The 56,571-nt window shown below is 44.8% G+C and carries 55 protein-coding genes, 5 tRNA genes and 2 rRNA genes; 23 read left to right on the forward strand and 39 right to left on the reverse strand.

From position 1 onward, the window contains the following. The 5 genes from L4D05_RS22605 to L4D05_RS22625 form a co-directional block, all read right to left on the reverse strand. On the reverse strand, positions 1 to 403 hold a 403-nt coding region (locus tag L4D05_RS22605; protein WP_428795349.1), incomplete at its 3' end, for a GTP-binding protein. 102 nt (positions 404 to 505) lie between these two features. Continuing rightward, positions 506 to 581 (reverse strand) — tRNA-Thr (locus L4D05_RS22610). A gap of 11 nt (positions 582 to 592) precedes the next feature. Next, positions 593 to 667, reverse strand: a tRNA-Gly gene (locus tag L4D05_RS22615). A gap of 36 nt (positions 668 to 703) precedes the next feature. Beyond that, positions 704 to 788, reverse strand: a tRNA-Tyr gene (locus L4D05_RS22620). A 50-nt stretch (positions 789 to 838) separates the two neighbouring features. Then, a tRNA-Thr gene (locus L4D05_RS22625) sits at positions 839 to 914 on the reverse strand. A 211-nt stretch (positions 915 to 1,125) separates the two neighbouring features. Here L4D05_RS22625 and coaA point away from each other — a divergent pair. Continuing rightward, the gene (gene coaA / locus L4D05_RS22630) at positions 1,126 to 2,049 is read left to right on the forward strand and encodes a type I pantothenate kinase (RefSeq protein ID WP_428795350.1); all 924 of its coding nucleotides are present in this window, start codon (positions 1,126 to 1,128) and stop codon (positions 2,047 to 2,049) included. A gap of 75 nt (positions 2,050 to 2,124) precedes the next feature. On the opposite strand, the gene birA is transcribed toward coaA, so the two are convergent. Next, complete coding sequence (gene birA / locus L4D05_RS22635) at positions 2,125 to 3,084, reverse strand: bifunctional biotin--[acetyl-CoA-carboxylase] ligase/biotin operon repressor BirA (protein ID WP_428795351.1); 960 nt, start codon at positions 3,082 to 3,084, stop codon at positions 2,125 to 2,127. After that, entirely contained in the window at positions 3,081 to 4,115 is a 1,035-nt protein-coding gene (murB, locus tag L4D05_RS22640) for a UDP-N-acetylmuramate dehydrogenase (RefSeq protein ID WP_428795352.1), read from the reverse strand. Before murB ends, birA begins: the two co-directional genes overlap by 4 nt. A 59-nt stretch (positions 4,116 to 4,174) precedes the next feature. Here murB and L4D05_RS22645 point away from each other — a divergent pair, with 59 nt between their 5' ends. Next, positions 4,175 to 4,606 carry a GNAT family N-acetyltransferase gene (locus L4D05_RS22645; protein WP_428795353.1) on the forward strand — a complete coding sequence of 144 codons (432 nt, stop codon included), beginning with the start codon at positions 4,175 to 4,177 and terminating at the stop codon, positions 4,604 to 4,606. A 91-nt stretch (positions 4,607 to 4,697) separates the two neighbouring features. After that, on the forward strand, positions 4,698 to 6,038 hold the full coding sequence (gene pssA / locus L4D05_RS22650) for a CDP-diacylglycerol--serine O-phosphatidyltransferase (RefSeq protein ID WP_428795354.1): 1,341 nt from the start codon (positions 4,698 to 4,700) through the stop codon (positions 6,036 to 6,038). A gap of 95 nt (positions 6,039 to 6,133) precedes the next feature. Here the strand turns inward: pssA and typA are convergent, their stop codons facing one another. After that, positions 6,134 to 7,966, reverse strand: coding sequence for a translational GTPase TypA (gene typA / locus L4D05_RS22655; RefSeq protein WP_265676984.1), 1,833 nt, complete (start codon positions 7,964 to 7,966; stop codon positions 6,134 to 6,136). A gap of 496 nt (positions 7,967 to 8,462) precedes the next feature. On the opposite strand from typA, the gene glnA reads away from it, so the two are divergent. The 5 genes from glnA to L4D05_RS22680 all read left to right on the forward strand — a co-directional run bounded on the left by glnA (position 8,463) and on the right by L4D05_RS22680 (position 15,884). Then, a complete protein-coding gene (glnA, locus tag L4D05_RS22660) occupies positions 8,463 to 9,872 on the forward strand; it encodes a glutamate--ammonia ligase (RefSeq protein ID WP_265676983.1) in 1,410 nt (469 codons plus the stop codon). Positions 9,873 to 10,020: 148 nt separating this feature from the next. After that, positions 10,021 to 10,557: a DUF4124 domain-containing protein gene (locus L4D05_RS22665; RefSeq protein ID WP_428754816.1), complete on the forward strand. Its 537-nt coding sequence runs from the start codon at positions 10,021 to 10,023 to the stop codon at positions 10,555 to 10,557. Between the two features lie 134 nt (positions 10,558 to 10,691). Next, entirely contained in the window at positions 10,692 to 11,741 is a 1,050-nt protein-coding gene (gene glnL / locus L4D05_RS22670) for a nitrogen regulation protein NR(II) (RefSeq protein WP_428795355.1), read from the forward strand. Positions 11,742 to 11,776: 35 nt separating this feature from the next. Then, on the forward strand, positions 11,777 to 13,180 hold the full coding sequence (gene glnG / locus L4D05_RS22675; RefSeq protein WP_428754818.1) for a nitrogen regulation protein NR(I): 1,404 nt from the start codon (positions 11,777 to 11,779) through the stop codon (positions 13,178 to 13,180). Between the two features lie 169 nt (positions 13,181 to 13,349). After that, the gene (locus tag L4D05_RS22680; RefSeq protein WP_428795356.1) at positions 13,350 to 15,884 is read left to right on the forward strand and encodes a bifunctional diguanylate cyclase/phosphodiesterase; all 2,535 of its coding nucleotides are present in this window, start codon (positions 13,350 to 13,352) and stop codon (positions 15,882 to 15,884) included. 52 nt (positions 15,885 to 15,936) lie between these two features. On the opposite strand, the gene hemN is transcribed toward L4D05_RS22680, so the two are convergent. The 5 genes from hemN to lexA form a co-directional block, all read right to left on the reverse strand. Continuing rightward, positions 15,937 to 17,328: an oxygen-independent coproporphyrinogen III oxidase gene (hemN, locus tag L4D05_RS22685; RefSeq protein ID WP_428795357.1), complete on the reverse strand. Its 1,392-nt coding sequence runs from the start codon at positions 17,326 to 17,328 to the stop codon at positions 15,937 to 15,939. A 168-nt stretch (positions 17,329 to 17,496) separates the two neighbouring features. Further along, entirely contained in the window at positions 17,497 to 17,991 is a 495-nt protein-coding gene (locus tag L4D05_RS22690) for a DUF2489 domain-containing protein (protein WP_428754821.1), read from the reverse strand. Between the two features lie 15 nt (positions 17,992 to 18,006). Next, positions 18,007 to 18,567, reverse strand: a complete 561-nt coding sequence (gene yihI, locus L4D05_RS22695; RefSeq protein ID WP_428795358.1) for a Der GTPase-activating protein YihI — start codon at positions 18,565 to 18,567, stop codon at positions 18,007 to 18,009. Further along, complete coding sequence (locus tag L4D05_RS22700) at positions 18,567 to 19,205, reverse strand: class I SAM-dependent methyltransferase (RefSeq protein WP_428754823.1); 639 nt, start codon at positions 19,203 to 19,205, stop codon at positions 18,567 to 18,569. Before L4D05_RS22700 ends, yihI begins: the two co-directional genes overlap by 1 nt. A gap of 147 nt (positions 19,206 to 19,352) precedes the next feature. Continuing rightward, entirely contained in the window at positions 19,353 to 19,976 is a 624-nt protein-coding gene (gene lexA / locus L4D05_RS22705) for a transcriptional repressor LexA (protein ID WP_428754824.1), read from the reverse strand. A 283-nt stretch (positions 19,977 to 20,259) separates the two neighbouring features. Between lexA and plsB the strand changes: the two genes are divergently transcribed. Continuing rightward, the gene (plsB, locus tag L4D05_RS22710; RefSeq protein WP_428795359.1) at positions 20,260 to 22,725 is read left to right on the forward strand and encodes a glycerol-3-phosphate 1-O-acyltransferase PlsB; all 2,466 of its coding nucleotides are present in this window, start codon (positions 20,260 to 20,262) and stop codon (positions 22,723 to 22,725) included. Positions 22,726 to 22,868: 143 nt separating this feature from the next. Here the strand turns inward: plsB and ubiA are convergent, their stop codons facing one another. Together ubiA and L4D05_RS22720 are read right to left on the reverse strand one after the other, a co-directional pair. Beyond that, a complete protein-coding gene (gene ubiA / locus L4D05_RS22715) occupies positions 22,869 to 23,723 on the reverse strand; it encodes a 4-hydroxybenzoate octaprenyltransferase (RefSeq protein WP_428795360.1) in 855 nt (284 codons plus the stop codon). Continuing rightward, positions 23,723 to 24,262 (reverse strand): chorismate lyase, encoded by a 540-nt coding sequence (locus L4D05_RS22720; protein ID WP_428795361.1) that lies wholly within the window; start codon positions 24,260 to 24,262, stop codon positions 23,723 to 23,725. Before L4D05_RS22720 ends, ubiA begins: the two co-directional genes overlap by 1 nt. A gap of 160 nt (positions 24,263 to 24,422) precedes the next feature. Here L4D05_RS22720 and L4D05_RS22725 point away from each other — a divergent pair, with 160 nt between their 5' ends. Next, positions 24,423 to 24,830, forward strand: a complete 408-nt coding sequence (locus L4D05_RS22725; RefSeq protein WP_428795362.1) for a flagellar basal body-associated protein FliL — start codon at positions 24,423 to 24,425, stop codon at positions 24,828 to 24,830. Between the two features lie 77 nt (positions 24,831 to 24,907). Here L4D05_RS22725 and glpG read toward each other — a convergent pair whose 3' ends face one another. From glpG to ftsY, 6 genes are all read right to left on the reverse strand, one after another. Next, positions 24,908 to 25,741 carry a rhomboid family intramembrane serine protease GlpG gene (gene glpG, locus L4D05_RS22730; protein WP_428795363.1) on the reverse strand — a complete coding sequence of 278 codons (834 nt, stop codon included), beginning with the start codon at positions 25,739 to 25,741 and terminating at the stop codon, positions 24,908 to 24,910. Next, positions 25,738 to 26,064 carry a thiosulfate sulfurtransferase GlpE gene (gene glpE / locus L4D05_RS22735; RefSeq protein WP_428754830.1) on the reverse strand — a complete coding sequence of 109 codons (327 nt, stop codon included), beginning with the start codon at positions 26,062 to 26,064 and terminating at the stop codon, positions 25,738 to 25,740. Before glpE ends, glpG begins: the two co-directional genes overlap by 4 nt. A gap of 441 nt (positions 26,065 to 26,505) precedes the next feature. Further along, a complete protein-coding gene (gene rpoH / locus L4D05_RS22740) occupies positions 26,506 to 27,363 on the reverse strand; it encodes an RNA polymerase sigma factor RpoH (protein WP_428795364.1) in 858 nt (285 codons plus the stop codon). Positions 27,364 to 27,627: 264 nt separating this feature from the next. Further along, a complete protein-coding gene (gene ftsX / locus L4D05_RS22745; protein WP_428754831.1) occupies positions 27,628 to 28,587 on the reverse strand; it encodes a permease-like cell division protein FtsX in 960 nt (319 codons plus the stop codon). Continuing rightward, positions 28,577 to 29,248 (reverse strand): cell division ATP-binding protein FtsE, encoded by a 672-nt coding sequence (gene ftsE, locus L4D05_RS22750; RefSeq protein WP_428754832.1) that lies wholly within the window; start codon positions 29,246 to 29,248, stop codon positions 28,577 to 28,579. The genes ftsX and ftsE overlap by 11 nt, the downstream gene beginning before the upstream one ends. 109 nt (positions 29,249 to 29,357) lie before the next feature. Then, positions 29,358 to 30,608 carry a signal recognition particle-docking protein FtsY gene (ftsY, locus tag L4D05_RS22755; protein WP_428795365.1) on the reverse strand — a complete coding sequence of 417 codons (1,251 nt, stop codon included), beginning with the start codon at positions 30,606 to 30,608 and terminating at the stop codon, positions 29,358 to 29,360. A 211-nt stretch (positions 30,609 to 30,819) separates the two neighbouring features. Here ftsY and rsmD point away from each other — a divergent pair, with 211 nt between their 5' ends. Continuing rightward, on the forward strand, positions 30,820 to 31,419 hold the full coding sequence (gene rsmD / locus L4D05_RS22760; RefSeq protein WP_428795366.1) for a 16S rRNA (guanine(966)-N(2))-methyltransferase RsmD: 600 nt from the start codon (positions 30,820 to 30,822) through the stop codon (positions 31,417 to 31,419). Next, the gene (locus tag L4D05_RS22765; protein WP_102470760.1) at positions 31,416 to 31,694 is read left to right on the forward strand and encodes a DUF1145 domain-containing protein; all 279 of its coding nucleotides are present in this window, start codon (positions 31,416 to 31,418) and stop codon (positions 31,692 to 31,694) included. Before rsmD ends, L4D05_RS22765 begins: the two co-directional genes overlap by 4 nt. A 97-nt stretch (positions 31,695 to 31,791) precedes the next feature. Here the strand turns inward: L4D05_RS22765 and L4D05_RS22770 are convergent, their stop codons facing one another. From L4D05_RS22770 to L4D05_RS22785, 4 genes are all read right to left on the reverse strand, one after another. After that, positions 31,792 to 32,376, reverse strand: coding sequence for a YhgN family NAAT transporter (locus L4D05_RS22770; protein ID WP_428754836.1), 585 nt, complete (start codon positions 32,374 to 32,376; stop codon positions 31,792 to 31,794). Positions 32,377 to 32,435: 59 nt separating this feature from the next. Next, a complete protein-coding gene (locus L4D05_RS22775) occupies positions 32,436 to 32,672 on the reverse strand; it encodes a YecH family metal-binding protein (RefSeq protein ID WP_428795367.1) in 237 nt (78 codons plus the stop codon). 88 nt (positions 32,673 to 32,760) lie between these two features. Next, positions 32,761 to 33,390: a lysoplasmalogenase gene (locus tag L4D05_RS22780; RefSeq protein ID WP_428754838.1), complete on the reverse strand. Its 630-nt coding sequence runs from the start codon at positions 33,388 to 33,390 to the stop codon at positions 32,761 to 32,763. Between the two features lie 897 nt (positions 33,391 to 34,287). Beyond that, positions 34,288 to 34,659 carry a DUF4145 domain-containing protein gene (locus L4D05_RS22785; protein WP_250619609.1) on the reverse strand — a complete coding sequence of 124 codons (372 nt, stop codon included), beginning with the start codon at positions 34,657 to 34,659 and terminating at the stop codon, positions 34,288 to 34,290. Positions 34,660 to 34,919: 260 nt separating this feature from the next. Here L4D05_RS22785 and L4D05_RS22790 point away from each other — a divergent pair, with 260 nt between their 5' ends. Further along, positions 34,920 to 35,240, forward strand: coding sequence for a DUF2500 domain-containing protein (locus L4D05_RS22790; protein ID WP_428754839.1), 321 nt, complete (start codon positions 34,920 to 34,922; stop codon positions 35,238 to 35,240). A 69-nt stretch (positions 35,241 to 35,309) separates the two neighbouring features. Continuing rightward, on the forward strand, positions 35,310 to 36,335 hold the full coding sequence (locus tag L4D05_RS22795) for an amidohydrolase family protein (RefSeq protein ID WP_428795368.1): 1,026 nt from the start codon (positions 35,310 to 35,312) through the stop codon (positions 36,333 to 36,335). A gap of 27 nt (positions 36,336 to 36,362) precedes the next feature. Here L4D05_RS22795 and L4D05_RS22800 read toward each other — a convergent pair whose 3' ends face one another. Further along, the gene (locus L4D05_RS22800) at positions 36,363 to 37,589 is read right to left on the reverse strand and encodes an EAL and HDOD domain-containing protein (RefSeq protein ID WP_428795381.1); all 1,227 of its coding nucleotides are present in this window, start codon (positions 37,587 to 37,589) and stop codon (positions 36,363 to 36,365) included. Between the two features lie 18 nt (positions 37,590 to 37,607). After that, the gene (rhtB, locus tag L4D05_RS22805) at positions 37,608 to 38,225 is read right to left on the reverse strand and encodes a homoserine/homoserine lactone efflux protein (RefSeq protein ID WP_428754841.1); all 618 of its coding nucleotides are present in this window, start codon (positions 38,223 to 38,225) and stop codon (positions 37,608 to 37,610) included. A 113-nt stretch (positions 38,226 to 38,338) separates the two neighbouring features. Between rhtB and L4D05_RS22810 the strand changes: the two genes are divergently transcribed. Both L4D05_RS22810 and L4D05_RS22815 read left to right on the forward strand, forming a co-directional pair. After that, positions 38,339 to 39,328 (forward strand): alpha/beta fold hydrolase, encoded by a 990-nt coding sequence (locus L4D05_RS22810; RefSeq protein ID WP_428795369.1) that lies wholly within the window; start codon positions 38,339 to 38,341, stop codon positions 39,326 to 39,328. Between the two features lie 163 nt (positions 39,329 to 39,491). Further along, entirely contained in the window at positions 39,492 to 40,322 is an 831-nt protein-coding gene (locus L4D05_RS22815) for a Cof-type HAD-IIB family hydrolase (protein ID WP_428754843.1), read from the forward strand. Positions 40,323 to 40,500: 178 nt separating this feature from the next. On the opposite strand, the gene L4D05_RS22820 is transcribed toward L4D05_RS22815, so the two are convergent. Then, a complete protein-coding gene (locus tag L4D05_RS22820; protein WP_428754844.1) occupies positions 40,501 to 40,959 on the reverse strand; it encodes an EVE domain-containing protein in 459 nt (152 codons plus the stop codon). A gap of 41 nt (positions 40,960 to 41,000) precedes the next feature. Here L4D05_RS22820 and L4D05_RS22825 point away from each other — a divergent pair, with 41 nt between their 5' ends. Then, a complete protein-coding gene (locus tag L4D05_RS22825; protein WP_428795370.1) occupies positions 41,001 to 42,029 on the forward strand; it encodes a COG3650 family protein in 1,029 nt (342 codons plus the stop codon). 2 nt (positions 42,030 to 42,031) lie between these two features. Next, complete coding sequence (locus L4D05_RS22830) at positions 42,032 to 42,661, forward strand: tRNA-uridine aminocarboxypropyltransferase (RefSeq protein ID WP_428795371.1); 630 nt, start codon at positions 42,032 to 42,034, stop codon at positions 42,659 to 42,661. A gap of 125 nt (positions 42,662 to 42,786) precedes the next feature. Here the strand turns inward: L4D05_RS22830 and yigB are convergent, their stop codons facing one another. The 6 genes from yigB to lptM all read right to left on the reverse strand — a co-directional run bounded on the left by yigB (position 42,787) and on the right by lptM (position 47,477). Continuing rightward, complete coding sequence (gene yigB / locus L4D05_RS22835) at positions 42,787 to 43,503, reverse strand: 5-amino-6-(5-phospho-D-ribitylamino)uracil phosphatase YigB (RefSeq protein WP_428795382.1); 717 nt, start codon at positions 43,501 to 43,503, stop codon at positions 42,787 to 42,789. Between the two features lie 10 nt (positions 43,504 to 43,513). Continuing rightward, positions 43,514 to 44,431, reverse strand: coding sequence for a tyrosine recombinase XerC (gene xerC / locus L4D05_RS22840; protein WP_428795372.1), 918 nt, complete (start codon positions 44,429 to 44,431; stop codon positions 43,514 to 43,516). Then, a complete protein-coding gene (locus tag L4D05_RS22845) occupies positions 44,409 to 45,110 on the reverse strand; it encodes a DUF484 family protein (RefSeq protein WP_428795373.1) in 702 nt (233 codons plus the stop codon). Before L4D05_RS22845 ends, xerC begins: the two co-directional genes overlap by 23 nt. Positions 45,111 to 45,232: 122 nt before the next feature. After that, a complete protein-coding gene (gene dapF, locus L4D05_RS22850; protein ID WP_428795374.1) occupies positions 45,233 to 46,063 on the reverse strand; it encodes a diaminopimelate epimerase in 831 nt (276 codons plus the stop codon). A gap of 10 nt (positions 46,064 to 46,073) precedes the next feature. Next, positions 46,074 to 47,327: a diaminopimelate decarboxylase gene (gene lysA, locus L4D05_RS22855; protein WP_428754850.1), complete on the reverse strand. Its 1,254-nt coding sequence runs from the start codon at positions 47,325 to 47,327 to the stop codon at positions 46,074 to 46,076. Positions 47,328 to 47,357: 30 nt separating this feature from the next. Continuing rightward, positions 47,358 to 47,477: an LPS translocon maturation chaperone LptM gene (gene lptM, locus L4D05_RS22860; protein ID WP_428754851.1), complete on the reverse strand. Its 120-nt coding sequence runs from the start codon at positions 47,475 to 47,477 to the stop codon at positions 47,358 to 47,360. A gap of 74 nt (positions 47,478 to 47,551) precedes the next feature. On the opposite strand from lptM, the gene cyaY reads away from it, so the two are divergent. After that, a complete protein-coding gene (cyaY, locus tag L4D05_RS22865; protein WP_428754852.1) occupies positions 47,552 to 47,866 on the forward strand; it encodes an iron donor protein CyaY in 315 nt (104 codons plus the stop codon). Here the strand turns inward: cyaY and L4D05_RS22870 are convergent. Next, positions 47,863 to 50,394 carry a class I adenylate cyclase gene (locus tag L4D05_RS22870; RefSeq protein WP_428795375.1) on the reverse strand — a complete coding sequence of 844 codons (2,532 nt, stop codon included), beginning with the start codon at positions 50,392 to 50,394 and terminating at the stop codon, positions 47,863 to 47,865. The genes cyaY and L4D05_RS22870 overlap by 4 nt on opposite strands. 343 nt (positions 50,395 to 50,737) lie before the next feature. On the opposite strand from L4D05_RS22870, the gene hemC reads away from it, so the two are divergent. From hemC to L4D05_RS22890, 4 genes are read left to right on the forward strand one after another with little or no spacing between them, the layout of a single operon-like run. Continuing rightward, positions 50,738 to 51,676 carry a hydroxymethylbilane synthase gene (hemC, locus tag L4D05_RS22875; RefSeq protein WP_428795376.1) on the forward strand — a complete coding sequence of 313 codons (939 nt, stop codon included), beginning with the start codon at positions 50,738 to 50,740 and terminating at the stop codon, positions 51,674 to 51,676. A 6-nt stretch (positions 51,677 to 51,682) separates the two neighbouring features. Beyond that, on the forward strand, positions 51,683 to 52,441 hold the full coding sequence (locus L4D05_RS22880; protein ID WP_428795377.1) for a uroporphyrinogen-III synthase: 759 nt from the start codon (positions 51,683 to 51,685) through the stop codon (positions 52,439 to 52,441). After that, the gene (locus L4D05_RS22885) at positions 52,425 to 53,612 is read left to right on the forward strand and encodes a uroporphyrinogen-III C-methyltransferase (RefSeq protein ID WP_428795378.1); all 1,188 of its coding nucleotides are present in this window, start codon (positions 52,425 to 52,427) and stop codon (positions 53,610 to 53,612) included. Before L4D05_RS22880 ends, L4D05_RS22885 begins: the two co-directional genes overlap by 17 nt. Beyond that, a complete protein-coding gene (locus tag L4D05_RS22890) occupies positions 53,612 to 54,790 on the forward strand; it encodes a heme biosynthesis protein HemY (RefSeq protein ID WP_428795379.1) in 1,179 nt (392 codons plus the stop codon). The genes L4D05_RS22885 and L4D05_RS22890 overlap by 1 nt, the downstream gene beginning before the upstream one ends. 57 nt (positions 54,791 to 54,847) lie before the next feature. On the opposite strand, the gene L4D05_RS22895 is transcribed toward L4D05_RS22890, so the two are convergent. The 4 genes from L4D05_RS22895 to L4D05_RS22910 all read right to left on the reverse strand — a co-directional run. Further along, positions 54,848 to 55,843 (reverse strand): phosphotransferase, encoded by a 996-nt coding sequence (locus tag L4D05_RS22895; protein WP_428795380.1) that lies wholly within the window; start codon positions 55,841 to 55,843, stop codon positions 54,848 to 54,850. A gap of 177 nt (positions 55,844 to 56,020) precedes the next feature. Beyond that, positions 56,021 to 56,111, reverse strand: a tRNA-Ser gene (locus L4D05_RS22900). A gap of 58 nt (positions 56,112 to 56,169) precedes the next feature. Next, positions 56,170 to 56,285: ribosomal RNA gene (gene rrf / locus L4D05_RS22905) — 5S ribosomal RNA — on the reverse strand. Positions 56,286 to 56,417: 132 nt separating this feature from the next. Further along, positions 56,418 to 56,571 (reverse strand): 23S ribosomal RNA (locus tag L4D05_RS22910); the annotation flags it as partial.

Raw genomic sequence — 56,571 nt, forward strand, 5'->3', positions numbered from 1 at the left:
ACGATACGATGATGTAAGGGATACCAACCTGACGGCCTAGTAGGATGTGCTCACGAGTTTGAGGCATAGGGCCATCTGTTGCAGCAACAACAAGGATACCACCATCCATTTGTGCAGCACCAGTGATCATGTTTTTAACATAATCCGCGTGTCCTGGACAGTCAACGTGTGCGTAGTGACGCGCTGGAGTATCGTACTCAACGTGAGAAGTAGCGATTGTGATACCACGCTCGCGCTCTTCTGGAGCGTTATCGATAGATGCGAAGTCTTTAGCAACACCGCCGTACACTTTTGCAAGTGTAGTACAGATAGCAGCTGTTAGAGTTGTTTTACCGTGGTCAACGTGGCCGATAGTACCAACGTTTACGTGCGGTTTCGTACGTTCAAATTTTTCTTTAGACATGAGTTGTCCCTCTAGGTACGGATTAAAGTGGCTTAAATGACCACGCAACCAAAATAGTTTGGCAGTAAGTATATATCAAAAAGAAATAATTGCTTTGAGAGCTGGTGCTGATACCCAGATTTGAACTGGGGACCTCACCCTTACCAAGGGTGCGCTCTACCGACTGAGCTATATCAGCGCTCGAAATGTTGGAGCGTGCAGCGGGAATCGAACCCGCATCATCAGCTTGGAAGGCTGAGGTAATAGCCATTATACGATGCACGCAACAGGTTAACTCTAAGAGCTATTTCCTTAGGAATATGGTGGAGGGAGATGGATTCGAACCATCGAAGGCAGAGCCGTCAGATTTACAGTCTGATCCCTTTGGCCACTCGGGAACCCCTCCATACTTATATCCATTTTCAATATCTGCTTACGTCTTAGGTAAGGAGAAAATGGTGCCGACTACCGGAATCGAACTGGTGACCTACTGATTACAAGTCAGTTGCTCTACCTACTGAGCTAAGTCGGCATAAGTGGAGCGCATTTTATTGAATGAAGTCTGTGGATGCAACCGTTAATTTAAAAAAAAATTGCTTTTCCTATACATTCTTTTCTTTCACCTCATTTTTGCGTGAATTTTCATCAATTCCGCGTGTTCTGTTGCATGATTTATTTGATTTATTCGTCGCTTGAGGTATGTTCAGCACTCTTTGTATGGAAACCTCGAAGTTTGGTGAGTTATGAGCCCTTTTATGTCCTTTAGTCGTGAGCAATGGTCAGCACGCAGAAACGCTGTACCTATGACACTGACAGAAGATGATTTGAAAGAACTTCAAGGTATCAATGAAGACCTCACCATGCGCGAAGCCACTGACGTGTATTTACCACTTTCGCGTCTGCTTAACCTCTATGTCGCCGCGCGACAACGACGTAACTCAGTGTTACAAGAGTTTCTCGGACAAAATGAACACATGCCGCCGTTTATTATCGGCATTGCCGGTAGTGTCGCAGTAGGGAAAAGTACCACGGCACGTTTACTTAAGGCGCTATTAAGCCGTTGGGAAAATCATCCAAAGGTGGAACTGATTACAACGGATGGCTTTTTATATCCCAATAAAGTGTTGCTGGAAAAAGGGCTAATGGCCAAAAAGGGCTTTCCTGAATCCTACGATATGCGCCGATTGGTTCAGTTTGTTTCCGACGTTAAAGCGTGCAAACGCGATGTTGTCGCACCGGTATATTCTCACCTTACTTATGACATCACGGACGTAGAAAAGGTCGTAGACTTGCCTGACGTCCTCATTATCGAAGGGCTGAATGTTCTACAAAGCGGCATGGACTACCCACATGACCCACATAGGGTCTTTTTATCTGACTTTTTAGACTTTTCGCTTTACGTCGATGCCGACAGTGAATTAATTGAACATTGGTACGTACAGCGTTTTATGAAGTTCCGCCACGGGGCCTTCACTCGACCTGGGTCTTACTTCAGTCACTACACCCAGTTATCTGAGGCGGAAGCTGCGCAAAAGGCCAGTAACATTTGGCGCTCAATCAATGGTAAGAATTTGGTTCAAAATATTCTGCCGACACGGGAAAGAGCACAGCTGATTCTGGAAAAAGGCGCCAATCACTGTGTGGAAAAGGTGTATTTGAGAAAATAGGTTCTGTGGTTCTAGCATTATTGGCAGGGCTGAATCAGCGTCAAGCCCTGCTCGACAAACAAACCACAAAGAAACTTACTCTACTTGCCTTAATGAAATTTCACCACCAATGAAAGGTTCGATACCATTCGCGGTTTCCAATAATACCGCACCAGTAGGGTCGATCCCTCGTACCTTACCTTTAATTTCTCTGCTCCCCATGATGAGCTTAACCTCTCTGCCCATGAAGTTGTCATGCCGATTCCAGCGCTCGACAAAGCCTTGCATTCCCTTCATTTCATAGTCTTCTAACGCTTGCTGCCACGCTTTCACAAATGCGACCACGAGGTCGTTGCGACTAAACGGGGTTGAGATGACATCACTGAGAGACGTCCAAGGTTGACCAATACCTTCCGTTTGATGATTCATTCTTAAATTCATCCCCATACCAATGACAAGATTGGCCGCCCCACCCGCCTGCCCTGACATTTCGACCAAAATGCCCGCAAGCTTGCGATCATCGTAGTACAGATCATTAGGCCATTTTAACTTAACACCTTCTATACCAAGGCTTTCTAGTGCCTCAACAATCGCCACACCAACCACAAGACTTAAGCCCATTGCGGCGGCTATACCAGACTCTAACCGCCAATACATCGACAAATAAAGGTTAGAGCCAAAAGGCGAGACCCACTCTCGTCCCCGCCGCCCGCGCCCTTTCGCTTGATACTCTGAGATACAAACATGCCCTGACGCCAGCTGTTGTTGTTTATCAAGCAAATACTGGTTGGTTGAATCAATAATTGGGATAAGTTCAAAGGGGGTATGTAAACCTTGCTGCAAGCGTTCTTCGCACAACAACTCCATCGGTTGAGCAAGTTGATAGCCCTTGCCTTGTACGCGAAAGATATCCACGCCCCACTGCTGAATCCCCTGAATATGCTTACTAATTGCCGCTCGAGATACACCAAGTGACTCACCCAGGGTTTCACCCGAATGGAACCCGCCTTCTGACAGTTGTTGAAGAATCGCGAGTTTTACCTGATGCTCTTTCATAGTAAGTCCTTTAGATAAACTTCATGGCTTCGTCCCATAAAGCGAACTTCATGTTCCAATTCAACCGAGAATTTGTCGAGTACGCGCTGTCGAACCATCGCGGCTAGCGCGGTGACATCCTGTGCGGTTGCTTTTTTGGCATTAACCAACACAAGCGCTTGGTTAGGATGAACCATTGCCCCACCCACTGTCGCACCTTTTAAGCCGCATTGATCAATTAACCACCCTGCTGCCAACTTCATCTGCCCCTCAAAAGGATAAGCCACAAGATCTGGGTGCTGCTGTTTAATATGTTGATACTTTTCAACGCAAACAACAGGGTTTTTGAAGAAGCTACCCGCGTTGCCGACTTTTGATGGATCCGGTAATTTGTCTTGGCGAACTTGCACCACAATATCAAACACCTCACGCGGGGTGCAGGTCTTAGGGTCAAGGCGCTGCAACGGCCCATATGACAAGTTTGGTTGCCAACGCTTTTCCAACTTTAGACCAACCGCCACAACGATCGCTTTATTGTGCAACGCCTTTTTAAAAATGGAATCTCGGTAACCAAATTCACAGTCACTTTGCTGTAAACGCTTCACTTTAAAACTGTCTAAGCAAAGATAATCGACATACTCACAAACATCTTTAAATTCAAGTCCATAAGCACCAATGTTTTGGATTGGCGCACTGCCTGCACATCCAGGAATTAACGCTAAGTTCTCTAATCCGGCATAATCTTGCTCCACACACCAAGCCACCAGCTTTGGCCAATCTTCACCACCGGCGATATGCAAGCGATGATGGTGCTCGCTACTGGAGTGGCTAATACCCATGAGCTGATTAACCAATACCACCCCATCAAAATGCTCGGTAAATAGGACATTACTCCCTTTGCCCAACATGAGTTTAGGAAGGTGTGCCCATGCGGGTGCTTGATAGGCTTGCACTAAATCGTCGACAGAGGTCACGGTGACCAATTGCTGACAAGTCTGCGAAATAGCAAAGGTGTGAAACGGGCTTAACTGAGCGTTATGTTCTGTTTGCATGGGCATTCATTGATGGATTACACTTCCTCTATTCTATCCCTTCAGAGCAAGCATTGGCTATGGATACGTTAAATTTTGGTCTTTTGGCCCCCATAAAGCTACCGCTGGCAAAGAAAATCTATAAGTCGCACTACCCAGCAGCGAAACCTAAATCCGATGAGCGTATTATCACTGCTCAAGCCGGCAGTCAGTTGTGCGCACTTGTGCGATTTCGTCGCATTGAGAACTGTCGTTTAATGACGGGAATGTTAGTCATACCAGACTACCGTCAGCGAGGTGTGGGGCATAAATTAATGCAGCATCTGGTGCAACAGGAGCTCTCGGAACAAGACTTTTGCTTTGCGTTGGAACATCTTGAAACGTTTTATTGCCAGCACGGATTTCAGACAATTGATAAAGATGCGCTCCCTAACGCACTAAAACAGCTATTTTTACGCTATATTCAAGGCGGAAAGTCACTGGTTGCCATGCAATACGTTGATCCGAATTAAACTTATCAACGCTTTACTATCCATTCGCTATAAGAATTTGGTAAAATTCTAGGTTAGCAATTTTGCATTTAAGAAAGGTAAAGTCTCCCACATGATGGCTCTTAGGAACTCGTTTGAACAGCTTCCCTCTTTGGCTCAAGATCCAAACCAATTTGATGTCTTGTATTCAGCCAATGACTATCGTGAATATCTTATTCAAGCGATACGTGAGGCACAATCAAGAATCTACCTAGTCGCACTTTATCTTGAAGATGATGATGCTGGACGCGAAATAATGTCCGAGCTGTATCAAGCAAAGCAGAACAATCCTGAATTGGATATTGCGGTCTGTGTTGACTGGCATCGAGCGCAACGTGGACTCATTGGCGCGGCTCAATCGGATGGTAATGCCACTATGTATCGCGAGTTTCGTCAAAAGAACACGCATGGCATTCCTATTTACGGCATCCCAGTTCGCGGCCGTGAGGTCTTTGGTGTGCTACACCTTAAAGGCTTTATTATTGATGATAAGGTCCTTTATAGCGGTGCTAGCCTCAATAATATCTATCTAAATTACCAAGATCGCTATCGTTTTGACCGTTACCATGTTTTAGGTAATGCTAAACTTGCTAACGCTATGGTTGCGTTTGTGCAAAATGAAATGATCAATAACCCGGCGGTTAATGACCTTTCTTTATCAGCAAAGCCCACCGTAAAAGACATTAAAGCTGAGATCCGCCAGTTACGAGCGTCACTATCACAGGCGCAATACCACTTCGATAATGAAACGGCTGATGAGCATCAAGTATCTGTGACACCACTTGTGGGCATTGGTAAGCGACGTAATAAGCTAAATCATCGAATCACGCAGTTACTCGCGTTGGCGAAAGATGAAATTTTCATTTGTACACCTTACTTTAATTTTCCAAAACCCGTCGCGAAAGAGATTAAGAGAGCGCTTAAGCGCGGTGTGAAAGTGACCATTGTCGTGGGTGATAAGACAGCAAATGATTTTTATATCTCACCAGAAGAAGACTTTAAAACCATCGGCGGACTGCCTTACCTGTATGAAATGAACCTGCGCCGTTTTGCCAAGGCGAATGAAGCGCACATCGCCAGTCGTAATCTAAGCATTAACTTATGGAAACACGATGACAACAGTTTCCACCTTAAAGGCCTATGGGTAGACAAGCGCTATATGCTCATTACAGGGAATAACCTTAACCCTCGCGCTTGGAAGTTGGATCTTGAGAACGCTATCTTAATACAAGACCATTATTCCCACTTAACGGAGAAGTTCGACAAAGAAGTCGCGAATATTCTTCAACATACTCAGCTGATTTGTACCTACAAGCAACTGGAAAAAATTGAAAATTATCCAGAGCCAGTGCAAAAGCTGATTAAGAAAATTACTCGTGTCAGCGCAGATAAGGTATTGAAACAAATACTATAAGAGCTGGGTGACAGCAATGTCGCCAACTCTATTATGACCAGACATTAAAAAGCCCTGCATTAGCAGGGCTTTTTTTATCGCGGTATCGAGGCTAATTACTTAGCTGGACGAGCCGCACGTTTACGTTCGTTTTCAGTAAGAAGCTTCTTACGAATACGAATGCTAACTGGCGTTACTTCTACTAGTTCATCTTCATCGATAAACTCTAGAGCTTGCTCTAGTGTGTGCTTGATCGGTGGCGAAAGAACCTGTGCTTCATCCGTACCAGAAGCACGAACGTTAGTTAGTTGCTTACCTTTCAGACAGTTTACTGTTAGGTCGTTTGAACGGTTGTGAATACCGATGATCTGACCTTCGTATACTTCATCTGCGTGCTCAGCAAACAGACGGCCACGCTCTTGTAGGTTAAACAATGCATAAGTCAATGCTTTACCTGTTGCGTTAGAGATAAGTACGCCGTTGTTACGTTGACCGATTACGCCACCTTTGTGTGGACCGTAGTGATCAAATGAGTGATAAAGAAGACCTGAACCTGATGTCAGTGTTAGGAATTCAGTTTGGAAACCGATAAGACCACGAGAAGGCATCATAAAGTCCATACGTACACGGCCTTTACCATCTGGAGCCATATCTGTCAGCTCACCTTTACGTAGACCGATATTTTCCATGATACCGCCTTGGTGCTCTTCTAGAACATCAATCGTTACCGTTTCAAATGGTTCTGTTAGGTTGCCGTCTTCATCTTTCTTGATGATTACTTCTGGACGAGATACTGCTAGCTCGAAGCCTTCACGACGCATGTTTTCGATCAGGATAGAAAGGTGAAGCTCACCACGACCTGAAACACGGAAACGATCTGGGTTATCTGTTTCTTCAACGCGTAGTGCAACGTTGTGTACCAATTCTTTCTCTAGACGCTCAAGAATGTTACGTGACGTTACGAACTTACCTTCTTTACCCGCGAACGGAGAAGTGTTTACTTGGAATGTCATTGTTACTGTTGGTTCATCAACAGACAGTGGCGTCATTGCTTCAACATTGTTCACATCACAGATAGTGTCTGAGATTTTTAGCTCGCCTAGACCTGTGATAGCAATAATATCACCCGCATTTGCTTGATCAACTTCATGGCGGTCAAGACCTAGGTAACCAAGAACTGTACCGACTTTACCGTTACGTTTCTTGCCTTCAGCATTGATGATAGACACTTGTTGGTTTGGCTTAACGCTACCACGAGTTACACGACATACGCCGATAACACCAACATATGAGCTGTAGTCTAGTTGAGACACTTGCATTTGAAGTGGGCCATCTAGGTCAACAGCTGGGGCATCTACTGTGTCAACAACCGCTTGGAACAATGGTTCCATGTTTTCGCCAGTTACGCCTTCTTCCATCGTCGCCCAGCCATTAAGTGCTGATGCGTATACTGTAGTGAAGTCTAGTTGCTCATCTGTCGCGCCTAGGTTGTCGAACAAATCAAAGATTTGGTCCATAACCCAATCAGGGCGTGCGCCAGGGCGGTCAATTTTGTTGATAACAACAATTGGCTTAAGGCCGTGAGCGAAAGCTTTTTGCGTCACGAAACGTGTTTGAGGCATTGGGCCGTCAACAGCGTCAACGATCAACAATACAGAGTCAACCATAGACATAATACGCTCAACTTCACCACCGAAGTCCGCGTGTCCAGGAGTATCAACGATATTAATACGGTAATCGTTCCAGTTGATCGCTGTATTTTTAGCAAGAATGGTAATACCACGTTCTTTTTCGATATCGTTCGAATCCATCACGCGTTCTTCTGCTTCACCACGAGATTCCAGAGTACCGGATTGCTGTAGCAATTTATCAACTAGGGTAGTTTTACCGTGGTCAACGTGCGCGATGATCGCGATGTTTCTTAACTTATCAATCTGTGGAGTAGACATGGGTTTTTCTTTCACTCATTAGAGGCTGCCGCTTGATTGCTGCTAGCTGGATTTCAAAAACGCTCAATAATATACCAGATAATAGGCTAGACCCAAAAAATATGTGATCAACTTCGTTGAAATTTTTCTAATTCAGCATTTTTCTTGGCGAAATTGTGCCCCACTTCCTCAGCATCGTCAGCGCTAAGCGCTTGATTAGGGTTGACATCGATTCAAAAGCCATGCTGAATGTATGGGCGATTGATTCAACTTGGTGCAAGAAAATAAATTTGCACCAATATAGTGCGTACAATGATCATTTTGGTGCACAGAGAAGGCCAAACTGGCACACAAAAGAATCAAACCAATGAAAAATAAAGGATTTATTTTTTGGCACGGTTTTAGCTTTATAGAAATCAGCATCGATTAACGCACTTCATTAAGCAGACGTTAATCAATGCCGATTACCCAAATCGAAGCTATTAAACCGTATTAATAACACTGGAGGTTATCCAAGATGTCCGTAGAAAATGTTCTATCGCTGATCCAAGAAAACGAAGTGAAATTCGTTGACCTACGCTTTACTGATACTAAAGGTAAAGAGCAACACATCTCTATTCCTGCACACCAAATCGACGCTGACTTCTTTGAAGAAGGCAAAATGTTCGATGGTTCATCTGTTGCTGGTTGGAAGGGTATCAACGAATCAGACATGGTCATGATGCCTGACGCAGCAAGCGCAGTTCTTGACCCATTCACAGAAGATTCAACGTTGAACATCCGTTGTGACATCCTTGAGCCTGCAACCATGCAAGGCTACGACCGTGACCCACGCTCTATCGCAAAACGTTCTGAAGAATACCTACGCGCAACGGGTATTGCAGATACTGTTCTTGTTGGTCCTGAGCCAGAATTCTTCCTTTTCGATGACGTGAAATTCAACACTGACATGTCAGGTTCTTTCTTCAAGATTGATGACATCGAAGCAGCTTGGAACACAGGTTCTGATTTCGAAGGTGGTAACAAAGGTCACCGTCCAGGCGTGAAAGGTGGTTACTTCCCAGTTGCTCCTGTTGATTCGTCTCAAGATATCCGTTCAGCAATGTGTCTAGTCATGGAAGAGATGGGGCTTGTTGTTGAAGCTCACCACCATGAAGTAGCAACTGCGGGTCAAAACGAAATCGCAACGCGTTTCAACACGCTAACAGCTAAAGCAGATGAAACTCAAATCTATAAGTACGTTGTTCATAACGTTGCTCATGCATTTGGTAAAACAGCAACCTTCATGCCTAAACCACTTGTTGGTGATAACGGCTCTGGTATGCACGTTCACCAATCTCTTGCTAAAGACGGTGTTAACTTATTTGCTGGTGACAAGTACGGCGGCCTATCTGAGATGGCTATCTACTACATCGGCGGCATCATCAAGCACGCTCGTGCTATCAACGCATTTGCTAACCCATCAACGAACTCGTACAAGCGTCTTGTACCAGGCTTCGAAGCACCTGTTATGCTTGCTTACTCTGCACGTAACCGTTCTGCTTCTATCCGTATCCCTGTGGTACCAAGCCCGAAAGCACGTCGTATCGAGCTTCGCTTTGGTGACCCAGCAGCGAACCCATACCTATGCTACTCAGCAATGCTGATGGCTGGCCTTGACGGTATCAAGAACAAGATCCACCCAGGCGAAGCGATGGATAAAGATCTATACGACCTACCAGCAGAAGAAGCAGCAGAAATCCCAACGGTTGCTGAATCTCTAGAAGTGGCGCTTAAAGCACTAGATGCAGACCGTGAATTCTTGACAGCTGGCGGCGTGTTCTCTGATGACTTCATCGATTCTTACATCGACCTGAAATCAAAAGATGTTGAGCTAATCAACATGACAACGCACCCATTAGAGTTCGAACTTTACTACTCTGTATAATTCGAATTCAGACTGTACGTTGCAGTCTTGCAATCAATAATAAAGCTCGCCTCGCAGGCGAGCTTTTTTTTATCCAGCCAACGACTAAGTAACGCTACCCTATGAAGTGAATCCCACTATCCCCGCAAACCATGTAGGAAATCATCATATGAAGAGCCTTTGGGTCGTATTACTGATCAGCTTTTTCTCCCACGCGAGCAGCAGTATTGATGTGTTTGTCTGGACAGATAAACAAGGCGTCCTGCACTTTAGCGATACCGCTGATCACCCAAATGCCCAACGGGTCAACATGCCCGATATGACGCCACCGCCTCCTGAAGTCACTCACGTCGAGGGCGTAAAAGACCGAGAATACCGCCCTATTGCTGGAGACAGTAATAAAAACGCTAAACCTCAGCCTCTCAGTGTCCGTATCACTTCTCCTGCACATGACTCAACCATTCGCAGCAATCCGGGCTTTATTGAAGTCACCGGTGATATTAGCCGCTCACTGGCTATCGGCGATAAACTGCAACTATTGCTCGACGGCAAGCCTTACGGCGCGCCAAAAACCAACCCTTACTGGTCATTAAAATATGTCGACCGCGGCACACATACGCTAATGATTCAGGTCCAACAAAGCGGCAAGGTTATTGCATCATCAGATACTATCACTGTGCATTTACATCGCACGACGGTGCAATAGCAATACCGACGGCGTTCTCGCTTTTACTCGCTGACAAATTGCGCCATACTTGAATGAACGATTGCACCATTTTGGTGCTTAGTAGAATTCAAACATGTGCAATGCACAAATAACGAGCAGAGTAAGGGAAGCGAGTGCCAAATAACGAACTGACTAATGCCATATTAAATAATGTCGTAACGGCGACACTCATGTTGGATGAGTCCCTAACGGTTCGCTACGCTAATCCCGCCGCGGAGCAACTTTTTGCTCAAAGCTCTAAACGCTTGGTGGATTCACACCTGTCGCAGTTTATTCAACACGCTTCTCTAGATTTAGCTCTTCTCACCCAGCCGCTACAAAGCGGGCAAAGTATTACCGACAGTGATGTCACCTTTGTGGTCGATGGGAAACCTTTGCTTCTGGAAGTGACCGTGAGTCCAATGTCTTGGAATAAAGAGCTAATGCTATTGATTGAAATGCGCAAGATTGGTCAACAAAAGCGTCTCACTCAAGAGCTCAATCAGCACGCTCAGCAACAAGCCGCCAAATTATTGGTGCGAGGTTTGGCGCATGAGATAAAAAACCCTCTCGGTGGGTTACGCGGAGCCGCGCAACTTTTATCTAAAATGTTGCCTGACCCGAACCTCAATGAATACACCAGCATTATTATTGAGCAAGCCGATAGACTCAGAGCCTTAGTGGATCGCCTGCTAGGACCACAAAAGCCTGGAACAAAAAAAGAAGAAAACTTACACCTGATTTTAGAGAAAGTGCGCCAACTGGTCGAATTAGAAGCCGGATCTCAGCTCTGCATTGAACGGGATTATGACCCAAGCCTGCCAACGATTCTCATGGATACTGATCAAATTGAACAGGCACTATTAAACATTATCAGTAATGCCGCACAGATCCTCGCGCAACAAGACAATGCAAAAATCACATTACGCACCCGCACGGTTCATCAGGCCAATATCCACGGCCAAAGACACAAGCTGGCAGCCCGTATTGAAATCATCGATAACGGACCCGGTATTCCTGCCGATTTACAAGATACCTTATTTTATCCCATGGTCAGCGGACGCGAAGGCGGTACCGGACTCGGGCTCTCAATTTCACAAAACTTGATCGACCAACACAATGGAAAAATAGACGTAGAAAGTTGGCCCGGTCGTACCATTTTTACTATTTATTTGCCTATCTAGCATGATGATTAGGCTTGCTGTAAGGACGTTTGGCTATGAGTAAAGGATATGTATGGGTCGTCGATGACGACAGCTCAATACGATGGGTGATCGACAAAACCCTATCGTCAGCAAATATAAAATGCGAAACCTTCGCAGACGCAGAAAGTGTGCTGATGGCGCTGGAAAGAGAAGTACCCGACGTTTTGGTGTCTGACATTCGCATGCCAGGGATGGATGGCATCGAACTGTTAAATCAGGTACAAAAAAGAGCGCCTGATCTACCCGTCATTATCATGACCGCACACTCTGACTTAGACGCCGCCGTTAATGCTTACCAAAAAGGCGCATTCGAGTATTTACCAAAGCCATTTGATATTGACGAAACACTGACGCTTGTCGAGCGAGCAATCGCCCACAGTCAGGAACAAAAAAGCTCGCTTAGCGCTGACGAGATCGTGGCAACAGAAGCCCCTGAGATCATCGGTGAAGCACCGGCAATGCAAGAAGTGTTTCGCGCTATTGGTCGACTATCGCGCTCCTCCATCTCTGTGCTTATTAATGGTGAATCAGGCACGGGTAAAGAATTGGTCGCTCACGCCCTACATCGTCATAGTCCACGCGCAAGCAAGCCTTTCATCGCCCTCAACATGGCAGCGATACCTAAAGATCTCATTGAGTCCGAATTATTTGGCCATGAGAAAGGGGCGTTTACTGGCGCAAACAGCGTACGCCAAGGGCGTTTTGAGCAAGCGAATGGTGGCACCCTCTTTTTAGATGAGATCGGTGATATGCCGCTTGATATTCAAACTCGCTTACTACGAGTTCTCGCCGATGGGCAGTTCTATCGAGTGGGTGGTCACTCAGCGGTTAAAGTTGATGTCCGTATTGTCGCCGCCACCCACCAGCATCTTGAAAAGCTTGTCACTAACGGCGAATTTCGTGAAGACTTATACCATCGCCTTAACGTCATACGAATACACATTCCCGCACTGCGTGAGCGCAAGCAAGACATAGAAAAACTCACTTACCACTTTTTATCACTCGCCGCGGAAGAACTGGCAGTAGAGTGCAAATCATTAAGTACCGACACGGTCGATATTCTCAATAAACTCGAATGGCCGGGTAATGTCAGGCAGCTTGAGAATACTTGCCGCTGGCTAACGGTGATGGCAAGTGGCAGTGAAATCTTGCCAAGTGATCTCCCCCCCGAGTTACTTGATGAACCAAGAAAGTTTACCTCTACCGAAGGTGGTGACTGGCAACAACTGCTTTCGCATTGGGCGAAAGGGGCTTTAGAGTCTGGTGAATCTGAAATTCTCAATAAGTCACTGCCGCAGTTTGAACGAATCTTACTTGAAGCAGCGCTTAATCATACCAATGGCCATAAGCAAGATGCCGCCAAGGTACTCGGCTGGGGTAGGAACACACTGACACGAAAACTCAAAGAGCTCTACTAACCTGCCTATACTCAAACACACTCGGTACGATATTTAGGTAATTTGTGACAAAGTTACCTAAATATCCGCTGCGATATGCCGATACATTAATAATAACCTTCTCAATAAAAGCCCCAGTTAAACGCTTTAATCGGGCGATCTTATGACCATATAGAATGATGCACCGTTTATGACTTTTGCTAACATGTCTCTAAAACAAGCCTTAATATTGCCCTTTATTGTGGTTTTTTTAGGATCGATTAGCGCAATACTGTGGCTACAGAGTGAGCGTTATAACGACATTGCGAATGAAGTCAGTCGTAAACAACTGTCCAGTTTAACCAACAATGTCGTCAGTAGCTTAGATATCTATTTAGACCGTCCAATGGACGCGGTTAGCGCTATCGCTCACGCCATTGAATATCATGATTTATATAACCCTAACGATACAACGGCAATGGAAGACTATCTATTATCAACCTTCCAATTGTTATATCAGGATGTCCCTCAGGTTGACCTGATCGGCTTTGGAGGTGAACAGGGTGAATTTGTTGGCATTAGAGCCTCTCAACAACACCATGAGGGTGAGCACTTTACCCTCATGGCCAAGGATGCCGTTACGGAAAACAAACTGAATATTTATTCAGGATCTTCGCGCCAGCATACTATCCAAGACAGCATCGAGCCTTATGACCCAAGAACGCGTCCTTGGTACATGCCAATGAAAAACCGTCGCACTCCTGAATGGTCTCAAGTTTATACTAATGCTGATGAGCAAAAGGAAATCACTATCTCCGCTTTATCTCCCGTCTACTACGCCTATGAAAACCAGCGTGAGTTTGTTGGAGTTGCCGCCGTTGATATCCAAATCAGCACCTTTAATCACTTTTTAGAAAGTATTAGGCGTACACATAAAGCCAACGTCTTTGTCATTGATGCCAACCGAGACCTCATTGCCCACTCGAAAAATCAAACCATTTTAAACAGTCAAGGCCATCGTGTCTCCGCAAACAACAGCCTTCACCCTACTTTGCAATTCCTGAGTAGTACCACACTTAATACTGACCTTGCCACGCCGAAACTGCTTTCTTTTGAGCACAATAATAGTACCCAATTTGTTATGGTCAGCCATTATCAAACCGAGACTAACCTAAGTTGGTATGTCGTAGTGGCAATCTCAGCATCCGATTTAATGGGTGATATTCCGCTATTGAGCCAGAAAACCTTAGCGGTTGGTCTGTTACTCGGCACTTTTGGTCTCGTTATTGGTGTCTTTACGCTAAACCAGCTCACGATACCGATTACCGAAACCGCACGGGCTTCTCAACAGATTGCAAATGGTCGCTGGGACTATCCGCTCCCTAAGTCCACACGAATCCGAGAGGTCGACCAACTCATCAATAACTTCTCCTCGATGCGCACGCATTTAGAGGGCTCATTTCGAGCATTGCGTGAGCAACTTACCCGAGATCCATTAACTAAGCTGTATAGCCGATCTGGGTTTATCGAAGTGTGTGACAAACAACTTAATGAACGCTCAGGCGCCATGCTGCTCATCAACATTAACCAGTTCAGAGACATTAACGACAGCTTAGGGCACCAAGAGGCGGATATATTACTCACGATCGTCGCCGAAAGACTAAGAGCATGGGTTATCGTAGAAAATGGTGTGCTGGCTCGCACTGTTGGTGATGAATTTGCCATTTATCTCCCTTACCTCAATGAGCGTGAGTTACTTGATTACCTTTATAGGATCAGGCAGATATTTGCTGCGCCCTTTATTATTTCCGGGAAGTCGCTATCGCTTCATATGTCGGTAGGCGCAACACTCACGGATCACAATAGTGATGCCGATTTAAACTTACGCAATGCAAGTATTGCCTTAAGCCAAGCAAAAGAAGATAACCACCGAACCTGCGTCTACACACCCGATATGGCCGAAAGCTCTAAAAATAAAGCTCGTCTGTTAGCGGCGTTGTATTATGCCGTTGAGCACCAGCGATTTAACGTCTACTTTCAACCGATTGTCGACTTACAAACTGGAAAAACCATCGGCGCGGAAGCGTTATTGAGATTAAAAGACGAACATGGCGAGCCCATTTCACCACTAGACTTCATTCCGTTAGCCGAATCTTCAGGTCTCATTGAGGCAATAGGCCAACAAATGGTGACCCAGAGCATGCGAACGATTTCACGGGCGATACGGACTCATCAGCTCGCGGCTGATTTCCAGTTGCACCTGAATGTCTCGGTGTGTGAACTGCGATCACACCACTACGTTGATTTCCTCCAAACGGCACTGACAAAAACGGCGCTTCCGGCAAGGCAAATCGTTGTGGAGTTGACTGAATCGAGAATTGCCGACAACGATCCAATTATCATCGAGAACATGACACGTTTAAAATCCCTTGGTATCAGTATTGCGATCGATGATTTTGGCACGGGATACTCATCCCTTGCCTACTTACATAAACTACCATTTGATAGCCTCAAAATAGACAAAACCTTTATTGAACAGCTGACCAAAGACAATGCAGACGAGAGCGTGGTTTCCGCTATTACTAAGCTATCGCGAAGTTTTGGATTCAGTATTGTGGCAGAGGGGGTAGAGACTCAGCTCCAGGCTGATTTGGTCAAGCGATTAGGTTGCCATTATGTACAAGGGTATCTGTTTAGCGCCCCGAAACCGCTTGAAGAGTGGCCGCAGTTAAAAGCCAGCGCATAGAAAGGTCGACCTTGTGCTTATTCTCACACAAGGTCGTTGAATAAGTGGGGGCTTAAATCACACGTGAGAACTGTTGTTGGCGAGCGCGTTGGCGCAGGTATTTGTCGAAACACATACAAATATTACGAATCAACAAACGGCCTCGCAGCGTCACTTCTATCGACGACTCACCGACCGTAACCAGCTCATCATCAATAAACGTCTGTAGCAATTTCATATCTTCAGCAAAGTACTGGGTAAATTTGACCCCGAAGCCTTGCTCAATCGATGTGACATCCAACTTAAAGTTACAGATAAGCTGCTTAATGACTTCACGGCGAATTAAGTCGTCATTATCCAAGACCACCCCTTTCCAGAGTGCATGGCGTAGTTCATTGACTTGCGCATAGTATTTTTTCAGCTCTTTTTGATTTTGCGCGTAGCTGTTACCAATCATTGAAATAGCCGACACACCAAAACCAACAAGATCGCATTCACCTTGCGTAGTATAGCCTTGGAAGTTGCGGTGCAATTCTCCATTGCGTTGCGCGACAGCAAGTTCATCTTCTGGCAACGCGAAATGATCCATACCGATAAACTGATAACCGGCATCGGTTAAGGTACCAATCGTATCTTGTAAAATCGCCATTTTCTCTTCGGCTATTGGTAAGTCTTCATCTTTAATTTTTCGCTGAGCAGCAAATAAATTAGGCATATGTGCATAGTTAAAGACCGATAGACGTCCTGGACGAAGTGACAGTACTTGCTCCAAGGTGTCAGCAAAAGAACTCTTTGTTTGCTTAGGTAAACCATAAATTAAATCAAGGTTGGTTGAACGGAAGCCTAGCTCTTTTGCCCGCTTAACCATAGCGAAAATAAACGCCTCGTCTTGCTCTCGGTTAACTAAGACTTGTACTTCTTTATTAAAATCTTGCACGCCGATACTGAGTCGGTTAAACCCTTCTTGACGAAGGTGATCCAACATATCCAGTTCTATTTCACGTGGGTCGACTTCAATACTAATTTCCGCGCTGTCTTCAAACACAAACTCGCTTCGCAGAATAGTCATTAGTCGACTGATCTGGCTTTTCGTTAAAAATGTTGGAGTGCCACCACCGAAGTGCAATTGTGTCACTTTTCGACCTTGTAATAACGTAGCGCGCTGACGAATTTCATGTTCAATGACATCCAAATACTCGTCCGCTTTATGGGCGTGTCGAGTAATCACTTTATTACAGCCACAGTAATAACAAAGCTTATGGCAAAATGGGATGTGCACATACAAAGAGAGCGGACGTTCTGGGTACTGGGTACACGCCATGTCGTAGTCAGAAATAGTGTACGCTTCGTGAAACTCTACCGCTGTAGGGTATGAGGTGTAGCGTGGCCCAGAATAATTGTATTTATCGAGAATCGCTTGATCCCATACAATCTGCTGCTTCGTTTCTGAGTGACTTTGAGACATGGTAATACTTCCAATAAACAGTGTTGCTTTAAGCTCCTCTTTGAGGAGTCAGATGAGCGCTATTTTGCCATAGGATTGTGACGGATAACGCTCGGACAGTGACTTTTACACAAGCAGTACGCAAAAATGCTAGCGCGATCACTTGTTCGTCAAAAAGAGGATAGACCTCTAACTGACAAGCTTAATGTTGATTTGATCATTAAGGGGGCGAACACTGCTCTGCAGTGCTTTTAGCTCTTCAATAATAACATCATTGAGTCGAGCTTCGGCTTTCTGCCGAGCAAGGTTATCGCGCATGCGCTCTTGCTTTTCCATCGTCTGTCTGGCTTCGCCGCGTGGCATAGCTTTCACGATATGAAATAGCTCTGACGTAGCAGGATAGAGCGCGTCAAAATCAACCCGCTTATCACCCTGCACATAATCCATAATGTTATAAAGCCTAATCGCGGCTTCTGAAAGCTCACATTGACCTTGAATGGTCGCAAGACAAATCGTCTCGACACTTTCAAAAATATTCGCATTACGCTTTTTAATGGCCAGTTCTTGGTGTTGCTTTAGCAACTCCTTTTGCTTTTTGAGTTGCAGTAGCAAATAGCCCGCATAGCCAGCTAAACCAGTGACAATAAGCACACCAACAATTGCTAACAGAGTAACGGTATTCATCTACGCTTCCCTTCCTTAATCCTTGAACTGATCCATGTTGATGCCTTCAAATTGTGACAATAGTTCATCATCACTTGCCGGCGTTTTTTTCTTCGCTACCGGTACATCCACTGGTGCATCAAAATCATCTTCGTCTTCTTCAGGCAGAACAAGACCGAGTCGATTCATTAAGACTTCCATACGGTCTAGTTTTTCATCAACGTATTTTTGTAGTCCTGCGCCAAGATTTTCACCACTTTCAATGCGATCCAACAACACGTTCAGTTGTGCATCATTTTCCAGTAGCTCTAACTCTTTCTCAGCCGATAGCTTACGCTCTTGCTTCGATGGTTTTTTCGCATCCGCAACAATTAAAGGAATCTTCTTTTTGCTTCCTAGGCGAGGATCTCGTTTAACCGAAGTTCCAGAACGTTGGCTTTCGCCTCCATCTGAATGACGGCTACCCGCTTTCTGACCTTTACGCTTTTTCAGGCGCTTTTGTAGACGACCATCCACATCTGCTTGCGTGCGATTACGTGTGACTGCAACGGGCTCAGGCGCCGCTCCAGGCTTTCTCGATTTCTTCTTACGACTCATTACGTAAGCTTCCTCAATAAAATTACATCATTACCAATAAATTCGATTTCCAGTCCGTCTCTCTTGGCTAAAAACAAGAAAGTGGCGCGACTAAAAAATACGACATGTGTCTGATCACTTTTGTAGTGCCACGTTGAAAACGCATCTACATCAATAACCATCTTTGTCATTAACCCCAGGTATCCACCTGGCTTAATGAGCGCTAACCATTGTTGCCAAATCTCATTTGGCTGATACAAGTGCTCAATCACTTCGGTCGCTGTAACAAAGTCATACTTTGATTCTAGCGCTTTTGACTCTGGATAGTAATACAGGTCATACAGTGACATGGGAAACCCTTTCTCTTCAAACATCACAGAAAGTGTTGGACCCGGTCCACAACCGAAATCTAAACCCATTGAACCTTGTGGTAATCGTTCTGATAACGGTGACTCTAGGCGAGACAGAAAACGTCGATAACCTGCATCGCTCGGATCATTATTATGCAGATCATAAACGGCTTTTTCCGCTCGAGCATCAAGTCGCTGCTCAGCAGGTACAAAGACCAGCTGACAACGAGGACACTGCAAGTAATCTCGTTTTTTATCGCTGTGATAATGTGATGCATTTTCAGCAGCACAAAGTGGGCAAGTTTGCACTCATTATCTCCTGAACGATTCAAGGGTGCGAAACATACCAGAAAGTGAGCGTAGAGGGGAGAGTGATCGAGTGTTTTTTCTACAATTTTGTTGAAAAAAGCCCCGAGAAGTGAGTAAAAGGGGACTCAGTCCCCCTCATCGCTTCGATTACATCCAATCGGTGTTACGAATAATTCCAACGGCAATACCTTCAATTGCAAGGTGCTGGGCGGTTAAATCCACTTCAATTGGCGAGAATGCTTCATTCTCCGCATGCAGCAATACTGTTGAGCCTTTGCGTTCTAGACGTTTTACCGTTACGTCATCATCAACGCGAGCAACGACCACTTGCCCATCTCGAACATCCTGCGTTTTATGAACAGCTAACAAATCGCCGTCCATAATGCCGATGTCTTTCATACTTTCGCCATTAACGCGCAATAAAAAATCCGCCGCTGGCTTAAACATGCTTGGGTCAACTTGATAATGAGCTTCTACGTGCTCTTGCGCCAAAATAGGCTCACCAGCCGCTACTTGACCAATTAAAGGTAACCCTTCATCTTCATTAGCCGCAGCCTGCTCAAGAAGAATACGAATACCGCGCGACGCGCCAGGAATAATCTCAATGGCTTTTTTACGCGCTAGGGCTTTCAGGTGCTCTTCTGCTGCATTCGCTGAACGAAACCCCAGCTCTTTCGCGATTTCGGCACGAGTGGGCGGCATACCTACATCGTCTATTTTCTTTTTTATTAGATCAAATACTTGCTGTTGTCGTGCTGTTAGCGGCTTCATGCATCACCTGTCTGTTTATACAGTTAACTGTGAGTATATCCAGTACGTTGGTAATTGCAAAGATAATCGGTTGTTTTTTAGCAAATAGTCGCTGAATTCCTCGACAGCCGCATCAAGCATAAGGATTCTATGTTTCGCTTTATTTTCATTAAAAGGTAAGACCAGTTTCTGTTATCCTTGCACGGCTCCAAAATTGATGTCTAGGATTAAGGTATGCATACGCGCTGTTGCGACGCTCCACCTCGGCATCGTTTTTTCCGAACAAATTGAGGCTGTGAACCCTATGTCTTCAGGACACTCACTTTTCCGTTCTTTTCTAAAGTTACCAATGTCAGTATTGGTAAAAGGAACGGCGATTCCATCTAACCCTATCGAAGATCTTCACATTGATATCACTAAACCTGTGGTCTATGCGTTGCCGTTTAATTCGAATGTCGATCTTCTCACCTTGCAAAAGCAAGCGATCGCACTAGGGTTACCCGATCCACTCGAGCCAATTGTGCTCAATGGTGAAGAACGAAATCGTTTTGTATTCATTGCCTCAAGACCCACTTTATTTACTCGTGACGATGACGTACCGAGTGACTCAATTGCGCTATTTTCTGACTTGCTAAAAGAGCATGAAAAAGACGCAAAACTTGATGTGCAGATTATTCCTACCACGGTTCTTTGGGGCCGTAAACCGGGTAAAGAGTCCGATACTAAGCCTTACTTACAGGCAATGAACGGCCCACAAAAAGCGAAGGCGTTATTCATGTCTGGTCGTGATTGCATGGTGAGATTTAGCCCTGTGGTCTCATTACGTTATATGGCAGATGTTCACGGCACGGATGAGTCGATCGCTCATAAGCTCGCTCGCGTTGCGAGAATTCACTTTTCTCGACAAAAGCTAGCGGCATCAGGACCTAACTTGCCTAACCGACAAGTGCTTTTTCAACGTCTATTGAATTCTCAGGTTATTGAGCAAGCGATTCAAGATCATGCTCAGAGCAATGATATTCCTGTAGAAAAGGTTCGTAAGGAAGCGCAGCAAATCATGGACGAAATTGCCGCTGACTTTTCCTATCGACTGGTCAAAATTGGCGATGTGGTCATGACTTGGCTTTGGAGCAAGTTGTACCAAGGTATCAACGTCAGCAATGCCGCTAAAGTACGACGCTTAGCACAAGATGGGCATGAAATTGTTTATGTTCCATGCCATCGCAGCCACATGGACTACTTATTGCTGTCTTACATCTTGTATCGTGAAGGTATGGTGCCACCGCACATTGCCGCTGGCGTGAATTTGAACTTTTTCCCCGCTGGCCCTATTTTTAGACGTGGCGGTGGCTTCTTCATTCGCCGTAGCTTTAAAGGCAACAAACTGTACTCGACCATTTTTAGAGAGTATCTGGCAGAATTGTTTGCCAAAGGCTATTCGGTGGAATTTTTCAGTGAAGGCGGTCGCTCACGTACAGGCCGATTGCTTCAAGCAAAGACGGGCATGCTCGCGATGACCATCCAAGCGATGCTAAGGGGTCTCAATCGCCCTGTGACGCTGGTTCCCGTTTATATTGGTTATGAACATGTCATGGAAGTCAGTACCTATGCTAAGGAGCTTAGGGGCAAGCGTAAAGAAAAAGAGAACGCTGGCCAAATCCTAAAAACCATCCGCAAGTTACGTAACTTCGGCCAAGGCTATGTCAACTTTGGTGAACCGATCCCAATCAATCAGTACCTCAATGACCATGCGCCAAACTGGTCACAAGATATTGACCCTATGGGTGTTAACAAACCGCAATGGCTGAACCCTGTTGTGAATAGCCTAGCGACCAAAATGATGACACACATTAACGATGCTGCAGCGACAAACGCATTAACATTATGTGCCACCGCGTTGCTTGCTTCGCGTCAACGTGCATTGACTCGTGATAGCCTCGTCAATCAGATCGATTGTTACTTAGCGCTACTTAAAAACATTCCCTACTCTGAGACGTCTACGGTCCCACAAGGCTCTGCCGAGTCTTTGGTTGCCCATGCAGAATCTTTAGATAAGTTTGTTGTGGAATCCGATACGCTGGGTGACATTATCTCTCTCGATCGTCATCAATCGATTCTGATGACCTACTATCGCAACAATATTATTCACTTATTCGCCTTGCCTTCATTAATCGCACAGATGCTAGTAAGTGAGCACTCTATGCCACTTGAAACGATTAAGTGCAACGTCGCGAAGCTCTACCCATTCTTACAAAAAGAGCTATTTTTGAGTGTTGACCCTGCCGAGCTGGCTGAGTTAACCGATCGCATTGTCGATGAATTAGTCCGTCAGAAATTGCTATTTAGCGAAGACGGTATGGTGTCCATGAATCAGTCCAACACCCAAATGTTAATGCTATTGGGTCGTACTATTTCAGAAACCCTACAGCGTTATGCCATTGCTCTCAATTTATTGGCAACTTACCCAGAACTCGATAAGCAAGAATTGGAGCAGAAAACCCAAGATATCGCCCAGCGTTTGGGTCGCTTGCATGGCATCAATGCCCCTGAGTTTTTTGATAAAGGTGTATTTGCATCGTTGTTCAGCACCTTAAAAGAGCAGCAATACATTGATGTGGATGGCCACTGTGACACAGCTAAAACCGATACATTGGCTCGCTTGCTTTATACCCTGCTCTACTCGGAAGTAAAACTCACTATTCAAGAAAGTGTCCATCAATCAGATGAGCCAGCCCTGGAATCTCACGATGACAGCCCTGCCGCATCGTAATACTTCACAGACTCGCCCTCTCTTCACGGCAATAAGCCATGAAAACGAAAAAAGCGCCTAATTAGGCGCTTTTTTCACATTTTAGCAAGAGCAATACCTCACTCTTTGCTTTTAGACAACTTTGCTTTAACACATACTTCGCTTTACCACATAGAAATCAGCAACCCAATCGTAATCGCCATGCCTACATAGTTATTGTTCAGAAATGCTTGAAAGCAAAGGCTACGCTCCCTGTGTCGAATCAGCCATTGTTGGTATACAAACAATGCACCAACAACAAGCAGGCTCCAGTAGTAACTAGTGCTCAATTGATACCAATGCCCTAATCCCATTAGCATTGCCAACACGGTTATTTGCAGCACACCGACTGCCAGCTTATCTCTGCGACCAAATAGTATGGCTGTCGATTTAATGCCGACGTTTAAGTCATCATCACGATCCACCATGGCATACAAGGTGTCGTAAGCGATAGTCCACAACGCATTCAAAGCAAAAACAAACCATAATACCATCGGCAGTTCATTGGCTTCAGCAGCCCATGCCATTGGGATTGCCCAACTAAATGCCAAACCCAAAAAGAGCTGCGGTAAGTGGGTAAAACGCTTCATAAACGGGTAAATAAACGCCAGAACTAAACCAATTAACGATAATTTAATCGTTAACGTGTTCATGGTTAAAACCAGTAAAAATGAAGCAATTGATAACACAAGAAACAAACCGATGGCTTCTTTTGACGATACTAGCCCTGACGGCAACGGCCGATGTTGGGTTCGCTTCACTAACCCATCGACATTTCTATCAGCGAAATCATTAATAACACAGCCAGCACTGCGCATCATCACGACACCGAGACAAAATACCGCAAGTACATGAATACTTGGCATACCTTCCGCTGCCAAAATCAAGGCCCATAGTGTTGGCCACAGCAGCAGTAACGTGCCAATGGGTTTATCCATTCGTGTCAATTGCCAGTACGCCTTGGCTTTCGTTGCGGTCATCAAACGTTCTCCATCTTATATACTGGCGAATGTGGCAAAAAGAGTTCTGCGACTAAAATGGGATGGCCAGCGACCCACAATCGGGAGCGACGAGCAAATAAAACCCCCTCAGATGTGGCGATTTGAGCGATTTCTAACGCGTCTCGCTTAGTATCGGCATTTGAAAACACCGTCACTCCTAATGGCGTGTCCCCTTGCTGGGATATATCATAATCCCCTTGTCCCATGGCAGATAATGACATGAGTGTACGACCAATGACCCACGGTTGTTCATCCCCTAACAGAACCACTTCACGCAACCAACAGTCTTCATGCGCCAACCGTTCGATTTCTTCTTCGGTTATTCTATCGGCGCAACTTTTGGTATTGCTGACCACTTCAACAGACAACTGGTTACATTCGGCATTAAGACGATGTGATAATGATCCTTGTTCGGTCAGCCATTGCAGTACATTCGTACTCATCGACTGGAATTGATCTGGGGATTGCCAGCGAGCTTGGCTTAAGGCTTTTAAATAATCGGAAACTGAATCATTCATTTTACTATTCAATAACACGCGCTTAGCGCGTACAATCATAATTATATTGAGTGGCCATATTGTATCACTCTATGAGTGAATTAACTCAGGCTGTATTGCGCCATTGTAACAAAGTTAATCGCTTGTAATATCGGCTTAATGGGATTTCCAAGAGGGAAATATGCGTAAACGTTACCTAACCCAGTTTTTCCTAATGCTAGGCTTGACTGTTTCAATGTCCAGCTTTGCTTCTGAAGAGCCCGCGCCCTCTCTGGCGTACTTCACATTGGAGCCCGAGCTGACAACCAACTTTTTTACCAAAGGTAATCGCTTAGGTTACGTTCAAGTGCGCATTGATGTCATGGTGGCAGACTCTGGTGACCTGGGCATTATTGAGCACCACCAGCCGCTCATTAGAGATGCCGTTATTGAACATCTTGGCCGACAAAATGCCGACGTGATCAAATCACTTTCCGGGCGAGAAGAAATACGTCACGCATTAGTCGACAAATTGAACAACCTGCTTCTGGCTGAAACAGGAAAAGCCGTCATTGCGGATCTGCTTTTTACTAAATACCTTTATCAGTAAGCGCTATCAATTCTAATACCGATAGATTCCAATACCAATAAGCTCCAAGCCAATACGTTCATCACAAACGGTCAATCTCAGCGGCGCTTAAAACGAGCGCTATCGATCATACCGAGCGCCGCACCACTAATTAATCCGGCAAGATGCGCGGTGTTGGCAATCGCCATGAACGGCTGAACAAAGCCCAGAACTAACCAAACCAACATAAAGCCAATGAGCGGCCTCGGCATTTCTAAACCAATATCAGGTCGCTTCCAAGTGATCACCCAAAGGTAGCCCACAAGCGCATAAACCACGCCAGACAAGCCGCCAAAGTTGGCACCATCGACCCAGTATTGTCCGGTACCAGAAACCGCCGCGGAGACTAAGAAGATTTCAAGTAACTTCCGGCTCCCCAGTTTCTGCTCTATATCTCCACCGAACTGCCACCACCACAATAAATTGAAAATGATGTGCATCGCAGAGAAGTGCAATAAGCCGTGAGTAAACCAGCGCCATATTTGCCACTGCTGGCCATCTTCGGCAGGGAAATGCAGCGCAGAAAAAATCGTTTGAGCCAAACCAACCTGCTGCAGCACAAAAATAACCGAACATATCAACATAATCCCTAACGTCACGACTCCGGCTTTTGCTTTGAGCATAGAGAGAAAGCTTGGCGTGGAGTAGTGAAAAGGGTTACGACGAGTTTCTGCCATATCCCAAGAAGAGGCTTGATACATACTGTTGCCTGGATCGGCGAGAAACAATTTGAGTTCAGCTTCTGTCTCGAGTTTATCTTCATCTTTCATCAGCCACAGGGCAAACTGACCACTCCCCTCAGGCATCATTTGAATATCGATTTGCCTTGTTGCCATGTAGTCAATAAAGGCTTGTCCCATTCTGGGGCTTTGAAGAGTCATCAATCGAATCATAGCAAGCTCTCAACAGGGAAACCCGCTCGATGCCATGCCTCAAAGCCACCATCAACGTTATACACTTCATCAAAACCTTGATTAAGTAAATACTGGCCAGCACCTTGACTGCTAATGCCGTGGTAACACATCACGAATACAGGCGCATCAAAGTCAACTTCCCGCATAAATTCGACAAGCGAATCATTAGTCAGATGAAACGCTCCCGGTGCATGAGCTGCCGAAAATGTTTGAGGATCTCGTATATCGACCAAGCGCGCTTCTGGATTTTCTTTTAGTAATTGTTGGGCACGTTGTACATCAATATGTTGAAGCTGGTCCATAACGCTAGTTCCTCATCTTTTTGGCATTTCATCACACAAATTATGACGATTTTCATTCGTGATTTCTCTGTGTCCATATTATCACTATTCAGTGCTAATAAAGTACTGACAATCAATAAGGTTATCCACTAACGTTTAATAAACCACCAGCTGTGTGTAAATCTGTGGATTGCGTGAATAAAGTGTTTTTTGATCTTTTGATCCACTATATATAGTAATGATCTTGATCTTGCTGTGAGTAAAGCAAAAGGTATCCCCAAGGCATAAAGCCGTTGAAAGTACCATTACTCGCCGCTTTCTGACAGCTGGCAAATAATTTCCTCACAGAGTTATCCACAAGAGAAGAGAACGTTTGCGATCGATTTTTCGATCCCTTTTTCGATCCCAATAAAAAAGGCCGCGATCATAAGATCGCGGCCTTCGAAAATAGTAAGAACTCGGTTAGAACTCGCCAACCGCCGCCTTTAATTTCTTCATGGCATTCTTTTCGAGCTGTCGAATACGCTCCGCAGAAACACCATAATTGTCTGCAAGATCTTGTAGCGTCGACTTGTTATCATTTAGCCAACGAGAGCGGACAATATGTTGGCTACGTTCATCGAGCGTCGATAACGCATGACCTAAGCGTGTATTGGTATGATTTTCCCAATTCTCAGCTTCAACATTGTCAGCCAGATCAGAGCTACGGTCTTCGAGGTACAGTGACGGAGCGGTATAAGAAACACCAGTATCGTCATCATCGGTTGGCATTTCAAACGTCGGATCTTGCGCTGCAAGTCGAGATTCCATTTCACGAACCTCTGACGGCTCTACCCCGAGCTCTTTTGCAACCGTTTCAACTTCACCGTTATTGAACCAACCTAAACGCTTCTTAGATTTACGTAGATTAAAGAAAAGCTTACGCTGCGCTTTAGTCGTCGCGACTTTTACAATGCGCCAGTTTCTCAGCACATATTCGTGAATTTCAGCTTTAATCCAGTGCACAGCAAAAGAAACAAGACGAACACCGACTTCAGGGTTGAATCGCTTCACCGCTTTCATTAGGCCAATGTTACCTTCCTGAACTAAGTCTGCCATTGGTAGGCCATAGCCGGAATATCCACGAGCAACATGAACAACGAATCGAAGATGAGAAAGGATAAGTCCCTTCGCAGCATCAATTTCACCTTTATAGTGTAATCGCTCAGCTAGCCCACGTTCCTCATCAGGTGTCAACATAGGGTAACTGTTCACTGATCGGATATAGCCATCAAGGCTATCCTGTGTAACTAAAGCCATTGGATACGCTTGGTTAGTCATTCACTTCCTCATTCACTTTGAGTGGGATACAACACCTTCTTAACCCAACAATACTGAACCTAATCTAGGAGAGATTCAAGAAGGGGGTTGTAATTATGCATAATCAGTTGCACTAAACAAGAGCAAAAGACGATTAATTTTCACTCATTAATAGGCATTACTGACATATTTGCGACATTCATCTTGCTATGTGGTTGAATACTCCACCGATTGCTCGTCGCTCTATGAATTCCGCTATGCCACTTTCATTAAGACCTGCTTACATTAAACCGGTTCAATTTCTTTTAAATGACGCTTTGCTGAAATTCGCGCCGCGCAAATACCGAGAAACACACCAATCATGAGGATTAATAAGGTTTCATCCCAATTCAGCCCTATCAACCTAAAATCACTATCGTAAAGCGTGGCTAAATCCGTCACGGCTCGATTAAGGACGATCGTAATCAACGCGGTTAATAGCCATGCAATCACAGCGCCAAGGAAACCAAACCACATACCGGAGTATAAATAAGGTCTCAAGATATAACTGTCTGTCGCTCCGATTAACTTCATGGTCTGAATGGCTTCTTTATTGGCCAATACGTTGAAACGTAGCGTGTTACCCACGATAAGAAAGACCGATGCTAGCATTAGAACCGACAAGGTAATCACTAGTGTTGAAGATAATGTTTTGATCGCGTCAAAGCGGCTTAACCAGTCTTCATCTCGTCGAATATCCGTCACATCCGATTGTGTTCGTAACTTTGATACCAGACTACGATCGGTTTCAACACTGGTATTGGCAGGTTCAATAACTAAAACGCCTGGCAGTGCATAACCATCGAGTAAACTGATCGCCTGATCGAGTCCAGAATGCTCACTTAGCTCAGCAAGGCCTTGTTGAGGGGTAATGTACTCAACGGCTTTAACTTCTTCCCAACCTTCTATTGCATCCTTTAAAACCAGAACTCGAGCATCGGGTACGCCCGTAGTTATGTACGCTGTCACCTGCGAGTGACTAGTCACATCGCCAGCGGCAACCGCGACGTTTTTACCTAGCAAATACAAACAAGCTGGCATCGTGAGAGCCATAGAAATAACAGCCAACGTTAACAAGTTGCCAAGAGGACGCAGCCAAAGCTCTTGTAACGAAGACTTCGCTTGTTTCCAATGCACAGAAAAAAAGCCATCTGATGCCAAACGTTGCTTCTTGGGACGCTGTTTATTTTTACGTTTAAACACCATCACTCACCTCACTTAAGAAACCTTGGTTAAGTTCGAGATAGCGATACTGAGGGCGAGAGCGCACAAGATGAATGTCATGCGTTGCCAGTAAAATAGACACACCAGCTCGGTTAAACTCTTCAAATAACTGCAATACTTTGTTTGACAACTCTGGGTCTAAGTTACCTGTAGGTTCATCAGCCAGCAGCATCGTAGGCCGATTGACCACCGCTCTTGCGATGCCCACTCGCTGTTGTTCCCCACCAGATAACTGGCTTGGCAAGCATCTCGCTTTATCTAATAAGCCTGTTTTATCTAACGCAGCAGAAACACGACGTTTAATTTCGTTTTCAGCGATCGCTTCTATACGCATGGGTAGTGCCACATTATCAAACACGGTTCGATCCATGAGTAAGCGATGATCTTGGAAAACGATGCCGATATTACGACGTAAGAACGGAATATCTTTCGGAGGAATACGACTAATATCATGATCATTAAACAAAATACGACCATCCGTCGGGCGCTCCAATGCGCAAATTAACTTCAGTAGCGTACTTTTCCCGGCACCAGAATGACCACCTAGAAATGCCATTTCACCTCGTTTCAGGTGAAAGTCGACCTTTTGAAGGGCTTGTCGTCCACCTCGATAGGCCTTGCTCACTTGCTCAAATTTGATCACCGAATCATTCCTCTGATCTGGATATTCTATGTTGAAAAGGGATGCTATGCATGCATCCCTATTATCCGTTGCCTTTGTCGCTGATAGCGTTCACCTTGCAGGTATTCGCTTATTCATCTCGGCTAAACAACGCGTCAATAAAGTCTTGAGTCTCAAACGGGCGAAGGTCATCAATACCTTCCCCGACCCCAATGTAACGAATAGGGATTTGGAACTGATCAGCAATAGCAAAAATCACGCCGCCCTTCGCAGTGCCATCTAGCTTGGTCAATGTAATACCCGTTAATGGCGCTACGTCACTAAATAGCTTGGCTTGGCTTATGGCGTTTTGTCCGGTACCAGCATCGAGCGTTAACATAATTTCATGCGGCGCTGAATCGTCAATTTTTTTCATCACGCGAACAATTTTACGCAGCTCTTCCATTAGGTTCGATTTATTCTGTAATCGACCTGCGGTATCAGCAATGACAACATCCACCCCACGCGCTTTCGCCGCTTCAATCGCATCATAAATCACCGAAGCACTGTCTGCACCGGTATGCTGAGCGATGACGGGAACGTTATTACGCTCACCCCATACTTGCAGTTGTTCTACCGCAGCGGCACGGAAGGTATCTCCCGCCGCTAGCATGACCTTCTTGCCTTGCCCTTGGAATTGTTTTGCCAACTTACCAATGGTCGTGGTTTTCCCCACGCCATTCACACCAACCATCAAGATGACATACGGTGTTTTAGTCGTATCGATTTCCAGTGGCTTTTCAACATGGCTAAGAATTTCGGCCATCTCTTCTTTTAGTAAACCATACAGGGCTTCACCATCTTTTAAGTCACGACGCGATGCCTTCTCTGTTAAATTACCGATGATCTTGGACGTGGTGTCCATGCCAACATCGGCAATCAGTAGTTGTTCTTCTAACTCTTCAAATAAGTCGTCATCAATTTGCTTATCTTTAAATAAACCAAAGAAGCCAGCACCAATATTCGCTTTAGTACGGCTTAGACTACGCTTAAGACGAGCAAAGAAGCTCTCTGTTGGTTTTTCTTGTTCATGAATACGTTCTTGAACGCTTTCTTCTTCACTTTCTTGAACACTCGCCTGAGCCGTTATCTGAACACTTTCATCAACATGCTCTGCTTCTGCTTCTGCTTCTGCTTCTGCTTCTGCTTCTGCTTCTGCTTCTGCAGGCTGTTTCAGCGATTCATCGTCGACAACATCTTTTTCCACTTGCTCTTGAGGCATCTGCTCAAGAAGCGGTTCATTTTCCAGTTGCTCATCTTGCTGTTGCGGTTTCTGCTGGGGAGACTCTTCGTCACCAAAACCAAGCCAAGAAAGTAATCCGCGTTTTTTCTTTTCTGTCATCTGAAACTATCCTGAATGCTGTCTTTCAAATGTTTTAAATCGGGTCAGAGCCAAAGTCGGTCAACGCATCGCTAAATGCGAAAAACCTCTCTAAAATAAATATAACAAAGCAGTGAAAAATTTCGTCAGAGATTGGTACACTTCGTCACTATTAACTTAAGCTCTTCGTAGGGCTACGTATAGTATCACTTTATTGTCGGTCAAAAAATCTATGGTTAAACGTCGCAAGCAAACTCCATCACAAAAATCTGCCCCAATGGGGAGTGTGCGTATTATCAGCGGACTATGGCGTGGTAGAAAACTTCCCGTCCATGATGCCGAGGGTCTGCGCCCAACCACCGACCGAGTGAAAGAAACCGTTTTTAACTGGCTGGCGCAAGATGTCCCACACTCTCATGTGTTGGATCTCTTTGCTGGCTCTGGAAGCCTTGGCTTTGAATCCGCATCAAGGCAGGCTAGCCAAGTTCAAATGATTGAGCTCAATAATAAGGCTTATCAGCAATTATTGAGCAACACTGCGCTACTCAAAGCGGACAATATTCGTCTCCACAATACCAGCGCCCTAACTTTTCTTACCCAAGCAGGCAACCCACACGATTTGGTTTTTATCGACCCTCCTTTTCGTCAGGGCTTACTACCAGAAACTGTCGCATTACTGGAACAGAATGGCTGGTTGAGTGAAAATGCGTTAGTTTATATTGAGACTGAAAAAGAATTGACTCTAGATGCCATTCCTGGAAATTGGGATTTACTCAAAGAAAAAACGGCAGGGCAAGTCTGTTATCGACTTTTTAAAAGGAACCACGAATGAACATACTCATTAAACTGGCCAAGATAGCCTTTGGTTTTATCTGGTTAATTTTAATCCTCAATATTTTTGGCGCCTTTGACGGCTTCGTTGATCGCCAAGGTGCGATCGGCCTTTACATCATGACCGCCTTTTTGTTCATCATGCATGGTGTGCAAATGGCGATATTTTTGGGGGCATTCGGCGAGCATCTCAAGCTCAGTACGTGGGAAAAATACTCCATTTTGGCCTTCGGTATCTTTGCCTTACTCGATATACGCCGTAAACATATGATGTAAAAAAAGCCGCTGAAGCGGCTTTTTCTTATTATTGATAGAGCATTCATAGACAGCAGGCCTATTTTACCCGTCCCCACGGTTCGGATTGACCCACCGACTATCCAATATAGCCTTTGACACCGTTTAAGAACATCTGCGTTGAAATCATTACCAGCAATAACCCCATCAGGCGCTCTACCGCTTTTAGACCACGCTCTCCCAAAAGCTTGTGGAAAAAATTGTAGAACATCAAAATGAAAAATGTCGCCCCCCAAGCAAGTAGTACCGCCATCGATAACTCACTTAAGTTATCGGGGTGTTGTGTCGAGAGTAGTAGAATAGAAGCAATAACCGAAGGTCCTGCCAGCATGGGAACGGCCATCGGAACAATAAACGGCTCTTCGCCTGCTGCTAAGCCTGTCACACTCCCTGCTTGTGGGAAAATCATCTTGATCGCAATGATAAACAGAATGATACCGCCAGAAATACTCAATGTTTCTGGTTCAACATGTAAAAAGCTCATAATGCTTTTTCCTGCAAAGAGGAACAGCATTAAAATCGCGAGAGCGATACACAATTCCCGTATCAGCACCTTACGTCGACGTTTAGGGTCTAAATGCTTCAATATAGAAAGTATGATGGGAAGATTGCCAAGCGGGTCCATGATAAGAAATAGCATGGTCGCTGCGGATAGTATGTCCATGAGTAAAGCCTGCTCGCGAGAGAATTTCGCGTGAGTATAGCAGGCTTATGCTTTCTCGTTTAGTGAGAACAAACGCGCTCAATATTGAGCTGCCACACACCTTGTTGTTCGATCACTTTCTGCTTTTCAATGAAGAAACTAAGCAAAGCTTCCAAATCAAAACCCTCGCGGCTGCACGTGCGAAACTCTGCATCCTTACCAAACTGTTGCTCTACCAAGCTCACTAACTCATCACGAGACATTGGCTTTCCACGCAGAAGGTTAAGTACTTTGTGTGCATGAATTGCTGTGGTCATTCTAGTATCCCCATTTTAATCGTAGCGCGGAGTATTACCCGACAACCCATGGTTTGAAATGATCTATCGCAAACCACTGTCATAAAACTCACAAGCTTGGCGCAATGGCCGACGCCACAATAAGTGCATGTGATAAATAGTAGCTTCCAGAAATACCATATCGTGCTCGAATATTTTTAAAGTGATACTTGCCCAGCGCCCACATCATGGCTGATACGCTAAGACATAAAGTACCAATAAATGCCTGCAAAGAAGACCAGTCAGAGTGATTCAACCACGCTTCGCCTGCGGCGCAGACAACATTGACTAATGATAAGCCCATGATAGCAACAGGAAGCAGAAAGGAGTCCAAACGAGGTAACAAAAGAAAAAAAGTCACGATGGCAACGCATAGTAGTAGCGCGGGTAACCAAAGAACAAAATGGCTTTGAACCTCTCCCCATAGCCCTATGCTATACACCAACTGCGCAATAACGTAACCCACAAAACTTGCTCGACCGAAGCGATCCAACAACAACCCGACATCACTGATCAAAAATAGCGCTAAGCCTAATGACAACCATAATTGATAGTCACTGATGCCCTCAGAGCCCAACAATATCGCTAACAACAAGCCATGCGTCATCACACTGAACGTAATAGTTCGCTTTGTGTCGCCCTTTTCAACAGCATAAATAAACAGCAAAGACGATAAACCTACCGCAAGCCAACTCCACATAATCACACCTGTTTCTTATTATCGAAACCAGTGTAAGAAGCTCGACTTTCATGTCCAGTCATTAGGCCGAAAAGTTGGACTTGTCTTAAATTAAATAAGTTCCAAATTGACAGCCGTCTTTTTTTCCAAAGGAGTGTGAGTAAGCGGTTTTTACCGCAAATAAATAGCAAACGTTTGCTTTGTGCGTTTAAAATAAAGTGCCATATGGGAAATTTAGCCTCGACTACTTTTGGCCGTTAAGCGGCATCTTTAGGTAAAGATACAAACCTAATGGTAATTATAACTACATGTTTTAATTTAACTTTAATGGCAATTATTTAGATTAACTCAAAGCTACAGCCGAGAGAGCAAACACCTCCATAAAGCTATACTTTTCTCTTCTTAATTTCTATCTCTATAGATTACAAACTCTCAAACTGTGAGAATCTGCCAAAAACTCAATAAACAAAAGCTATAAAACAGCAATCCAAACGCTACATAGACCAAAACCCCAAAACAACAAGGACAATATTCAAACAATAAAAACCACCAATTAAATCAATATAAAACAACAGCTTAAAACACAAATTAAAGCCAAAGACAATAAAGAACAAATTAACACCAAGATAAAAACACTGTTTCTTTTGTAAAAATAGCCACAATTAAGATAGTAAACTGTCAAAAACAAAAGCTAGCTAAAGTAATAGTTGCAAAAGCACTAAAAACAATGCTATTCTAATTTACATACTGAAGAATTAATAAAGGAGCAGTGTTATGATTTCATCTTCTCAAAAGCAAGGATTAGTGATGATCGCCGTCGTAGTAGGTCTAATGACACTGCCGATGCTTTACTAATTGCCATTCTATTAGATACAAAAAGGGCCGCTATCAAGCGGCCCTTTTTGTATCTAATAGAATTTATTTCGACAAAATGTGCAGTACTTTTTCCCAATGAACGTAATAGAAGCCCATGGCCAGTAAGGTAATCAGTGCCATCAGCCACACTGCTGTCCGCCAAATAAATCGACTGCTCCTTGGTGTCAATTCTTGCTCACATTCAGCGCATGCACGCATAAAGCCTTGTTTATCATCAAGCTTATAGTCTTCTTCATGAACAATTTTATTACGAATAGTCGCGATATACCGCAGCTTTCCAACCACATCATGAGGTAACCGTTCTTCACAGCTAGTGATCAGTTGGTGTAACCCTTTTCCATCCGCTCGATATTGTTGTCTCAATAACTTTTCAATGCGCCGCGTTTTGATTACCACGCTTTCAATATCTGACATATGTTTCCCTCCACAACCAGCCTAATATGTGGAACTGAACGATCGCTGGTCAGTACCCTATACACTCATTCTGTTATTGTTATCTATTTGTATCAGAATTTCGACAATGGTTCGGTAAATTCAAGTAAAGATTTAAGCCTAAGTCGCAGAGATTTTGTGTGATATGACCCCAAATTTCATACTGTAAGTTAAATTTGTCCTTATTTTCCGCGTATTTTATGCGATCTTTATTCCATCAGATTTTGAGTTTGGAGATAAACATGCCCCTTTCTTTAGTTATTGCCGTGGCGGTGCTAATTGTTATCACCGTGTTTCTATTCCTACAAACTCAGCGTCAGCATACTCATGGTATCAACGCCCCTGAACAAAAAACACTTATCACCATCTTAGATAAGCAAGTCGTGGTCGCCTCGGATCCCACAGAAGAAGATGAATACTGGATTTATGTTCAAAAAGGCAGGTTTGGACCTAAGCGTGAATTTCAGATCGGCGTTCACTACTATCACCACCTCTCACCAGGGGATAAAGGTGTACTTACCTATCAAGGCACTAAATTTTTGCATTTTTCACTTACCCGCTAATGTTAAAAAATTTACCCTATAAACAAGTCATGCTAGCTTAGAGTTCCCACCCCACAAGGACGTAAACTCATGCAGCTAAAGAATCGCTGTCAACCGTGGTGGCTATTGGCCCTATTCGCCTACGCATCTGCGGGTTGTAGTGCGACTTATCAAGGTAAGGTCAACGATGCTGAAGTTCATCTTGTCGACTATTTCCAACGCTCTGCAGGCGCGCCTGCTCTCATTGAGAACATGGATGCGCTCGATATTGACCACGCCTATGTGATGGGGTTACCAGTTATCAAAAAGTGGGATCTCTCTCAGCCCAAAGCACCGCGCTTTGTGTATGGTGATGACGCCCCCGTTTACTACTACTCTCACACTGACGAACTCATCGCACGGGAAATAGAATCATTACCGAAAACTCAACAGAATCGCCTTCATCCATTTTTAAGCGGCTTTAATACCACAGACCTCAATGCTGTCGAGTACCTAGAGCGTGAACTGGCCTTTCGGCCTAACTTTTGGCAAGGTATTGGTGAAGTCATCACTCGTCACGATCACCTCACGGCACTCACCTCGGGTGAGAAACCAAGGGCGAACCACCCAGCATTAAACAAAGTTTATCAATTAGCCGCCAAACATGACCTTCCCGTGTTGCTGCACGCCAACATCACATCGCAGCGAGAAAACGAGCCACTCTATCTCAATGAACTTAAAGAAGCGTTGCAGCAACACCCTGATACTCGTTTTTTATGGGCTCATGCTGGAACCACCAGCACACTCACACGCCATTTAGATATGAACTTTCTCTATCAGACCGTCACTTCGTTACTTAGTGAGCACGATAACCTCTATATTTTGGCGTCATGGTCATTAATTGATGTCGTCATGCCACAGGGGAAATTAGATAGACGTTGGGTATCCCTCATAGAGGCGTACCCAGAACGGTTTATGGTAGGCAGTGATGTTGTCGGCACATTTGGTTATCAAGAAACGGCGCTCAAGACATGGGGTCCTGTGCTATCAGCACTACCAAATCATGTCGCGCAAAAAGTAGCCTATAGCAATATGTTATCGGTATTGCCAAAGACCAATAGAAAAGGTAGTCATTAAGTTCTCACCTCCACAGGCTAAGGTGTGCTAGTGCGCCGCCTGCACGTTTTGGCTCCAACGCTGCGCGTCAGCTAAAGCAGAGTACACAGCCTGCTGGGTTAAGCCCAGCTGTTGTCTGTGTTTCTCCATACCGTTCCAATCTGCCGCTTCAAAGCACTCTTCCAATGCGAGTAACTGACCATAAGGCCCTTGTCTTTGCAATAAAGCCCCTTTAATTTCACAGCATAACGGTAGCTGCTGAATCAACTTTTCCAAAGAAAGGTCCATCAAGGCATCGAGAATAGAAAACAGCCCTATCATAAAGGCTTGATCCCGGTACTGAGTAAACGGTGCATGCTTCGTCATTAAGCGACAAAATTGCGCACGCTGAAGAGACAAGCCGTATAACGCTTTCGGCTTCGTATGGGAAATAAATGACGCAACCGTCAAGGAAACAAACAATTTTAGCTTGTCTTGACCAAGGTAAATCAACGCTTGGCGAAATGAGGCGATTTCTGCTTCTAATCTAGGGTTCATCGTATTCACGAACTGCAGTAGTTTATAAGACAGCACAACATCTTTCGCCACAATACGTTCTACCTTGTCAAAATCAACCTCCGGTAGGCAGACTTGCTGAAACAACTCCATCGCGACCAATTGTTCAGCGCTAATATAGACCTGCTTTTGCATGATAGGCTTGCTAAAGAAAAAACCCTGGAAAAACTTAAACCCGGCCTGCTTAGTAAGTTTGAACTCCTGTTCAGTTTCTACTCGTTCCGCCAGATAGTGACGAGTACTGCCCTTACCTCTCTGCCGCCTGACAAAGGCACACGCTTTTTCCACGCCCATCGCCATAATATCGAGCTTAACTATTTGCACAAAGGGTAAAAAGGGTTCCCAAGCCGGAGTGTAAACGAAATCATCAAGCGCAATCGTATAGCCCGCACGATACAGCTCACGAATCGCCTCATACAACTCTTGATCTGGTGTACAAGTTTCCAGTATTTCCACCACTACCTTGTCTTTAGGTAACATCAATGGCAAACGTCGTATTAAACTTTGATGGGGGAAATTGATAAAACATCGGGACGAGGCTATTTCAGGGTTCATACCAAGAGAAAGGTAGTTTTCGGTAATCAGTCGATAAGTTGCTCTGTTCGCTTCTATATGCCCAGGGAATGCATTGCGCTCCCCATCTCGAAACAACAATTCATAACCCAACGTATGGCGCCGAGCATTAAAAATCGGCTGACGAGCGACATACGTGGGGTTCATGTTCACAATGCGTAGCCTTTAAGACTTCGCGGCGGCAAGTAATGCGCCACAGCCAATAAACATCGAGCCAAACAACTTATTAATTTTAGCCATAATGCGTCCAGAACGAATATAGCGTCCCATCTGAGAAGCCAGCGACGTGTAGCCAAGCATCACGGTGGCATCAATCACAACCGTTGTCGCTCCCAAAATCATAAGTTGCGTGACTTGATTACCAGCAGGATCAATGAACTGAGGAAATAACGCGACTAAGAACACCACCGATTTGGGGTTGGTTAAGTTAATAAACACCGCGCTACGTAGCAGCGCCCCCGCACTACTCGCATCATGTGATGCATCAGCGGCTAGGCTCGACGTATCACGCCACTTCTGGATCCCCAACCAAATCAAATACACCACGCCTACCCATTTAATAATGGTAAATGCTATTGCTGACTTGGCAATGAGCGCTCCGATACCCGCACCGACCAATATAATATGAACAGCCAAACCAATCTGTAGGCCTAAAATAGCCGTAAGAGATTTCCGAGTACCATAATTAATGCCATTACTGACTGAATTCACCATACCTGAGCCTGGCGCGAGACTGAACACAATCGCCGTGACAACATAAGCAAGCCAAACATGATAATCCATTGCATTTCCTTACGACTGATTTACTCTTATCAGCAAAAGAGTATTTATTCTGTTTTTGACGAAATCTAACTGGTCGTCAATAGAGGCATCAACACTATCTTGTAGGTTAATTCATGACCGATACCAATTTAATTAACGTTCCTTATACTCAAGAGCAAGATTTTGAGCAAGTTATTCACTCACAAATTGCCGCGTTTTGGGCGAGCCGACACGAAGGCCAAAAGAAAGCCAAAGATGGGACCACTCTCTACTGGTGTAAACTAACCCGCCCTGAGCATAAAAAAGCTCTGGTTGTCGTTAATGGCAGAATTGAGTCCGCGTGGAAGTATCAAGAACTCTTTTACGATTTTTTCCAGCTTGGCTATGACATCTACTCCTTTGATCACCGTGGACAAGGGCTATCGACGCACTTAGCACCGAATCCAGAAATGGGTCATATCGGCGAGTTCTCCGACTACCTTGATGATATGCAGCTCATACTCGAACAATTCGACCTCAACGACTACGAAGAGCGCCACTTACTCGCACACTCAATGGGAGGGGCCATTGCCACTCGATATATTCAAACGAGAGCGAATCATAATTTTGACAAAATCGCCCTTAGCGCGCCCATGTATGGCGTAAATGTTCCTCCCTACTTAAAACCATTTGCTATCACTGCTGCTCAGATTATGACGGCAATACACCCTGTACCAACCTACGCACCAGGCTATCAGGGCTATGTCGCCAAGCCGTTCGATATTAACCCTTTGTCACAAAGTAGAGTGCGTTACCACTGGTTTAGAGAACTGTATGAACTGAAACCAGAGCTAAAAGTGGGTGGCCCAAGTACCCGCTGGGTTTGGCAAGGTCTCATGGCGGCAAAACAGTGCATTCAACAAACAAGGCAAATACAAATCCCCCTACTGTTATTGCAAGCAGGAGGCGATATTATAGTTAGCAATCAAGCACAACAACGCTTTATGGCGCGATTACAAAAAACCAATAGCCAAGCGGAAATGCTCACTGTGAATCATGCCAAGCATGAAGTTTTATTTGAGAAAGATGAGTACCGCAATCAAGCGATGAATGCCCTTTTACAATTCTTCAATTGCCAACCATAAGTCAGCAAATAACCGTACCTACTGCCTATAATATTTCCTCACTGCCTAGCAAATGAGGAAATATTTACACTTCCTGTTTACCCTCTTTTTATTAGATGATTTACCCTACAATACCCATGAGGCTCACTTCTTAGCCTATGACCATAACCTATTAGAGAGACCTATGACGCTTAATCACGATTCGATCAGTATTGTTGCTTCTGACCTAGATGGAACACTACTTGCTCCCAACCACTTGCTCAGCAGCAACACCAAGCAAACACTTAAAGAATTACACAACAAAGGCTACACATTCATTTTCGCAACAGGTCGCCACCATGTAGATGTCGCGGGTATTCGTGAATCAGTCGGCATTCCGGCATATATGATCACCTCTAACGGGGCACGTGTGCATGATCAGCAAGATAACCTGCTCTATAGCCAAGATATTCCTGAGTCGCTGGTTCAACGCATTGTCGACGAATTTAAAGTAGACAATGAGCTGTTTATTCATATGTATCAAGATGAGAAGTGGCTACTAAGCCAAGAAGATGAGTACTTCGCGAAATTCCACAGTGAAACTGGGTTTAACTACCAGTTGTTTGATGCTAACCGTGCACCGACACAAGGTATCGCAAAAATTTTCGTGACTCACCCCAATAATGATCACGAGCACCTAGTACAGTTTGAAGACACATTACGCGCTAAGTTGGGCGACACTCTCAACATTGCTTTCTCTACACCATGGTGTTTAGAAGTGATGGCAAAGGAAGTGTCCAAGGGTGAAGCACTAAAAGCGGTCGCTGAAACTCTGGGGTTAGGGCTTGAACACTGCATCGCCTTTGGTGATGGTATGAATGATGCTGAAATGCTGACCATGGCAGGTAAAGGCCTTGTGATGGAAAATGCTCACGAGAAAGTAAAGAAAGCCCTGCCAAATAACCAAGTTATTGGCACGAATGCCGACGACGCAGTCGCTGAGTACCTGAAACAGCACCTTCTCGCACGCGCTTAGCAATACTACTCCTGTGCTCCCCCTATAGGTTTGGTCACCTGTTTAGAGCATAGGAGTATTTTCCTCTCGCTATTTTTTAGCTAATGGATGTCTTATCCAGACCACGCCAACCCGACTTCCAAGTAATAACCGAGTAAACTGTCGTTCGTGCCGCGTTTTGTAATGCACTATTTTTCCGTTAACGAGAGACCCGGCGCTGAATCGCCTGCCACTGATCCGGCAACACCGGCATCACTGATAATCGGCTTCCTCGCTTCACCAATGGCATATCACTCAATTCCGGCATCGCTTTTAGGGTGCTCAATGGAAGTACGCGATTGAACTTTTCGACAAATTCAATATCTACCATTAACCAACGCGGATTATCTCGAGTGGACTTCGGGTCATAGTAATCACTCTGTGGATCAAACTGAAAGTGGTCAACGTAAGCCGCCTTAGTAATGATTGCAACGCCAGCGACACCAATCGTTTTACAGGATGAATGATAGATCAGGACATGGTCACCAACTTTCATCTCATCTCGTATCATGTTGCGAGCCTGATAATTGCGTACGCCTTCCCAGCAGGAAGAGCCTTGGACACGTAATGTATCAATAGAAAATTCATCTGGCTCCGTTTTAAACAACCAATATGCCATAATAGTCCTTACTTAAATCTACTGACGAAGGAAAGTATCCAATGAAAATGTCACGACTGTCATTCGCCGTTCCACTGGTATTAATACTGCAAGCGTGCTCATCTTTCAACACAACGTCAAATGAGTCGTCCACCACGCCACTTAAAGCGGAGCTTTCTCGTCCAGAAACCATTACCCCACAAAGCTACGTCCTAAGAGGACAAGCGATCGTTGGTCATGAATCTCGAACCATTCAACCCTGTGGCAGTACCCAACAGTATTGGCTTGAACTGCCGAAAGAGGCACGAGAAGCGGCAGAGAAGTTGTCTCGCACGCCCTATCAAGCCCTTTATGCGGAAGTGATTGGTCACTTAGAAGCGCCGAGTCACCGCGGGTTTGATTCTGATTACACGGGTCGATTTGTTGTTAAACAAGTCAACCTGATCACGGCAGAGAACCCCAACCGCTGTGACCAACCGTTGCGACCCACTCAAGTGTTAGGTAACGAACCATTTTGGAATTTAAAATTCAATACATCAAAAATGGCTCAATTTAGCCAAATGGGTAATGACCCTCAAACACTGGAACTTGAATCCAAGCAGATCACCCAAAACACTCGTCGTTATGAGTTTGATGATGCCAATCTCACGATGACCAGTAAACTGTGTAACGACACCATGAGTGACAGTGTGTATGGATGGAGCGCCGCCTTAGTGATGGATGATCAACCTCGTCAGGGATGCGCGACCGTATCCAACCGCGATCGCACACTAAGCTGGGTCAACACCTATACTGCACAATCAACAGAGAACACTGGCTTTACCGTCTCAATGACTCTTAATGCCGATCACACTGCCATTACTCGCTACGATTACGCCGACCAATCTCCTGCTACAGAAGAGCGCGGATTTTGGCAGCAACTCAATGACCAACAAGTACAAGTAGTGATGACCCGCCACCAGCAGCAGTACTTAGTGTCTCAGCGCATCTTTACCCAAGAAGAAGGCTCACTGGTCGCAACGGAAGAAAAGGTAGGGAACATCCTCTATCCAATAAGTAATGGTGGCCTAAGACTCTATAAGAGCCAATGAAGATGAATCAATCCCCATGCCTAGCCACAACGTGTGTACGTTGTGGCTTTCAACATAACTGTTACTGCGACGCGATCCCTACGATCACCAGTGATCTTACTGTCACGCTATTGACTCACCCTAATGAAACTAAGCGCGCCACCAACACAGGACAAATCGTCAAACAGTTATTGCCCAATACCCATATTGAGATATGGCAACGAAAAGGGCCAATCCCTTCATATATCGCCCCTAAAGAAGGTCCTTCCGTGTGCGAAAATGAAGGAAATACCACTCCTGTCTTGGTATTTCCTTCAGAAAGTAGTGTTCCTTTGGCTCAATGGCAATCACAGCATCCACGTGGGAGCCACTTCATTTTGTTAGATGCCACTTGGCAAGAAGCGAAGAAAATGTTGAACAGAAGTGATTGGTTACAAGCGCTCCCTCAAGTCAGCATTACCGCGCCGGAGTCTTCGCAATACCAACTAAGACGAAACCAACAAAGTGGTAACCTGTGTACCTTTGAGGTCGTCGCTCAGATGATCAACGAATTGGAAAGTGACAAAACAGCGCGAACAATGCTCGCTTTTTTTAAAGACTACCTAGCAAGGTATCAAGCCGAACGCTGTGGTCATCGCTTAGAGAAACCATAAATAAACCGACTTCGATATAAAGAGAAAAACTGGGAAAGAAAATGAGGGGTTATTCGTTGCCCAATCAGAACCTTAAGCAGTTCATAATTTTTAAGCAACGAATAAGAATACTGCGCGCCTTGGATCTACACCAAAGACAGCAACGATGTTAACTGATTAATTTCGATATCCGGTAAGATTTTCAGTCGAGGCGTTGCTCTCGCACTTCTTGCTTGGTCATTGAACCAGCACGCACTGAAACCATGTCGTTTTGCTCCCAATACATCCGTAATGGCATGATCACCAACGTGCAATATATGCTGGCGGTCGACATTAAGGTGTGCGGCAGCTTTAGCAAACATATCTTCATGCGGTTTTGCCCGCCCATCGGGGCCAGCTTTAAGCACCAGTGAAAAGTATCGCGTTAACCCGATGGCCGGCACATTAACGTTGCCATTAGTGATAGCCACCAAAGGCATGGCTTGACTCAAACGTTGCAAAACCTGATGTGTTTCATGTGGAACATCGAAATCGCTGCGCCAAAGAAGTACTCGCTGAATTAATTCATCAGCCGCGCTCTGAGCATTTGGCCTATCGTAACCCAAATGCATTAATCCCTGTAAAACCTGTTGCTGACGCCACTGCGTCACGTCATGCTTTAACTCAGGATTTTTCTTAAGTAACTGAAACTTAAAGGCTTGCCACTGTGTTTTATCCCAACGCTGACTAATGGGGTGCTGAGAATACAGCCACTGTGATGCTTGCTCCTCAACCTTACGGATCACCGGGTGATTGTCATATAAGGTATCATCAAGGTCGAATGTCATCGCCTTAATTGTCGGCACACTACGGTAAAAATGCATCATTCAGTCCTTAGTTTTTCTTTTTCGCACGGGGGTGAGCCTGATCATAAGCTTGTGCCAAATGCTGAAAGTCTAAGTGGGTATATATCTGCGTCGTCGAGATATTTTCATGACCTAATAACTCTTGTACGGCACGTAAGTTATTACTCGACTCTAGCATGTGGGTTGCAAAAGAGTGGCGCAACTTATGTGGACTAACATGGCTAGCAAGAGACTGTTTCTGTCCCCATTCCGCCATTCTTTTTTGTACACTTCGATGGGAGATTCTCGTCCCTAATTTTGAGACAAATAACGCGGGTTCCCCAGACTTAGCAATACTGCCGCGCAGCTTGAGCCATTTCTTTGCCCACTCAACGGCTTGACCGGAGAAAGGGACCTTGCGCTCTTTATCGCCTTTACCAATCACTCGAATTTCACCACTGGACATATTCAAGTGTTTAACATCAATGCCGACGAGTTCAGCTAAACGTAACCCGGCGCCATACATCATCTCCATAATCGCTCGGTCACGAACGGCTAAAGGATCCTCTTCGTTCACTTCGAGCAATTGAGCCATTTCATCAACATCGAGATTTTTCGGTAATGGCCGCTGCTTTCTTGGCGCACTCACTCCCTTAGCAGGATTAGCGTTCAGCTCCCCACGAAGAATCAAAAAATCAAAAAAGCTCCGCAGTGATGACAGACGAGTAGCAATGCTGCTCGCTTTCATACCTTCACGCATGCCCTTACCCGCTAATTGCCGAACCCAACCGGCATCGACCTGAGTCCAATCACTCACCCCCATTTCATAAAGGTGGACACCCATGGTCTCTAATTGCTGACGGTAATTTCGTTGAGTATGAAGGCTAAGCCCTTTCTCACTGCGCAAATATTCGTAAAAGCGCTCTAACGGTTTTTGCAAACAGTTAGGCAGTACTTGGTCTGACATTGTCTTCCTCAAGTTGACGCCACTCTAAACTCTCACACAGATACGACAGCACTAGGGCAAGGTGCCTTAGAAATAACGTATCCATGTCAGGTTGGAAGTGACCGCCATCTTCACTAGAAAAGATTAAAAAGCCTTGAGCAAATTGGCGCTTAAGGGGTAATACCACGTATGAACCAAGCTCAGGAACGTTAGCATCACCAAAAAGTAGCTCTCTATCTGCCTTTCTTAATCGGCCGAGGTAGGCATCTTTACCGTTCAAATGATTAGTGGTAAAACGCTGCCAACTTTCCATTGATAGCGAATCGCCCCCTTTCTCGGTATTAAGCAATTTTACGTAACCTTTGAGGTTAAGATCATGTGCGGTTTGCGTAATCGCACTCATCACCCCTTGTAAATCACGGCATTTCAATAGGCCTTCTTGCAGCGACATAAATTCATAAAACGTTTTATCATTACGCGCGGCAAGCGACATTAGGGTGGTAATTTCTTCCTCTAATGCTTCAATTCGCTCACGGTGTCGCTGCAGTTGAATTCCAACCAATGATACAGCGCCTTGCTGTTGATGTGGAAGCGCTAGCTTTTCCACTAAGGTTTCTCTACCTTTAAAAAAATCCGGATGATCGAATAGATACTGTGCGACCACTTCTGCCGTTAGGTGATCAGCTTCAAACTCAGACAAAATGCTTCCCTTTGATTCTTTGTCTCTACTTGTCATTCATTAATGAAGACACGAAAAAATGGCGGACCCGAAAACGGGGTCCGCCATTAGTATAATGGGTTATTGCTTAACTGGAAATTTGCTTAACAGGAAATCTGCCCATCAAAAACATGGGTTGCGCTACCTGTCATAAATAATGGGTGCCCCTCACCTTGCCACGCAATGCTCAAGTCGCCTCCAGGGAGTCGAACCGTAACTTTTTCGTCCAGTAATCCTTGTACAATACCAACCGCAACGGCGCCACAAGCACCACTTCCGCAAGCTTGGGTTTCCCCAGCACCACGTTCGTAGACTCGTAGCTTAACCTCATTGCGGTTCACAACTTGCATAAATCCAGCATTCACTTTCTCTGGAAAACGTTCATGTGATTCAAGTAACGGCCCCAACTTCTCTACATTGGCTGTATCGGTATCATCGACCACCGTCACAACATGTGGGTTTCCCATACTCACCGCACCACAAAACAGAGTCTGCTCCTCGGCACGCATAATGTACGTTTTCTCTTTCTGCTTCGCTTTGAATGGGATTTTACTTGGCTCAAACTCTGGCTGACCCATGTTAACGGTAACCAAGTCATTCTCTTCTAACTTGAGTACCATTTTCCCTTTCTTAGTGCTAACGCTGATACTGTACTTATTGGTTAGCCCTTTCATCTGTACAAAACGAGCAAAGCAACGCGCTCCATTGCCACATTGTTCCACTTCGCTGCCATCGGCATTAAAAATGCGGTAATGAAAATCCGTTTCCGGATCATAGGGCGCTTCAACAATTAATAGTTGATCAAAACCCACTCCCGTATGCCTATTCGCTAGGCGGCGAATGAGATCTGGCGAGAAAAACACATTCTGAGTAATGCAGTCTACGACCATAAAGTCATTACCCAATCCGTGCATTTTAGAAAAATGGAAATGCATAGTTGTTTCTTTACTCCGGTAAGATACTCTCAAGTTCCCACAGACTCGCCAGTGTTTCACGCTGACGCACGAGATGAGACTGGTTGCCGTCTACCATTACCTCAGCGACTCGAGGTCGTGTATTATAATTCGATGACATCACAAAACCGTAAGCACCAGCAGAGCGTACCGCTAACAAATCATTTTGCTCCAATACCAATGCGCGATCTTTACCGATAAAGTCACCGGTTTCACAAATTGGACCGACCAAATCATAGCTCACCGCCTCACCCTGGCGAGGGATAACCGGAATGATGTCTTGCCAAGCTTGATAAAGAGCAGGACGCATTAAATCATTCATTGCCGCGTCTACAATGGCAAAATTCTTATGTTCGGTATGCTTTAAAAACTCAACTTTAGTCAATAGCACCCCTGCATTGGCGGCGATAGCACGACCGGGCTCAAAGATGAGCTCTAATTCAGGGTGATTTTCTAGTCTCGCTAACAATGCTTTTGCATAATCCGATGGTTGCGGCGGCAGTTCATCACGATAGACAACACCCAGTCCACCACCAACATCGAGATGGCGAATATTAACGCCAGCGTCGCGCAGTTGGTCAATAAGTGCCAATAGCCTATCAGTAGCATCAATAAAAGGCTCTATGTCCGTCAGCTGAGAGCCTATGTGGCAATCAATACCCTGCACCGACAAATGCGGTAAGCTCTGGGCAAATTTATACACATCTGGAGCACGGTCAAAAGCGATACCAAACTTATTATCACGCAATCCCGTGGAAATATAAGGATGAGTATGAGCATCAACATCAGGATTAATTCGAAGAGAGATAGGCGCTATAACATCAAGTTCACTTGCTACCTGATTTAGACGCTCCAATTCGGGCTCTGATTCTACGTTAAAGCACTTAATACCTAGCTCTAAAGCTCGACGCATTTCTTGAGCTGTTTTACCCACTCCAGAAAAAACCACTTTAGCTGGATCTCCTCCAGCGGCAACAACACGTTCTAGCTCTCCGCCAGAAACGATGTCAAATCCAGAGCCAAGTCGCGCCAATGTATTCAGTACGCCTAAATTGGAGTTAGCTTTTACCGCGTAGCAAACCAAATGCGGGTGTTCACCAACCGATTTATCAAACGCATTCCAATGGCGCTCAAGTGTCGCTCGAGAGTAAACGTACAAAGGTGTGCCATATTGCTCAGCAAGTTGTGTTAGTGACGTATTTTCAGCCCATAGCTGGCCATCGTCCTGATAGTTGAAGTAATCCAAATCGAGTATTCCTTTAAAATATGGCGATGACTATTGAGTCTGCTCTGTTGCCGGGGCTTCATCAGCAGGCATGTACAGTGGGCCCGTTTGCCCACAGCCAGCTAACATTACTGCCACGAGCATAAATATTGCCGTGATCGTCTTTTTCATTTTGCATATCGTGATTATTAATTCAATGCCCCCTATAATCGCACCACGAAATAGAAAAGCAATAGGATAACAAAATGAACGACACGGAATTTCATCAACTCGTCGATGCTCAAATGCAAATCATTGAGGAAGCTATCGATGATTCAGGCGCAGACATTGATTATGAGGTCTCTGGCAACGTAATGACTCTGGAATTTGAAAACCGCAGTCAGATCATCATCAATCGCCAAGAGCCAATGCATGAAATCTGGCTCGCGTCTAAATCGGGTGGCTTTCACTTTAAATGGGTAGAGAGCAGCTGGATCTGCTCTCGCTCAGGCGAAGAACTCATGAAGATGGTTAAATCTGAATGCGAAAAGCACGCAGATGAAGACATAGAATGGGCTTAGAGGTTTACAGCCTTTGATGTTCTTGAATTGGGTGAAGCGTCATTTCGATAAGGGATGACATACGCTTCCCCTTTTTCTGGATGAATAATCTGGTAATACTGCGGCAAGTTGAAGTTAATGAGCTTATTCGCCATTCCGTCATTTTGATTGACGTTAGAGGTATAAAAGCTATTCACACTGGCGATCATCTCATCTTTGCTACCACGCATTTGATGATATACCTCAACCTGATTCGTTTCATCCAAAACAAAAATATTGAAGCCATTATCAGTATTTTCAAAGAAGAACTGAATTAACCCCTCACTCGCAAAGCCATCTACCGCTTGAGGCAATTGGAATTCGTCTTCTCGGTCGAGCATTAGCAACGGTGAGCCTTGTAGCTTATTCGTTGAAATACTACGGTAAAAGTCGACAGAGTTTTCAAGTTTTTGAACCGAGACACCGCGACGTTCAAAAAACAACCCATACATTTGGTTTGCCAATTTAATGGCTTTAAAGCGACGACGCTTCTCTTGGTCAACGGGCTTTAAGCGCATTTCAATACACTCAGCTAACAGCTGATAAATAGTATTTCGCAATACACCACGTAAGTTCTTACTATAACAAAAGACATCCACAGACTCTGGAGGTAGCGCATCTTGGTGCATTTTGCCCAAAATCGTTTTTAGCGCATCCAACATCGCCGTATCGCCCTTAAAGTGTAGCGTTCGAACTTCATGCCATGAATTTCGGTACACGAGATCTACCGATCCCACTAGGCTTTGTCCCTCTTCACCAAAACTAAAAATATCGACACTTTTTAAGTCAACTTTCGATGATTTCCCCGATAACGTACTTGTTGGATCGCTTTCAAAATTGATGAACATCGCTAGCTGACTAACTTCACATGGACTCGCCAGAGCTTGCATACTTGGACGACGCTTTCTAAGCGAGAAGGTGTTTCGCAGATCACTCACCATTTGATAAAATTTATCAATATCGATGTGCGCATCACGAACCACTGAATTCAGGTGTGTTGATTCCGTAATAAGGCCATTAAAGAAGGCCCATGATACCAATTTACTCAAATATTCATTGTGCTGAAGTGCAGGTTGCCCTAATAAGCGATGAGCAATTAAAGGCTGTTTATACAAATACCATCCCGATTGATAATTCTTTCCTTCTTTCACTTCAATGAAGCTGAGATCTGGCTCGTGCAAATCAGGTGAAATCTGAGGATTCAATAAGGTGACTTTACCAGGAAGCACTTCAAACGCGGCATACAGCTTACGAGCCAATATACTGATATCTTGAGGGCTAATTGCAGAGGTAATGTCGTTGCGACGAGCAAACTGGATTAAGTTTCGGTAGCTCAGCATCAACGCATCAAGCAAAGCGTTATGCACGACCATGACTTGCTCTACTTTCCAATTACGTCGGTTATCAAGCTCTTCTAATACCGATTGCGGCCATTGCCACTCAGCCGTCATTAAACCCAGCGCTTCACGACGCCAAGGAACAGAACCTACACCCGGTTCTCTAGACAGTTTTTCATGGGTTTTGAGGTAGAAACAACGCCGAACAAGATCAAGGCGAGTATGGTCACCAATTCGAACTAAATAACGCGTGACTTTTTCCAGCATTAAATAATACGCATCCATCCCATAAAGATCAGGCTCATGGGCAAAAAATCGACGTTTAGTATCAATACTCAATAACTGAGTATGCGGGTATTCCCATGAATATGCTTCAAGAAGAATCGCTTTTAAAACGGATTTATATGGAGAGTCGATGCTCTTATAAAGCTGCCATAGGCTGGAACCAAAGTACTCTTCCGCAGGAATTCGATTCAATCTACCAAAATCAATCCACTCATCGCAGTTGATGTAGCCGCCGTCACAAAGCTGTGTGACATACTCATCGTAGCACTCTTCCATTTCTGGTGGGACGATTTGCCACAACAAACGTTGTCCGCCCAGTCGAACAGCAGAACGGTAAAATTCATCTAATAAAAGAAGGTGCTGAGACGAACCACAATTATCTCCAGTCATCTCTTCTGACACATTACTACGAAAACGCTCTTCATCCATCAAAAAGAAGTTCGCTTCAACGCCTAGACCTTGCGCCCAATCCGTGATCAATAAGCACTTATTACTGAGTTTTTCTCGTGCATCCGTCGGCATGTCAGGGGAAATACACACCCAAATATCAAGATCGCTTGATGTACTTTGACCAATAGACGATGTACTACCCATGGTATAAAGACCAAGGATGTCCGTCTGTTCTGGTGGGGGAAGAGGCTGACCCAGCGCTAGCTGAATATCATCAATGAATTGCTGCTGAAGAGAATTAGATTCAAAGCCATAAAGCCCACTAGGAGTAGAACCTTCGAAATAGCCAGGAATAATTGGATGATTAAAATGGAATAAGGCCGGGATAAGCTGGAATACACGCTGCCCTTGCAGATCCATAAGCGCCAGCGCGCGCTCAATACGCTGCTGATTAAGGTTATCTAGCCTTTGGATAAGAGTATCAATGTAAGCCTGCAAAGGTTATTCCTAGGTTGGACCCAACTGCTGATTCGCGTGGATCTTAAACAATTACCGCCTCAAAACGTGATCAATGTAACACTTTTATCATGACTGGTAAAGCAATACTCAGACAGATAGCACCAGCATTAAGCACTGATTACAACGAGTGATAACACTGGGCCAACCACCAACAATTCTAACAGTAGTCGCTGCGTCAAATGCGATTAATCTCACACTATTAGTAATCTTTGTGATGTTAGACACAAGACCCTAATTTGCGAGCAGGGAAATCACTAATCATTTAATAGAGACAGTGATAGGATTAATCCCATTACCAAGATGAAATGCTAACGAGAACAACATGACTCAAGCGACACCTATTCGAATTGCTACCCGAAAAAGCCCCCTAGCCTTATGGCAAGCCCACTATGTAAAAGATGCCCTCATCGCCGCTCACCCAGGTCTTGAAGTCGAGCTCGTCACCATGGTCACTAAAGGCGATATTATTCTTGATACTCCACTGGCGAAAGTCGGCGGCAAAGGCTTATTCGTAAAAGAGCTTGAAGTAGCAATGCTTGAGGGCCGTGCAGACCTCGCCGTGCACTCCATGAAAGACGTTCCTGTCGACTTTCCTGAAGGACTTGGTCTAGTTACCATTTGTGAACGAGAAGACCCTCGCGACGCGTTTGTATCCAATACATATCAAGATCTGGATTCACTGCCAAAAGGCGCAATTGTCGGTACTTGCAGTCTTCGTCGTCAGTGCCAAATTAAAGAACGTCGTCCTGATATCGAAATCAAAGAGCTACGTGGTAATGTCGGTACTCGTTTAGGCAAACTCGACAATGGCGACTATGACGCAATTGTCCTCGCCGCTGCAGGCCTAAAGCGCCTCAAGCTTGAATCAAGAATTCGTAGCTTCATTGAGCCAGAGGTATCACTACCGGCTGTGGGTCAAGGAGCGGTTGGTATTGAATGTCGTCTCGACGATCAAAGGTTAATCGAACTCCTGCAACCTCTAAACCACAAAGATACCGCAGATCGCGTTCTTTGCGAGCGAGCAATGAATCTGACGTTGGAGGGGGGATGCCAAGTTCCTATCGGCAGCTACTCACTACTTGATGGTGATGACATCTGGCTGCGAGCTTTAGTCGGTGAACCTGACGGTTCTTTAATTGTGCGGGGAGAGATTCATGGTAAACGCTCAGATGCAGAAGCACTTGGTATCCAGCTTGCAAATCAGCTGTTAGACCAAGGAGCTAAAGACATTCTAGAAAAACTCTACCAAGACCACGAGTAATCACGGATGAAAGTGCTAGTAACACGCCCTGGCGCGCAAGGGGTTGAACTATGCGAACTCATTAAAAACATGGGGGGCACCGCCCTCCATCACCCTCTTATTGACATCATACCTTGTAAACCTAATGGCAATTTTAGCCGTCAGCTCCACGATGCAGACATTATTATCGCCGTCAGCCAACATGCTGTCATCAATGCCCATTACATCCTATTAGAATCCGGTGCTACGTGGCCAGTAAACCGAATTTATCTTGGGGTTGGTCAAAAAACCGCACATGAATTAAGCAATACTTGTAAACAAAACGTACACTACCCGACAACAAGTGATAGCGAACACCTGCTGAATCTGCCTGAATTAAAGGATGTTTCAGGAAAAACCATCGTCATTCTTCGAGGGAATGGCGGACGTGAGCTGATTCACCAACAACTGACTCAAAGAGGCGCCAACGTACTCTACCTTGAAGTCTATCAACGCCAATTTATTCCTATCTCTTCCAATAACGTGGATGAATGGCAATCACTGTCACTTGAAAATATCATCGTAACAAGTGGTGAACAACTCGATTATTTGATCGCGCAAACACCAAAGCCAGCACACACTTGGCTGACCCAATTAACGCTATTGGTTCCTAGTGAACGAATTGCTAAGTTTGCAACGATGCACGAATTTCGCAACGTAATCACGACAAAAGGTGCATCGAACTCAACAATACTTGCTGCTCTCCAGCGCTTAGATACAGGACTTAAGCATGACGAACAAGAATAAAGACGAGCAATCTACGTCAAACGATCAACAAGACGTCAAGGCACTAGCCCCTGAGAATTCAACAATAGAATCTCAAGTCGAACCCGCCATCGCAACACCACCGACGCCACCCTCATCGAAAGAGCCTGAGTTTGAAGAAAAACAAGGTAAACGGGGAGTCAAACTGGGAACTGCCGCTATCGTACTTGCTGTCATTTTTGGTGGTGGGCTCAGTTATCAAATGCAACAACAAACAAGTAATTATGAAAAACGTATCGCCGAGCTAGAATCACAACTTAAGGCAACTCAAACCAACGTTTCAAGCGATATGGAACAAGTCAAAACACAAACTCTTGAGCAAGCTAAGACAGTCACTCATAAAGCCGAAGTGATCTTAGCCCAACAGCAGAAAAGTATTCAAAGCCTGCAGTTAGCCGTTGCGGACGTAAAAGGACGCCGGCCTAATGATTGGCTACTCGCTGAAGCCGACTATTTGGTTAAGCTCGCTGGACGTAAACTGTTTTTAGAGCATGATGTGGTGAGCGCGACTCGTCTTATGGAGTCTGCCGATCATCGTATTGCTGCGCTTAATGACCCAAGTCTAGTCGCCTTAAGACAATCAATGGCCAACGATATTACCAAACTTAGAATGGTTCCTCTCATCGATCGTGATGGGCTAGTACTCCGACTGACTTCTTTACAGCAACAGGTTGATAGCCTTCCTCTTGCCAATGCAATACTACCTGAAGCTCCAGAGGTACAGAAACAGCAAGTTTCGGGCGATATCTACGACTGGCAAGATAACTTGATGACCTCACTAAAAGACTTCTCTGAGAACTTCATCACCTTCCGTTCTCGTGACGGCAACGTCATTCCTTTGCTCTCTCCATCTCAACACTTTTATCTTAGAGAGAATATTAAATCTAAAATTGAAACGGCGATTCGCGCCATTTATCAAGAGCAAGGTGAGATCTATAAAGTATCACTACAAGCGGCTGAGCAGTGGTCGACATCTTTCTTTGACCAAGACAATAATGCCGTAAAAGAATTTGATGCCACCCTTAGCAAACTAAGCACCCAAAACATTCAAGTCGACTACCCAGTTAAGCTAGAAACCCAAGCTCAACTTTCTGACGTCATCACAGATCGCCTACGTCGTGAGGTCACCACTATCATCACGGAGGAGAAATAATGATTCGAATTCTATTTCTTTTCGCCGTTTTAGGCGCGGGGCTATTTGCTGGTACGCAGTTTTCCGGTCAACAAGGCTATGTCTTAATATCGATAGCGAATCAGACCATTGAGATGAGCGTTACCACACTGGTCATTTTTGTCATTGCAACGCTAGCTGCTCTTTTTCTACTGGAATACATCGTAAAGAAAATTTTCTACACTAGTGTTTCTACCTTCAATTACTTCAGTGTAAGAAAAATGCGCCGATCTCGCCGCTACACTAACGAGGGCATTATTAAGCTGCTTGAAGGGGACTGGAAAGTAGCAGAGAAAAAAGTGACTCGCTGGGCAAATCATCACGATATGCCGCTTTTGTGCTATCTCGTCGCCTCAGAGGCAGCGCTTGGTCAAGGCGACAAGACTAAGCGAGACCATTACTTAGCCCTTGCGGCCAAGCAACAAAACTCTCAGCTTGCTGTTGATCTTACCAAAGCAAAACAGGCTGTTCGTGAGGAGGAATACGAACTCGCATTGCCAATATTGGAGTCTTTAAAGCAGCAGTATCCGCACAATACCATCGTACTAAGCTTGCTTAAAACGACATACCGCGCCTTAGAAGAATGGCAAGCTCTGCTTGATTTATTGCCAAAACTTAAAAAAGCGAAAATGATCGATGAGTCTGAACTCGATGCACTAGAAGAGCGCTCTCAGTGTGGCCTTCTAGAAGATGTTGCTTCCCAGCAAGGAAGTGAAGGGTTGATTGCTCATTGGGATAAGCTGCCAAGAAAGACACGTCAAAGTGCGCATCTTGTAGGTTGCTTTACCAAGCAACTCATCGCGAGAAAATCAGATACCGAAGCTTTTACTGTCATCAAAGAAGCGTTAAAGAAACAGTCTCATGATGAACTTTATACCCTGCTACCAGAGCTTAATCTACCGGACTCTCACCCGGTCATTATGTTGCTAGAGGACACTCTGAAAAAGAACCCTAATAGTGCCAATGCACATAGTGCGCTTGCTCAGTTCTATTTCCGTGAAGAGAAATGGGCCGATTCTCAACGCCACTTAGAACAAGCGCTTTCACTTCGCCCAGATGTCTCTGATTATGCGTATCTAGCAGACACACTAGAAAAACAAAACATGACAAAAGCGGCTGGAGAAGTTTCTCGTAAAGCGTTAACGCTAATAGAGAAATAAAACTAGTTACCAATACAATGCCTCCTAAAGGGAGGCATTTTTGATTTCCAAGCTAAATCACAAGCCATGCCGCTCTAACGCTCGATTTGTCAATGTGATGGTAAAATCGTTCACTTTCCAATGAGTCGGACACCAGCCTAGTAAAAAGCGTTGAAAGTCAGCCCACGCTACGTCAAAAAGTTCATTCCAAGCATCGCATACCAGGGCAGCATCAACTTCTGGCCTATGATGTTTCAAAGCCGCTTTTAAGGCATGAAAATAGCAAGATAAGTAAGGCGTAAGTGACAGGTTTTCATCTTCAAAATCAACCACGCTTGTTAGAAATAGAACGAGGTCTTTAACGCCGACGCCAGCACCCACATACTGAAAATCCACAGCAGACACCAACTCTCCAGAGTCATCAAAACAGAAATTGGCGAGCTTGGCATCACCGTGAATTAAGGTTTGATAAGGACAGGTTTGCATGAGTTTATCTAAAATAGCCGCTGCGCGCTGATAGCGTTTATCCGCCATTGCGGCAAGTTCATCCGGTCTAGTCTCTAAATGCCAATAAGAACCTTGCTCCCACAACCCCTGCGGACTTTCCCCTAACCAAAATGCATGAAACTCTGCAAGCCAGTGTAATACCGTGAAAATCTCTAGCTGAGTCGGTTTAGTGACAACTCGGTCTCTTCCAATCTGATGAAGATCTTGTAAAAGCAAAAAATAATGCCTCTCAGCCTCTGAGCTCCCTAAACATTTAGGAATCCAGCCAGTCGGCATTCTTTCACCGTAATGGGTATACCAATGAAATTCTACTTGGTAGGACTGTCGTTTACGTTGATGTGATCGTAACGTATTCCACCCTCTAGGATGCGTAAGCGGTGCAAGCTCTGGTAGTTGAATATGCTTAACAATAATGCGGTTAGAATGGTGACCATTCTTGGTCCCTACTCGTAATAACCCACCATAACCGCCCCATAACTGTTGGATTGGTTGTACTGAATCAATAGCGTAGCCAGGCTTCAGCAAAGCAGATATTTTTCGGTTTAACCATACAGCATCAACATCCATACATTTATCACCTAACCTCAATTACAAGATTTACTATTAGGTGCTTATTGTAATGGCAGTAGATCCGATATCGAAGAAGTCTTTTTGTTCGAGGTCTCGAGTGAAGATAGATAATGCTTGCGAGGTATATTTTAGATAGCAAAAAGCCCGCTGAAAATCAGCGGGCTTTTTTAATAGTGGCGGAGGGATAGGGATTTGAACCCTAGAAGGGCTATTAACCCTTGCCGGTTTTCAAGACCGGTGCTTTCGACCACTCAGCCATCCCTCCGCAAATTGTTATCTAAATAAAGTCTTAATTTGTATGCTTTAGTAGATATTTGTTCAAAGCCTGGCGATGTCCTACTCTCACATGGGGAAACCCCACACTACCATCGGCGCTACTGCGTTTCACTTCTGAGTTCGGCATGGGATCAGGTGGGTCCGCAACGCTATGGTCGCCAAGCAAATTCTTCTTTTACTTTCAGCTTTTATTAAAAGCTAAAGGCAAAATTAATCTGGAAAGCTTAATAAAAGTTCTTAAATACACATTCAATCTGTTCTTGCTTTGAGTCCATCAAAACCCTTTGGGTGTTGTATGGTTAAGCCTCACGGGCAATTAGTACAGGTTAGCTCAATGCCTCGCAGCACTTACACACCCTGCCTATCAACGTTCTAGTCTTGAACAACCCTTTAGGACACTTAAAGTGCCAGGGAAGACTCATCTCAGGGCTCGCTTCCCGCTTAGATGC

This window comes from Vibrio nomapromontoriensis, assembly GCF_050337205.1.
Lineage (GTDB): Bacteria > Pseudomonadota > Gammaproteobacteria > Enterobacterales > Vibrionaceae > Vibrio > Vibrio nomapromontoriensis.

What these genes read in the sequence shown, in the direction of transcription:
- L4D05_RS22885 (WP_428795378.1), top strand. Translation starts at nt 52,425, where the DNA reads ATGACGAACAAGAATAAAGACGAGCAATCTACGTCAAACGATCAACAA.
- L4D05_RS22690 (WP_428754821.1), bottom strand. Translation starts at nt 17,991, where the DNA reads ATGAATACCGTTACTCTGTTAGCAATTGTTGGTGTGCTTATTGTCACT.
- L4D05_RS22810 (WP_428795369.1), top strand. Translation starts at nt 38,339, where the DNA reads ATGACCGATACCAATTTAATTAACGTTCCTTATACTCAAGAGCAAGAT.
- L4D05_RS22785 (WP_250619609.1), bottom strand. Translation starts at nt 34,659, where the DNA reads ATGTCAGATATTGAAAGCGTGGTAATCAAAACGCGGCGCATTGAAAAG.
- L4D05_RS22765 (WP_102470760.1), top strand. Translation starts at nt 31,416, where the DNA reads ATGAACATACTCATTAAACTGGCCAAGATAGCCTTTGGTTTTATCTGG.
- L4D05_RS22880 (WP_428795377.1), top strand. Translation starts at nt 51,683, where the DNA reads ATGAAAGTGCTAGTAACACGCCCTGGCGCGCAAGGGGTTGAACTATGC.
- glnA (WP_265676983.1), top strand. Translation starts at nt 8,463, where the DNA reads ATGTCCGTAGAAAATGTTCTATCGCTGATCCAAGAAAACGAAGTGAAA.
- yigB (WP_428795382.1), bottom strand. Translation starts at nt 43,503, where the DNA reads ATGCATTTTTACCGTAGTGTGCCGACAATTAAGGCGATGACATTCGAC.
- ftsX (WP_428754831.1), bottom strand. Translation starts at nt 28,587, where the DNA reads ATGGTGTTTAAACGTAAAAATAAACAGCGTCCCAAGAAGCAACGTTTG.
- rsmD (WP_428795366.1), top strand. Translation starts at nt 30,820, where the DNA reads ATGGTTAAACGTCGCAAGCAAACTCCATCACAAAAATCTGCCCCAATG.
- typA (WP_265676984.1), bottom strand. Translation starts at nt 7,966, where the DNA reads ATGTCTACTCCACAGATTGATAAGTTAAGAAACATCGCGATCATCGCG.
- hemN (WP_428795357.1), bottom strand. Translation starts at nt 17,328, where the DNA reads ATGTCTCAAAGTCACTCAGAAACGAAGCAGCAGATTGTATGGGATCAA.
- L4D05_RS22830 (WP_428795371.1), top strand. Translation starts at nt 42,032, where the DNA reads ATGAATCAATCCCCATGCCTAGCCACAACGTGTGTACGTTGTGGCTTT.
- L4D05_RS22770 (WP_428754836.1), bottom strand. Translation starts at nt 32,376, where the DNA reads ATGGACATACTATCCGCAGCGACCATGCTATTTCTTATCATGGACCCG.
- glpG (WP_428795363.1), bottom strand. Translation starts at nt 25,741, where the DNA reads ATGATTCGATTGATGACTCTTCAAAGCCCCAGAATGGGACAAGCCTTT.
- L4D05_RS22895 (WP_428795380.1), bottom strand. Translation starts at nt 55,843, where the DNA reads ATGGATGTTGATGCTGTATGGTTAAACCGAAAAATATCTGCTTTGCTG.
- L4D05_RS22820 (WP_428754844.1), bottom strand. Translation starts at nt 40,959, where the DNA reads ATGGCATATTGGTTGTTTAAAACGGAGCCAGATGAATTTTCTATTGAT.
- L4D05_RS22720 (WP_428795361.1), bottom strand. Translation starts at nt 24,262, where the DNA reads ATGAATGATTCAGTTTCCGATTATTTAAAAGCCTTAAGCCAAGCTCGC.
- yihI (WP_428795358.1), bottom strand. Translation starts at nt 18,567, where the DNA reads ATGAGTCGTAAGAAGAAATCGAGAAAGCCTGGAGCGGCGCCTGAGCCC.
- L4D05_RS22890 (WP_428795379.1), top strand. Translation starts at nt 53,612, where the DNA reads ATGATTCGAATTCTATTTCTTTTCGCCGTTTTAGGCGCGGGGCTATTT.
- L4D05_RS22645 (WP_428795353.1), top strand. Translation starts at nt 4,175, where the DNA reads ATGGATACGTTAAATTTTGGTCTTTTGGCCCCCATAAAGCTACCGCTG.
- L4D05_RS22780 (WP_428754838.1), bottom strand. Translation starts at nt 33,390, where the DNA reads ATGTGGAGTTGGCTTGCGGTAGGTTTATCGTCTTTGCTGTTTATTTAT.
- L4D05_RS22665 (WP_428754816.1), top strand. Translation starts at nt 10,021, where the DNA reads ATGAAGAGCCTTTGGGTCGTATTACTGATCAGCTTTTTCTCCCACGCG.
- glnG (WP_428754818.1), top strand. Translation starts at nt 11,777, where the DNA reads ATGAGTAAAGGATATGTATGGGTCGTCGATGACGACAGCTCAATACGA.
- L4D05_RS22795 (WP_428795368.1), top strand. Translation starts at nt 35,310, where the DNA reads ATGCAGCTAAAGAATCGCTGTCAACCGTGGTGGCTATTGGCCCTATTC.
- rhtB (WP_428754841.1), bottom strand. Translation starts at nt 38,225, where the DNA reads ATGGATTATCATGTTTGGCTTGCTTATGTTGTCACGGCGATTGTGTTC.
- hemC (WP_428795376.1), top strand. Translation starts at nt 50,738, where the DNA reads ATGACTCAAGCGACACCTATTCGAATTGCTACCCGAAAAAGCCCCCTA.
- coaA (WP_428795350.1), top strand. Translation starts at nt 1,126, where the DNA reads ATGAGCCCTTTTATGTCCTTTAGTCGTGAGCAATGGTCAGCACGCAGA.
- murB (WP_428795352.1), bottom strand. Translation starts at nt 4,115, where the DNA reads ATGCAAACAGAACATAACGCTCAGTTAAGCCCGTTTCACACCTTTGCT.
- glpE (WP_428754830.1), bottom strand. Translation starts at nt 26,064, where the DNA reads ATGGACCAGCTTCAACATATTGATGTACAACGTGCCCAACAATTACTA.
- lexA (WP_428754824.1), bottom strand. Translation starts at nt 19,976, where the DNA reads ATGAAGCCGCTAACAGCACGACAACAGCAAGTATTTGATCTAATAAAA.
- rpoH (WP_428795364.1), bottom strand. Translation starts at nt 27,363, where the DNA reads ATGACTAACCAAGCGTATCCAATGGCTTTAGTTACACAGGATAGCCTT.
- ftsY (WP_428795365.1), bottom strand. Translation starts at nt 30,608, where the DNA reads ATGACAGAAAAGAAAAAACGCGGATTACTTTCTTGGCTTGGTTTTGGT.
- ubiA (WP_428795360.1), bottom strand. Translation starts at nt 23,723, where the DNA reads ATGACCGCAACGAAAGCCAAGGCGTACTGGCAATTGACACGAATGGAT.
- L4D05_RS22680 (WP_428795356.1), top strand. Translation starts at nt 13,350, where the DNA reads ATGACTTTTGCTAACATGTCTCTAAAACAAGCCTTAATATTGCCCTTT.
- lptM (WP_428754851.1), bottom strand. Translation starts at nt 47,477, where the DNA reads ATGAAAAAGACGATCACGGCAATATTTATGCTCGTGGCAGTAATGTTA.
- xerC (WP_428795372.1), bottom strand. Translation starts at nt 44,431, where the DNA reads ATGTCAGACCAAGTACTGCCTAACTGTTTGCAAAAACCGTTAGAGCGC.
- L4D05_RS22800 (WP_428795381.1), bottom strand. Translation starts at nt 37,589, where the DNA reads ATGAACCCCACGTATGTCGCTCGTCAGCCGATTTTTAATGCTCGGCGC.
- dapF (WP_428795374.1), bottom strand. Translation starts at nt 46,063, where the DNA reads ATGCATTTCCATTTTTCTAAAATGCACGGATTGGGTAATGACTTTATG.
- L4D05_RS22825 (WP_428795370.1), top strand. Translation starts at nt 41,001, where the DNA reads ATGAAAATGTCACGACTGTCATTCGCCGTTCCACTGGTATTAATACTG.
- pssA (WP_428795354.1), top strand. Translation starts at nt 4,698, where the DNA reads ATGATGGCTCTTAGGAACTCGTTTGAACAGCTTCCCTCTTTGGCTCAA.
- L4D05_RS22790 (WP_428754839.1), top strand. Translation starts at nt 34,920, where the DNA reads ATGCCCCTTTCTTTAGTTATTGCCGTGGCGGTGCTAATTGTTATCACC.
- plsB (WP_428795359.1), top strand. Translation starts at nt 20,260, where the DNA reads ATGTCTTCAGGACACTCACTTTTCCGTTCTTTTCTAAAGTTACCAATG.
- birA (WP_428795351.1), bottom strand. Translation starts at nt 3,084, where the DNA reads ATGAAAGAGCATCAGGTAAAACTCGCGATTCTTCAACAACTGTCAGAA.
- L4D05_RS22725 (WP_428795362.1), top strand. Translation starts at nt 24,423, where the DNA reads ATGCGTAAACGTTACCTAACCCAGTTTTTCCTAATGCTAGGCTTGACT.
- cyaY (WP_428754852.1), top strand. Translation starts at nt 47,552, where the DNA reads ATGAACGACACGGAATTTCATCAACTCGTCGATGCTCAAATGCAAATC.
- L4D05_RS22815 (WP_428754843.1), top strand. Translation starts at nt 39,492, where the DNA reads ATGACGCTTAATCACGATTCGATCAGTATTGTTGCTTCTGACCTAGAT.
- L4D05_RS22775 (WP_428795367.1), bottom strand. Translation starts at nt 32,672, where the DNA reads ATGACCACAGCAATTCATGCACACAAAGTACTTAACCTTCTGCGTGGA.